Annotated in this window: 40 protein-coding genes and 1 tRNA gene; 17 read left to right on the top strand and 24 right to left on the bottom strand. The window is 42.3% G+C overall.

All coding sequences use genetic code 11. The features are described 5' to 3' along the window. Positions 1 to 928 precede the first annotated feature (928 nt). A complete protein-coding gene (locus HMPREF9304_RS10350; RefSeq protein WP_036928812.1) occupies positions 929 to 2782 on the top strand; it encodes a 2-oxoacid:acceptor oxidoreductase subunit alpha in 1854 nt (617 codons plus the stop codon). Next, a complete protein-coding gene (locus HMPREF9304_RS10345) occupies positions 2779 to 3786 on the top strand; it encodes a 2-oxoacid:ferredoxin oxidoreductase subunit beta (RefSeq protein ID WP_036928810.1) in 1008 nt (335 codons plus the stop codon). Before HMPREF9304_RS10350 ends, HMPREF9304_RS10345 begins: the two co-directional genes overlap by 4 nt. A 313-nt stretch (positions 3787 to 4099) precedes the next feature. Here the strand turns inward: HMPREF9304_RS10345 and HMPREF9304_RS10340 are convergent, their stop codons facing one another. The 5 genes from HMPREF9304_RS10340 to HMPREF9304_RS10315 all read right to left on the bottom strand — a co-directional run bounded on the left by HMPREF9304_RS10340 (position 4100) and on the right by HMPREF9304_RS10315 (position 12541). Then, positions 4100 to 5761, bottom strand: a complete 1662-nt coding sequence (locus tag HMPREF9304_RS10340; protein ID WP_008125176.1) for a putative transporter — start codon at positions 5759 to 5761, stop codon at positions 4100 to 4102. Between the two features lie 226 nt (positions 5762 to 5987). Beyond that, a complete protein-coding gene (locus HMPREF9304_RS10335) occupies positions 5988 to 7634 on the bottom strand; it encodes a hypothetical protein (RefSeq protein ID WP_036928809.1) in 1647 nt (548 codons plus the stop codon). A gap of 141 nt (positions 7635 to 7775) precedes the next feature. Continuing rightward, positions 7776 to 9896 (bottom strand): TonB-dependent receptor, encoded by a 2121-nt coding sequence (locus tag HMPREF9304_RS10330; protein ID WP_081953696.1) that lies wholly within the window; start codon positions 9894 to 9896, stop codon positions 7776 to 7778. Between the two features lie 291 nt (positions 9897 to 10187). Continuing rightward, positions 10188 to 10514: a hypothetical protein gene (locus HMPREF9304_RS10325; protein ID WP_156104806.1), complete on the bottom strand. Its 327-nt coding sequence runs from the start codon at positions 10512 to 10514 to the stop codon at positions 10188 to 10190. Positions 10515 to 11239: 725 nt separating this feature from the next. Then, positions 11240 to 12541, bottom strand: coding sequence for a histidine-type phosphatase (locus HMPREF9304_RS10315; RefSeq protein ID WP_036928803.1), 1302 nt, complete (start codon positions 12539 to 12541; stop codon positions 11240 to 11242). Positions 12542 to 12772: 231 nt separating this feature from the next. Between HMPREF9304_RS10315 and HMPREF9304_RS10310 the strand changes: the two genes are divergently transcribed. From HMPREF9304_RS10310 to HMPREF9304_RS10290, 5 genes are all read left to right on the top strand, one after another. After that, entirely contained in the window at positions 12773 to 13411 is a 639-nt protein-coding gene (locus HMPREF9304_RS10310) for a hypothetical protein (protein ID WP_036928801.1), read from the top strand. Between the two features lie 182 nt (positions 13412 to 13593). Beyond that, the gene (gene rpoN / locus HMPREF9304_RS10305) at positions 13594 to 15087 is read left to right on the top strand and encodes an RNA polymerase factor sigma-54 (RefSeq protein ID WP_036928799.1); all 1494 of its coding nucleotides are present in this window, start codon (positions 13594 to 13596) and stop codon (positions 15085 to 15087) included. 80 nt (positions 15088 to 15167) lie between these two features. Then, positions 15168 to 15788, top strand: a complete 621-nt coding sequence (locus tag HMPREF9304_RS10300) for a phosphatase PAP2 family protein (RefSeq protein ID WP_036928796.1) — start codon at positions 15168 to 15170, stop codon at positions 15786 to 15788. A gap of 24 nt (positions 15789 to 15812) precedes the next feature. Further along, complete coding sequence (gene purE, locus HMPREF9304_RS10295) at positions 15813 to 16322, top strand: 5-(carboxyamino)imidazole ribonucleotide mutase (protein WP_028900851.1); 510 nt, start codon at positions 15813 to 15815, stop codon at positions 16320 to 16322. Positions 16323 to 16336: 14 nt separating this feature from the next. Then, on the top strand, positions 16337 to 18154 hold the full coding sequence (locus HMPREF9304_RS10290; protein ID WP_036928792.1) for a 4-hydroxy-3-methylbut-2-en-1-yl diphosphate synthase: 1818 nt from the start codon (positions 16337 to 16339) through the stop codon (positions 18152 to 18154). A gap of 149 nt (positions 18155 to 18303) precedes the next feature. Here the strand turns inward: HMPREF9304_RS10290 and HMPREF9304_RS10285 are convergent, their stop codons facing one another. The 10 genes from HMPREF9304_RS10285 to HMPREF9304_RS10240 form a co-directional block, all read right to left on the bottom strand. Next, a complete protein-coding gene (locus tag HMPREF9304_RS10285) occupies positions 18304 to 19935 on the bottom strand; it encodes a beta-N-acetylhexosaminidase (protein ID WP_036928789.1) in 1632 nt (543 codons plus the stop codon). 214 nt (positions 19936 to 20149) lie between these two features. Continuing rightward, positions 20150 to 21421 (bottom strand): hypothetical protein, encoded by a 1272-nt coding sequence (locus HMPREF9304_RS10280; protein WP_231564514.1) that lies wholly within the window; start codon positions 21419 to 21421, stop codon positions 20150 to 20152. Positions 21422 to 21434: 13 nt separating this feature from the next. Then, positions 21435 to 21656, bottom strand: a complete 222-nt coding sequence (locus HMPREF9304_RS10275; RefSeq protein ID WP_146026995.1) for a hypothetical protein — start codon at positions 21654 to 21656, stop codon at positions 21435 to 21437. A gap of 17 nt (positions 21657 to 21673) precedes the next feature. Further along, positions 21674 to 23074, bottom strand: a complete 1401-nt coding sequence (locus HMPREF9304_RS10270; RefSeq protein WP_036928783.1) for a RagB/SusD family nutrient uptake outer membrane protein — start codon at positions 23072 to 23074, stop codon at positions 21674 to 21676. A gap of 14 nt (positions 23075 to 23088) precedes the next feature. After that, positions 23089 to 26397: a SusC/RagA family TonB-linked outer membrane protein gene (locus HMPREF9304_RS10265; RefSeq protein ID WP_036928780.1), complete on the bottom strand. Its 3309-nt coding sequence runs from the start codon at positions 26395 to 26397 to the stop codon at positions 23089 to 23091. Positions 26398 to 26416: 19 nt separating this feature from the next. Continuing rightward, positions 26417 to 28657: a S9 family peptidase gene (locus tag HMPREF9304_RS10260; protein ID WP_036928778.1), complete on the bottom strand. Its 2241-nt coding sequence runs from the start codon at positions 28655 to 28657 to the stop codon at positions 26417 to 26419. Beyond that, on the bottom strand, positions 28658 to 30097 hold the full coding sequence (locus HMPREF9304_RS10255; RefSeq protein WP_231564513.1) for a S8 family serine peptidase: 1440 nt from the start codon (positions 30095 to 30097) through the stop codon (positions 28658 to 28660). Positions 30098 to 30469: 372 nt separating this feature from the next. Then, the gene (gene rnc, locus HMPREF9304_RS10250; RefSeq protein WP_036928772.1) at positions 30470 to 31513 is read right to left on the bottom strand and encodes a ribonuclease III; all 1044 of its coding nucleotides are present in this window, start codon (positions 31511 to 31513) and stop codon (positions 30470 to 30472) included. After that, complete coding sequence (gene fabF / locus HMPREF9304_RS10245; protein WP_036928769.1) at positions 31503 to 32765, bottom strand: beta-ketoacyl-ACP synthase II; 1263 nt, start codon at positions 32763 to 32765, stop codon at positions 31503 to 31505. The genes rnc and fabF overlap by 11 nt, the downstream gene beginning before the upstream one ends. 85 nt (positions 32766 to 32850) lie before the next feature. Beyond that, on the bottom strand, positions 32851 to 33087 hold the full coding sequence (locus tag HMPREF9304_RS10240; protein WP_008125219.1) for an acyl carrier protein: 237 nt from the start codon (positions 33085 to 33087) through the stop codon (positions 32851 to 32853). 367 nt (positions 33088 to 33454) lie between these two features. Here HMPREF9304_RS10240 and HMPREF9304_RS10235 point away from each other — a divergent pair, with 367 nt between their 5' ends. Genes HMPREF9304_RS10235 through rd form a run of 3 tightly spaced genes read left to right on the top strand, consistent with a single transcriptional unit; the run spans position 33455 to position 35311 of the window. After that, positions 33455 to 34057 carry a DUF4254 domain-containing protein gene (locus HMPREF9304_RS10235; RefSeq protein WP_036928767.1) on the top strand — a complete coding sequence of 201 codons (603 nt, stop codon included), beginning with the start codon at positions 33455 to 33457 and terminating at the stop codon, positions 34055 to 34057. Further along, positions 34058 to 35122 carry a glycosyltransferase family 9 protein gene (locus tag HMPREF9304_RS10230; RefSeq protein ID WP_036928765.1) on the top strand — a complete coding sequence of 355 codons (1065 nt, stop codon included), beginning with the start codon at positions 34058 to 34060 and terminating at the stop codon, positions 35120 to 35122. A gap of 24 nt (positions 35123 to 35146) precedes the next feature. Further along, positions 35147 to 35311 (top strand): rubredoxin, encoded by a 165-nt coding sequence (gene rd / locus HMPREF9304_RS14130; RefSeq protein ID WP_081953695.1) that lies wholly within the window; start codon positions 35147 to 35149, stop codon positions 35309 to 35311. Between the two features lie 730 nt (positions 35312 to 36041). Here rd and HMPREF9304_RS10225 read toward each other — a convergent pair. The 5 genes from HMPREF9304_RS10225 to leuS are packed head-to-tail and all read right to left on the bottom strand — an operon-like array spanning position 36042 to position 43735. After that, a complete protein-coding gene (locus HMPREF9304_RS10225) occupies positions 36042 to 37322 on the bottom strand; it encodes a glycosyltransferase family 39 protein (protein WP_036928762.1) in 1281 nt (426 codons plus the stop codon). After that, positions 37298 to 39313, bottom strand: coding sequence for a type IX secretion system anionic LPS delivery protein PorZ (porZ, locus tag HMPREF9304_RS10220; protein WP_036928759.1), 2016 nt, complete (start codon positions 39311 to 39313; stop codon positions 37298 to 37300). The genes HMPREF9304_RS10225 and porZ overlap by 25 nt, the downstream gene beginning before the upstream one ends. A gap of 12 nt (positions 39314 to 39325) precedes the next feature. Continuing rightward, entirely contained in the window at positions 39326 to 39964 is a 639-nt protein-coding gene (locus tag HMPREF9304_RS10215) for a non-canonical purine NTP diphosphatase (protein ID WP_036928756.1), read from the bottom strand. After that, on the bottom strand, positions 39912 to 40889 hold the full coding sequence (locus HMPREF9304_RS10210; RefSeq protein WP_036928753.1) for a YitT family protein: 978 nt from the start codon (positions 40887 to 40889) through the stop codon (positions 39912 to 39914). The genes HMPREF9304_RS10215 and HMPREF9304_RS10210 overlap by 53 nt, the downstream gene beginning before the upstream one ends. Continuing rightward, positions 40886 to 43735, bottom strand: a complete 2850-nt coding sequence (gene leuS, locus HMPREF9304_RS10205; RefSeq protein ID WP_036928750.1) for a leucine--tRNA ligase — start codon at positions 43733 to 43735, stop codon at positions 40886 to 40888. Before leuS ends, HMPREF9304_RS10210 begins: the two co-directional genes overlap by 4 nt. A gap of 153 nt (positions 43736 to 43888) precedes the next feature. Here leuS and HMPREF9304_RS10200 point away from each other — a divergent pair, with 153 nt between their 5' ends. The 4 genes from HMPREF9304_RS10200 (at position 43889) to HMPREF9304_RS10185 (ending at position 49860) form a co-directional block, all read left to right on the top strand. Further along, a complete protein-coding gene (locus HMPREF9304_RS10200; protein WP_036928747.1) occupies positions 43889 to 44656 on the top strand; it encodes a hypothetical protein in 768 nt (255 codons plus the stop codon). Positions 44657 to 44923: 267 nt separating this feature from the next. Beyond that, a tRNA-Leu gene (locus tag HMPREF9304_RS10195) sits at positions 44924 to 45005 on the top strand. Between the two features lie 849 nt (positions 45006 to 45854). Further along, positions 45855 to 48518, top strand: a complete 2664-nt coding sequence (gene mutS / locus HMPREF9304_RS10190) for a DNA mismatch repair protein MutS (protein WP_036928745.1) — start codon at positions 45855 to 45857, stop codon at positions 48516 to 48518. A gap of 19 nt (positions 48519 to 48537) precedes the next feature. Then, entirely contained in the window at positions 48538 to 49860 is a 1323-nt protein-coding gene (locus tag HMPREF9304_RS10185) for an alpha-L-fucosidase (protein ID WP_036928744.1), read from the top strand. A gap of 139 nt (positions 49861 to 49999) precedes the next feature. Here the strand turns inward: HMPREF9304_RS10185 and HMPREF9304_RS10180 are convergent, their stop codons facing one another. The 3 genes from HMPREF9304_RS10180 to ychF form a co-directional block, all read right to left on the bottom strand. Then, positions 50000 to 52387, bottom strand: a complete 2388-nt coding sequence (locus tag HMPREF9304_RS10180) for a DUF4982 domain-containing protein (protein ID WP_036928742.1) — start codon at positions 52385 to 52387, stop codon at positions 50000 to 50002. 103 nt (positions 52388 to 52490) lie between these two features. Continuing rightward, positions 52491 to 53339: a prolipoprotein diacylglyceryl transferase gene (gene lgt, locus HMPREF9304_RS10175; protein WP_036928739.1), complete on the bottom strand. Its 849-nt coding sequence runs from the start codon at positions 53337 to 53339 to the stop codon at positions 52491 to 52493. 67 nt (positions 53340 to 53406) lie between these two features. After that, a complete protein-coding gene (gene ychF, locus HMPREF9304_RS10170; RefSeq protein WP_036928736.1) occupies positions 53407 to 54510 on the bottom strand; it encodes a redox-regulated ATPase YchF in 1104 nt (367 codons plus the stop codon). A 1041-nt stretch (positions 54511 to 55551) separates the two neighbouring features. On the opposite strand from ychF, the gene HMPREF9304_RS14490 reads away from it, so the two are divergent. From HMPREF9304_RS14490 to HMPREF9304_RS10155, 3 genes are all read left to right on the top strand, one after another. After that, on the top strand, positions 55552 to 55695 hold the full coding sequence (locus HMPREF9304_RS14490; protein ID WP_156104805.1) for a hypothetical protein: 144 nt from the start codon (positions 55552 to 55554) through the stop codon (positions 55693 to 55695). 152 nt (positions 55696 to 55847) lie between these two features. Then, positions 55848 to 56165 carry a type II toxin-antitoxin system RelE/ParE family toxin gene (locus HMPREF9304_RS10160; protein WP_036928732.1) on the top strand — a complete coding sequence of 106 codons (318 nt, stop codon included), beginning with the start codon at positions 55848 to 55850 and terminating at the stop codon, positions 56163 to 56165. 6 nt (positions 56166 to 56171) lie between these two features. After that, on the top strand, positions 56172 to 56483 hold the full coding sequence (locus HMPREF9304_RS10155; protein WP_036928731.1) for a HigA family addiction module antitoxin: 312 nt from the start codon (positions 56172 to 56174) through the stop codon (positions 56481 to 56483). Positions 56484 to 56703: 220 nt separating this feature from the next. Here the strand turns inward: HMPREF9304_RS10155 and HMPREF9304_RS10150 are convergent. Then, positions 56704 to 57671: BspA family leucine-rich repeat surface protein (locus tag HMPREF9304_RS10150; protein ID WP_036928729.1), on the bottom strand; the 968-nt coding region annotated here is incomplete at its 5' end.

Raw genomic sequence — 57671 nt, 5'->3', positions numbered from 1 at the left:
CAAAAATAACTAAAACGTGAGTTTCTCCTTTTTAGCCTTTATAAAAAGGTAAACAACAAATAACACGAATCGTGCGAATGGCTCAAATATGCCATAGCAGGATATCTGTATTGTCTGCAAAATAATTTCTCATAGGCAACGCAGAGGTCAAAGTTGTGACGCGCAGCTCGTGCGTCCGAACCTGTAATTATGCCATCCATCCAATGCTGTATTTGGATAGACGTACACAGTTCTTTCTTTAATAAGGTTGTTTGTTGGCAAAAAACAACCATTTGCTTTTGTTTCAACAATACCACCCTTCTATGAAAGAGCCGCCAATCATAAGAGGTATCAATCATCACAATTGAGTATAAAGGGTTTGCATGCAGCAAAGACGGGCTGAAAGCCCAACAAGCGTATAGCCCAGAGCAACGCTCTGGGTACAGGTGACCCTCTATTTTGCGCTCTGAAAGAGCAAAAGGAAAGTGAGAGAAGAGGCACATCACTGGCTCCTTTTGCGCTTACAGCGCACCAATTAGTTAATTACCGCTTACCCATGGTGTTACCATGGGCTATATTCCTTTTGGGGCTTCGCCCCGCCATTGCTCGTAACCGTTTACTGGTGTACAATGTCTTGAAGTGTTATCTTGCGAGCTTCGCCCAGCCATTGTCCGTAACATCGACTGTTGTGCATTGTCCTGGACTGTCCTCCATGCGTGTCAAAGGCAAGTTATCTGCGAAATCTGCGTCATTTGCGAGAGCATCTTACAAAGAAACAACGCATGCGAGAACATGTAACGCAGCAAAGACAAATAACACAAAAATACATTGAACTTTGAACGGGTAACAGCAAAGACAACAAATAAATACAAAAAAACCGCTAATCATTTTGCGGTATCAATATAATTTGCCACCTTTGCAAGAACTAAATCTAAACGAAAAAAACATTATGGAAGAAGGTTTACGAGTGAAAGAACTCGAAAATGTAGTAGTCCGCTTTTCTGGTGACTCTGGAGACGGAATGCAACTGGCAGGTAACATCTTCTCTACAGTATCGGCAACCGTGGGCAATCAAATCTCCACATTCCCCGATTATCCTGCAGACATTAGAGCTCCGCAAGGTTCATTAACTGGCGTGAGTGGTTACCAAGTTAATGTAGGAGAGAACGTTTACACCCCCGGAGACAAGTGTGATGTATTAGTTGCCATGAATGCCGCAGCCCTGAAGACACAGCGACAGTTTGCCAAACCAACAGCAACGTATATTATTGACACGGACAACTTTAAGCCTCTTGACTTACAAAAGGCAAAGTTTGCAACACCCGACTACTTAAAAGAATTGGGTATTGATGCAGACAGCGTGATAGCATGCCCTTTGACAACGCTGGTAAAAGCATGCTTAAAGGATTCGGGCATGGACAACAAGTCGATTCTCAAGTGCCGAAACATGTTTGCATTGGGTATGGTATGCTGGTTGTTCGACCGCGATTTGCAACTCGTGAACAACTTTTTACAGCAGAAATTCCACAAGAAACCCGCTGTCTTAGAAGCCAATATCAAAGTGGTAAGAGCAGGATATGACTACGGAGCCAATACCCATGCGAGTGTGCCTAACACCTATCGTATTGAAGCTCGTAACAAAGTGCCAGGCCGCTATATGGACATTACTGGAAATAAAGCTACCGCTTACGGTCTTATGGCTGCCACAGAGAAGGCTGGTGTGAAACTCTTTTTGGGTTCTTATCCTATTACACCTGCATCCGACATCTTGCACGAATTGGCTAAACACAAGTCGATGGGCGTCATCACGATGCAGTGCGAGGACGAAATCTCGGGTTGTGCAACATCCATCGGAGCCTCGTTTGCAGGAGCATTGGGTGTTACTTCCACCTCTGGTCCTGGTATCTGTCTGAAATCAGAAGCCATGAACTTGGCTGTGATGGACGAACTTCCATTGGTAATTATTGATGTTCAGCGTGGTGGTCCCTCAACAGGACTCCCTACAAAGACCGAACAAACCGACTTGCTGCAAGTGCTTTATGGCCGCAACGGTGAATCACCAATGCCTGTCATCACCCCAACGAGTCCCACCAACTGCTTCCATGCAGCCTATATGGCTTGTAAGATAGCATTGGAACACATCACCCCCGTGGTGGTTTTGAGCGATGCTTATATTGCCAATGGCTCATCGGCATGGCCTATCCCACAAATGGATAAGCTGCCAGCAATCACTCCTCACCGTGTCACCCCCGAACAAAAAGGAAACTATACTCCTTATCAACGCGACCCAGAAACCTTGGTTCGCTACTGGGCAACCCCAGGAATGGAGGGTTACGAACACATTATAGGTGGATTGGAAAAGGACTCGGAAACAGGACAAATCTCCAATAATCCCTCTAACCACCAGCAGATGGTGAACAACAGAGCCGAAAAAGTGGCTCGCATCCCAGTGCCCGACCTGAAAGTATTGGGCGAGGCAGACGATGCCGACTTATTGGTTGTTGGCTTTGGTGGCACCTTTGGACACCTATACACTGCCGTTGAAGAATTGGTGAAAAGTGGCAAGAAGGTGGCTTTGGCACATTTTGAATTTATCAATCCTCTGCCTGCCAACACCGAAGAAGTACTGAAACGCTACCCAAAGGTAGTAGTGGCAGAACAGAACATGGGACAGTTTGCCAGCTATCTACGTACCAAGATAGACGGTTTTGTGCCTTATCAATTTAACCAAGTAAAGGGTCAGCCTTTCGTAGTGGCTGAACTCATCAACGCATTTGAACAAATTTTGGAGGGAAAAGCATGACAGCGTTTACAGCAAATCAATATAAAATAGGACAACCTCGCTGGTGTCCTGGTTGTGGCGACCATTTCTTTTTAGCCAACTTACACAAGGCAATGGCAGAAATTGGTGTTCCGCCTCATGAAATCGCCGTAATATCGGGTATTGGCTGCTCCAGTCGTCTACCTTATTATATGAATACGTATGCCATGCAAACCATTCATGGTAGGGCAGCATCGATAGCATCGGGAGCAAAGGTAGTAAATCCAGACTTAACCATCTGGCAGATTAGTGGTGACGGTGACGGTCTTGCCATTGGCGGCAACCACTTTATCCATGCCTTGCGCCGTAACATCAATATCAATATGGTATTGTTAAACAACCGCATCTATGGTCTGACGAAAGGACAATATTCGCCGACATCGCCTCGTGGGTTTGTCTCTAAATCGTCTCCTTACGGTACGGTAGAAGATCCGTTCCAGCCTGCCGAGCTTTGTTTTGGCGCACGTGGACACTTCTTTGCTCGTGCTGTAGCCAACGATGGTCCAAGTGTGATAGCCATTCTACAAGCTGCCTATCACCACAAGGGGGCTGCACTGTGCGAGATAATGCAAAACTGTGTCATCTTTAACAACGGTGCATACGACCCAATTTACACTCGCGACGGCAGGAAACAGAATGCTATCTACGTAGAACATGGCAAGCCTTTGCTCTTCGGTGAGAACAATGAATACGGTCTCATGCAAGAGGGATTCGGACTGAAAGTGGTAAAATTAGGCGAAAATGGCATTACCGAAAAAGACATTTTGGTACATAATGCGCACGAAGAGGATAGCACGCTGCACGCAAAGTTAGCCATGATGGACAACGAACATGGGTTCCCTGTTGCCTTGGGCGTGATTCGTGATGTGGAAGCACCTACCTATGATGATATGGTGAACAAACAGATAGAAGAGGTAAAGGAAAAGAAGGCTTATCACAACTTTACCGAACTGTTGGAAACAAATGATATCTGGGAAGTGAAATAACATCTACCTTTTTGCGCTATCGCAAAGAGATAAATGAAGAAAACAGACTGTTTTGGAAGACAAAATAAACTATTTTGCCTCACAAAACAGTCTGTTTTTCGTTGCTTCTCACTCCACTTAATGATTTTAATTCGTGCGCACAATCATGAAAAGCTACGCTATTTACGAAATTGGCGAGACAATTTCTCGCATGAATTGCTTTCCTGACCCATAAGAAGCATGGATTATTGCTCTGAAAAATGCGCTCGCAAATAACGCAGATGACGCAAATAGCGTGCCGTTGGCACGCTATGAACAAACAAATGTATCTGTATCAGACAAAAAACATGATTAAAACTTGTGCAATGATGACACGGATGAACATCCCAATGGGATAAACCGTGGCATAACTAATACTGGGAGTATCGCCATCAATCGTATCATTCGCATAAGTCAGAGCCATAGGATTCGCCATCGCCCCACAGAGAATACCGCAAATGGTGCCGTAATCGAACTTCTTAGAACGCAGTGCGAACAAGCCGACGATAAGCACAGGTACTAATGTGAGGACGAAACCCACACCAACCCACAACAAGCCTTCTGGTCGAATAACCGTATCGAGAAAATTCTTTCCTGCATCCAAACCCAGACACGCCAAATACATCGCAAGTCCCATGCGTCGCAACATGAGGGATGCCGAACGTGTGGTATAGGAAATAAAGTGCATGTGAGGACCCAATGCACCTACCAAAATACCCATAATAATGGGACCTCCTGCTATTCCTAATCGAATGGGGGAATCCATGCCAGGCAATGAAATAGGAATGCTTCCTAACATCAGACCTAAAATCATACCAAAGAAGATGCTGCCTACATTAGGTTCGTTGAGGGTTTTTACCGAGTTTCCTAAAAAGCGTTCTGCATTCTCTACTGCCTTTGGTTCGCCCACAACAGTGAGCCGGTCACCATATTGCAGACGCAAATCGTTCGTAGCCAACAACTTTACATCACCACGAATGACACGACTAACATTCACTCCATACGTCTCTCGGAGATGAATTCTACCCAATCGCTTGCCATTGAGTACAGGACGAGTGAGAACGATGACACGCGATTCGACATTAGAATCGATATAATTCCAATCTATCTTTTCTTGATTCCAATCGCGTTCAACCCTTTTTCCAAACAAGATTTCTAAGCCAGAGACAGCCGCAGGAGTGGTTACTACTAATAAACTATCTCCTGTGTGTAAGTCTGTGTTGACCATAGGAACAATGACCTCACCTTGTCGCCATAAACGAGAAACAATGAATTTGAGTGGTGTATTTATGGCTAATTGCCCTATCGTCTTCCCTTCAATAGCAGGATTGATGATTAAAAACTGGCAAACAAACGTTTGATCGTCATCTATCGGTAACTTTGGCTCTAAGTCATCGGGCTTCACAAACAATTTACGCATCAGCAAAATAGCCAAGATGACGCCCACAACACCCAATGGATAAGTCACTGCCGTAGCCAATGCAATGCTATCCGATGGGTGTCCTAAATGTCCTAAAGCCTGTTGGGCAGCACCTAAAGCAGGTGTATTAGTCGTGGCACCACAAAGCAATCCGACCATATTGGATAGAGAAATTCCAGTTAGCGGACATAATGCAACCGCCATGAGTGTTCCAAGAAAGATGACTCCCAAGCCCCACAAGTTAAAGGTAGTACCCTCATGTCGAAAGGCACCGAAGAAGTTTGGTCCCACATATAGCCCTAAGGTATAAACGAAGAGTACTAATCCGAACGTCTCTATATAGTCAAGAGTTGCGGTATCGATAGATAATCCAATATTTCCAGCAACAATACCGACAAAGAATACAAATGAAACGCCCAACGAAATACCCTTAAACTTGAACTTGCTCAATGCCGTACCCGCTGCAATAATCAAAGAGACAATGACTACCGTTTGTACTGATGAATGAATAGTAAAAAGACCGTTTATCCAATCCACAACGATAAAATATTGTGATACAATCTATTATATAGCTATCGTATCTATTAAAAACCAGTTTATTTAATAAGAGCAAAGGTACATGAAATATAAGAACTTACAAAATAAATGATACGATTTATTTATCTGTAACCACGGCTCTTTCATTAAAAAAGGTAGTTTGCAGACAAAAACAATCATCAGTATTTGTTCAACAACGAATAAGATTTGCTTCAGTTACCGTTGCTCAAAACCAGAAACCCCTGCCATCGTGGACGGGAACATCAGCCATATTCCAATAAAACTCTGCCAAAGCGATTTTGATATCCTTGATACCAAAAGCCTTCATGAGCGATAGCACCGTCCTTTGGTCGTGTTCGGAAAGGTCTTTCAGCTGGGTACTTTCCACCAATTTTGGATTCTCCCAAACCGCAAGATCCAAGCCTTTTTCATTCCAGTCCATATACACGTTGACGGGAATCTTTATGGCTGGCATCCATGTCTCCTTTGCTTCTTGCTGTGAAGAGGGCGCATAAAAAGGAGAAGGCTTGTCTCCTACCCGTTTTGATTGGTGTGCTCGCATGAGTCGAATATTGAGTGTGAATTGCTTACGGCTACGCAAAAAAGTAAAAAATCCCTTGATACCTATCGGGTTGTCGTCGTCCAAGAATGCGGCATTGTCAAAGTGTACGGTCTTGTTCCAAGGCTTTGTGTCGCAGTAAGTGTATTGGAAGAAATCAGGATGGTTGCCATCCGCCTTCTCCTCTACCCCACCATACGACGGCTTTACGTCGCTCACGGTGAAGAAATGTTGATAGTGCTGGTCCTCTCCTCCATTGACTATCTGCCCCGTTATATCCTCATGTTTGTCGTTGAAATAACGTAAAGAGAAAGCATATCGCACAAATTTATCAGCATTTCCCATCACATTAACCGACGTAGGATTTGCCTTATCTGCCACCCATTGATTGTTTTCCAACGTATATTTCAACCGATACGATTTGCCCAAACATTGATTATTCTTTGAATATCCGTTTTGATGGAACGTCTTTTCGCCATGCAAATGTCCCTCATACACCTCTATTTCCACCGTTTTGGGTTGAAACAGCGATGCATCGAGGGGTTTCACGTCCCCTTGAGCCACCTGTCCGTCGACGTCAAAGGGTAGCGACACCGTTATATCCCACTGTCCAGTGGAGGTGAGAACCGCTGCAGGAAGATAGAAAGGTGACAACCGATTGTCCTTATCATATTTGCTCTGAGCCGCATGCAGCAAGTCAACTGACAGGTTGAACGCTTCACTCGGATGCACAATCTGCAACAACCCGTCAAATCCAACGGGGTTGGTAGCTCCCATGTCTACGCCCTTGTATTGGTCCACATAGCAATAATCGTAGGGCAATTGGCTCTTATCTGCCACGCGCGCCTTGCCTGTCTTACCCAACACTGTAGTGGTTTTGTACAGCGAAAAGAAGTGCTGGTGTATCTTATCTTGTCCCAAATCGAAGAACTGGTGATTGATTTTCTGCCCCTTGCTGTTATAATATTCAATGGACAGGTGGTACACCATCGCAGGATTCTCCTTGACACTCTTCACTTGAAAGTGCTTGAGTGCACTGCTCACGTGCCACCCTTCTTTGGGTGTTATTTCCCAAACGATTTGTTGTGCCGGCGTTGTCGATGGGGTAAAATCTGCCAACACCAACTGCTGGTTAAACGATTTGTTACCCTTGATGGACCCCTCTTGTAAGGTAAACACTGCTTTTACAGGGTCTTCGTGCAACTTATTTTTAATTTCATCCACAGCCTCTTCGGGCTTACACGATGTTACTACGAATACCAACAACATACAGAGGTATGCGAAAACGGTTGAAAATATGGTCTTTGTTCTCATTGTTTTTTTATTTTGATTATGTTTGTTTTTTATAAAATGATGAATGCGGTTATCGTTATTGATGAACCCATTAACTAATAACTTGTCAACTTGTTCACTTGTCTACTCGTCAACTACCAACTTGTCTACTCGTCAACTACCTCAATTCAACTTCCAACGAAGGGTGCAACGAATGTCTCTCCCAAGGTCATGGGCGTAATAACGACTCCGATTGGTGTACTCCTTATATAATTGATTCAACACATTGGTTCCTTCAAACAACAAAGATAGTTGTTGACGATGAGGCATTTTCCAGGTAACGCCACAGTTAAAGCCCACCAAATGATATGCCGCAGGAGTATCGTCTGTTAGGTCGGTAGCCGCATTAAACCTGCGTTGCTTAGCCACATAGCGATGTTCAATACCCACAGAAGGCTGCCATAAGCCACGAAAAGAGGGTGTCCAAGTGAGCTGTTGCGTGAACTTAAACGACGGAATGTACGGCAAATATGCCTTTGTTCGTTGTTCGTTTGCCCATATCCATGAACCATAAACCCTATAATCGAGCGTCTGTAGCGGATAAAGATGCACGTCCACATCCACCCCACGAAACAAGGCATTGGTTTGAACATACTGAAACACAGGATATGCCCCCGATACTACTACCACGTTTTGCCGTGTAGGATAATCGTAAATATAATGATTGATCCACTGTAAATACGCATCTATACGAGCATGTATCCAAGAATCATGATAACATAACGACGTAACCCACTTGTAACTTTGCTCGGAACGCAACGTAGAATCGCCTTTCACAAACGTGCCAGAACTTAGTTCATTGCCATTACTGTACAATTCATAGACATGCGGTGCACGCCATGCCATGCCAAAATTGGTCGCCAATGTCAACAGATTTCCTAAATGCTGATGACCTCCTAACGTGAAAGTAACATTTTCAAAATGCCTGTTGCCCCCATATCGATGACCTGTCCAATCGTATCCATCGGCACGAGTAAGCTGATTGTCATAACGCACACCTGCCTCTGTCCCCCAGATATCGCCCAAATACTTAGCGATGGCATATGTGCCAAATGTTGTTTCTGTATAGTTGGGTATTACTGGTACAACGCCAGTACCACGCTCATTGCTGTTCTTCATGAGCATACCTTGTACTCCCCACTCGGCTTTCCAGCGATTGAACAACCTGCTACCGTGCAACTGACTTTGCAGTGACTGCAAACGTAAACTAACAGAAGGTATGTCCGAATGGTTCATTCTCCTAATTCTGTTTTCACGTCTGTCATCTGCTTGATAGGTGGTTTCCCAACTCCATTTCATGGAAGATGACGGACGATAATAAACATTAAAGAAAGCCGAATGGTGTGCTACACGCTGAAAGGGATAATCTATTTGATACGTAAAAGGCGTAAACTCAACCGGTTGACCTATCCTGATGCGCTCTTGCAACAGCTGCTCGTTACCCATTTGCGCACTACGCATCACCCCCATTTTTTGCCAAAACAAGCTGTACCCCGTTTCAAATTTCCACGGATCTCGTTGATACCCCAACGAGAAAGCAGCGTTGCGTTGTCGCATACCCGTGTTGTTGAGCAGATAAGCCGCTGTACTTCGGTCGCCCGACTGTTCAAAAGTGCCTTGCAAGCTCCACGCTATTTGGCGATTAAAAGGCAGCGTTCCTTGTATTTGTCCTACCGTTCCCATCTGCCGTCCGTTGCTTCCATAGTAGCTCATCACGTCGGCTTGCACACCTTTCGAGCCATAGGGCAAGGGTTTGGCATTCATCAAAATGATACCACCCAATGCTTCCGCACCATATCTCACCGACTCAGAGCCTTTCACTACCACCACATCGTTGAAGGCATTCTTGTCTATTTCCGGCGCATGGTCTATCCCCCACTGCTGTCCAGTAAGCTTTGCTCCCCTACTCACTACCAATATTCGGTTGCCATACATGCCATGTATCACAGGTTTTGCCACACTCGCACCGGTTTGGAGCATGCTCACCCCACTGACATTCTCTAACATCGACGCCAAAGACTTACCTGCCGCACGAGCAATGTCATCGTGAGTAAGCGTGGTACTGATACTATTGGGCGTTACTAATTGTCGTTTACTCTTCACCACTACCTCGCCCAAAGTAATGGTATCTTTTAGGTGTTGCCGAGGTATGTGTTCTACATCCTGCGCATTCACCAACGTACTATTGCTCATCACCATACACGACAATAGGATGACAAGCCATAATTTTTCCTTTTTATTCATTTGTATAATTTCTCCTTTTCATTCAATAGGCATCGCCTCAGCCATTCAATCATGATTGAATGGCCTTCAGTTGGCACTATTTTTTAATAAAACAGACTGCGCCTCAATATAGAAAGTAAACGCTCTCTATGCTCGGCTTGCACTGTTTTTGCATAAAAAATACTTCGCCTTAGCAATTTCAGGCAAGCCTGATTGCGTTCGGCTCGTACTCTTTTTGCATAAAATAGTGGTATGAATATCATCATTCTTCAGACGAAAGAATGCTCTCTCATCTGAAGTATGAATTATAAATTATGAATTATGAATTAAAAAAGGGGGCGAATGTGCGTTTATCTCCACAGGCTGGCGATAAACGATTTGTTCTGCAAGAAGTGGTTGAAGTACATGCTTAACAAGCAACACAGGCTGCCAAACAAAGAGTTTGGGCATGCTCATCTTGCACAGATCAAAGTTACAAATGTAGCAATATGACTGTACAGATGCATGATGTTGCTCTATTTTATCAAAATGTGGAACTGGTGAGGTGTGCGCATGAAAGTCTTTGACAAAGAGAGCTAAGATGAAGGTCAGCACCATCATCCACGCCATCAATATTCGTTTGAATTTACTTGTTGTCATCCGCACTCACAAGAGCCTATGTTATCTAAAAAGCAAAAGTAGACAAAAAAAAATGGCTACTATGACGTATTGTCACCATTTAATGCTTATTTTTTGATAATCTTAACAGACTACTTCGTATATTACATTTTCATTAATACTAATTCAACCAATGGGTTGATGCAACGAAAAAACGCCACCTATAAAAATAGGGGACACGTTGCAGGGAAGGCTTATTAATGCTGAATTATCTTTACAAAGTGCCTCTCATAACTCGCATATTTGCAACCAACTTCAAAGTTGTTCGCAAATACGCGAGTTATGAGAAACGTTTGTAATTCGTTGTTATTGAACACGTTACAACAAACCCACCTCTTTTCTTTCGTATTTTTACCGCTCTTTTGCGATTGAAGCATTGAGATAAGCCTGCAATTTGCATGCTTTAATGCCGTTGAAGCATGTGAATAACACCTCTAATACATGTTTCCAAGAGCGTAAAATCAATGATTCAGCTTGAAAAGGCGTTTATTTTGTGAAAATCAGCCCATTTTTGTTGTGCGTTTGCCTATTAAATTTTTCTATTTTGAAGATTTTGGATGACCGTTTTTTGGTAAAATAATAGGACAAATACGTCTAACACTCTCACCAAGAATAATGAGGAGTCATTTGATTACATATAAAAACCTGTCTGCTACAAAACTTAGCAGACAGGTTTTTATATGTTGGGTGAAAGGTTCCTTGGATAACTATTTTTGACAACCACGCACTTGGAAATTGTCTATTTTAGCTAAGTAATACGCCTTGAAGTCTTGCCAATGATAATAGGGAGCAATAGCAGAAGGAAGAGGCAGGGTGGCTTCGTTCTCATTCAGAAGTACTTTTACAAGGATGTCGTGTGGGCGCTTTTGCGAACGATAGAACACGAATTGCAGGTTGCAAGCCATAGGGAAAATACGATAATCTAACCAATTTTCATCGTCTAACCGTTCCAAGTCTTCTACTTCCTTGTCGTAGCCGTCAATGCCTAACAAGCATACCAAAGGCATTACCATGGTGTCGTGGCCATAACGAAGCGTTGCGCCTGGGTGAGAAAGTGCCACACAACTATCTGCCTCGGTAATGATGCGGCGCAGCAACAACCGTTGAGAATAGGGCTGAACAGCACCATTGAGTGGCGACGGACCGTAATTGATGTACCACCAAGCATTGGTTTTGAGCCAAGCGTCATACAACTCATCGTGAGTAAAGAGAGGGAGTAATGAGATCTGATGACGCAGTTCGGTGCTCTGAACATTGCAGGCAAGGTTGTAAAGTTGGTAGTTGAAATCGGTTGCATTCACGCTATCTCGCCAATATAACTCGTCATTAAAAATTCTATTCATCACCCCTACATGGTTATCATGCTTGCGTGCAAAGGCATCATAAATATCCTTCACCTTGCCAGGCATTTTGTTTTTATATAGAGCCGTGTCGCCATACACCAAATAGGGCATATCGTGTTCACTCGCATCATGCGTAATTTGCAGTTGTGGATTGATGCGTATGAGTTGATGTAACGCATTCTCCATCGACAAGATGCATCGCACAACGGTGCTACTCTTAGCGTCTACATGCGTTTTTCCACGAAAAACTTCTGGAAAACGCTCGTACATTCGCCGTGCAATTTGTTGGTGTTGCTCGGCTCCACGCAAGGTTAGCTCACCCAATCTTCCCTTTGCCTCATTACAAATCATGGTTACTTTGCGCAACACCTCTTTGCCTGTGGGGGTCAGTTCTCCCAAACTGTCGGCATGCTGCAACGTATGAAGCGGACTGCTATAGTCGGTTGGTTCGATAAGATAACGCGAACCGTGTCGCCCATAATGACTTATATAAAAAGGAACATAACCCTTTGGTGCTGGTGTCAACTTGGCTTGTAACGGTCCCGGATAAGCATAATAGCCATTGGCAGCCAATAATGGGTTTTGTAATATCTCTGTCTTTGAACGCTGGGCATACACAACCGTGTAGCTAACTGCCAGTAAAAGGAGGATAAAATATTTCTTCATCGTCTTAGTCTTTGAGTCTATACCACTTACAAAAGTAATGTTTTTAACGAGAAAAGCAAACCAGTTTTCTTATTTTCATCAGCGATGATTGGTAAAAAACCAAAGCATTTGCTTTACGTTTTGCAAAAGAAATAGTATCTTTGCCTAACTGTCAATGCCCTAACAAACCAAAGATGAGAGTTTGTTTGGAGGATTGCAGAACGACAAGTCAACTACTATCAAACCTTTTCTATGCATTACTTATGGTCTGACGATTATTGGTTGCTCCTGATGCAACTTTACCTTAAGAAACCAATAGGTATAAAACCCTTGTACTCACGTGCCATGGTAGATCTTAGCTTAGCACTTCATATCCCCCCGCAGGCATTGTATGAGCAGATGTTCAAACTGCGACGATTGGACACACCTCGCTTGGAAAAGCTTTGGAAAGATTATACCACGCATCCTAACAAATTGACTCGTGATGTAAAACGCTTAAGGAAGATGCACGGATTTGGGCAACCTGAGACCTTTTATGATGGAGTAGAAATCAACAAATCGTTCGAGCAAGACTTTCAACCACTGAAAGAGGATGAAGAGTTAATGCCTATCATGCTCATTATCATCCTCGACTTGTATTTTCGCCTCATTCCTATGACCATGGTAAGCGACACGCCAGAGATTATTAAATTGGCAAAACAGATGCGTCTCAAACCCCAAAAAGTGGTAGAAGTCATGGAAGTATTCCAGTTTTGTGATCCCTATCTGAATAGCGAAAATTTACTCATACATCCACTATTGGCTCCTTGTCAGGAGATTTGGCAACGATATGGCAACACGAATCCCGAACAGTTAGCTGCCTTAGCCAGTCAATTGAAAGACTACTTCTAAAAACAGTTGACAACGACAAGAATAGAGCCATTGGCACGAAGAGACGAAAGAGGGGGCGGCACCTCTTAAATAAAAACCAAAAACAAATGGTTTATAGCAAATTCTTTTGTATTTTTGCATGGACATAAAACGCCTCTTTCATTCTTGAAAAAGAACGCATTTAAGAATAGCTAATAAGCATTATGGCTCAAAAACTCATACAGACACAGAAGCAAACTCAACAACAAGTGCAACGCCTCTCGCAACAACAAATGCTACAGGTGAAGCTCTTGGAGATGCCATTGACTGAATTAGAAGAGAGCGTAAATGCTGAATTGGATGATAACCCCGCATTAGAGAAGTCGGAATACGAAGATACTCCTGCCCATGACCATGAGCATGAAGAAGAACAAGAGGAAAACTTTGAACAGAAAATCGAAAGAGAAGAACGAGAAGACGCTTTGGACAAAGCATTGGAAAATATTGGCAGAGACGATGAAATGCCACAAACCTACACAGGATACCATACCAACAACAATGCAGAATACGAAGAGATAGTGTATGGAGACGCTACCTCTTTCTACGATAAGTTGAAAGAACAGATGGGTATGGAGCATCTAACGGATGAGCAACAGTATGTCATGGAATATCTTATTGGCTCGCTTGATGATGACGGATATTTAAGAAAAGAGATAGATACGATTAGTGACGAACTGGCAGTTTACCATAACATTGACGTATCTACAAAGCAGATAGAAAACGTGTTATCCATACTTCAAAGCTTTGATCCAGCTGGCATTGGTGCTCGTTCATTACAAGAATGTCTCTTGTTACAAATAAAAAGACGCCCTGACGACAAGCTCAAAGAAATCTTATGGCAAGTCATTGCAAACCATTTTGAAGCCTTTACCAAAAAACATTGGGACAAAATTCAAAGTAACATGGGATTAACAGACTTGCAAATAGAAGCTGTTCAAGAGGAAATTCTAAAACTAAATCCCAAGCCAGGGGCGTCGTTGGGCGAGACATTAGGCAGGAACGTTCAGCAAATAACACCCGACTTCATTGTTGAAGTAAATGATGACGATTCTATATCTTTTACCCTTAATCAGGGAAACATTCCCGAATTGACCATCTCTCCCATGTTTTCTGATATGGTAGATACGTACAGAACCAACAAGGGGAACATGAATCGACAAGAGAAAGAAGCACTCCTGTACGCCAAACAGAAGGTGGACAAAGCACAAGGATATATAGAAGCTATCAAGCAACGACGACATACACTCTACGTAACGATGAGAGCCATTATCAATTGGCAACGGGCTTTTTTCTTAGATGGCGATGAGACCGACTTGAAACCGATGATTCTAAAAGACATAGCCGACCAAACTGGATTGGATATTTCGACCATCTCGCGCGTCAGTAACTTGAAATATGCGCAAACAAAGTGGGGTACTTTTCCGCTAAAATTCTTCTTTACCGATGGCTATATCACCGAAGAGGGCGAAGAACTCTCCACTCGAAAAATCAAATTAGCATTGAAAGAAGTCATTGAACACGAAGACAAACGCAAGCCGATGAGTGATGAATCGTTAGCCAAAGAAATGAAAAAACGAGGATATCCCGTAGCACGACGCACCATAGCGAAGTATAGAGAACAGTTGGGCATATCTGTTGCTCGCCTTAGAAAAGAATAAATGCAGCCTTGCATGCGAAACACAAAGCAGCAAGTCATGATAGATACGATTCGTCATACAATGATGACGAATAATAAAAAATGAAAGAAAAAAACATTATCTTAACCGCTCGTGTGATGAGTATCGTCTTCACACCGTTCTATCTACCTATCTTAGGACTGATAGCTCTATTCTTCATGAGTTATCTGAGCAACTTAGTGCCTTGGTATTACAAGCTAACCGTCATCATGATGGTGTACCTTTTTACGGTTCTTCTCCCCACACTTCTAATCCACCTCTACCGTAAATATCAAGGCTGGACACTCATTGAGCTGGGTGTAAAAGAGAGGCGCATGGTTCCCTACATTATTTCAATCGTGTGCTACTTCGTGTGTTATTACATCATGAACTTGTATCACATTCCACATTTCATCAGTAGTATCCTCGTTACTGCCCTCGCCATTCAAATTATCTGTGCGTTGATCAACGTCTGGTGGAAGATATCTACACACTCAGCAGCTATCGGTGGCGTTACAGGAGCATTGCTCGCATTTGCTTTGATGTTCCAGTTTAATCCCATTTGGTGGCTATGTTTATCGTTATTGGTGGCAGGATTGGTAGGTACCAGTCGTATGATTCTAAGGCAACACAGCCTGTCTCAAGTCATTATTGGCTTTGTGGTTGGCCTCGTAGCCGCCTTCTACATTATTTTAGCAATATAAGAAACACATTAAAACCCTAAAAATATGAAACCATTAGTGAGCATTATCATGGGTAGCACAAGTGACCTACCCGTTATGGAGAAAGCCTGTAAATTCCTCAATGACTTGAAAATACCATTCGAAGTCAATGCGTTATCGGCTCATCGAACACCTGCTGCCGTTGAAACATTTGCCAAAGAAGCCGCAGGTAGAGGCATTAAAGTTATCATTGCTGCAGCAGGAATGGCAGCAGCCTTACCAGGTGTGATTGCTGCCAACACTACATTACCCGTCATTGGTGTACCCATCAAGGGGATGTTAGACGGTTTAGACGCCATGCTCAGCATCATTCAGATGCCTCCAGGCATCCCAGTAGCAACGGTAGGTGTAAATGGAGCCATGAATGCAGCTATCCTTGCCGTCGAGATGTTGGCACTCTCAGATGAAGCCATTGCGCAAAAGATGAAAGAACACAAGGCTGGCTTAGGCGCAAAGATACAGAAAGCAAATGCCGATTTGTCTGCTATCAAGGACTACGAGTTCAAGACTAATTAAGGAAATATGCTAACATGATAGATCTTTTTAATTACCATCGTCGTGAGTCCTCTGTTGTACACGTGGGCAATATCACGATTGGTGGAGATAGTCCGATACGCATTCAGTCGATGACTACCACGGATACAAATGATACGGAGGCTTGCGTTGAGCAAGCCGAACGTATCATACAAGCAGGTGGCGAGTTGGTTCGACTCACTACACAAGGCAGAAGAGAGGCAGAAAACTTGAAGAACATCCATGCTGCATTACATGCAAAGGGGCATCATACACCATTAGTTGCCGATGTTCACTTTAATGCTAACGTGGCTGATGTGGCAGCTGAATACACCGAGAAAGTGCGTATTAACCCGGGCAACTATGTAGATCCTGCCAGAAAGTTTATTCAAATAGCTTATACTGACGAGGAATATGCACAGGAACTCAAAAAGATTGAAGACCGTTTTGTGCCGTTCCTCAACATCTGCAAAGCCAACCATACCGCCATTCGCATTGGTGTAAACCACGGTTCGCTATCCGACAGAATACGCAACCGATACGGTGATACGCCCGAAGGCATTGTAGAAAGTTGCATGGAGTTTTTGCGCATCTGCAAAAAAGAGCAATTTAAGGATGTCGTCATCTCTATCAAATCCAGCAATACCATTGTCATGGTTCAGTCGGTACGTTTATTGGTCGATGCCATGGACAAAGAAGATATGCACTATCCTTTGCACTTAGGGGTGACGGAAGCTGGCGAAGGCGAAGACGGACGCATCAAGAGTGCAGTCGGCATTGGTGCTTTATTGGCAGACGGCATTGGCGATACCATCAGGGTGTCATTGTCCGAAGAACCCGAATGCGAGATACCTGTAGCAAAACACATCGTCAATTACATTACCAAACGTGCAGGACATCTCTTGATTCCTGCAGAACAAAACAAGAACTTCAGTTACTTGCATCCTACACGACGCAAGACACGTGCTGTTGGCAACATCGGTGGAAACAACAAACCCATTGTCATTGCCTCGAATGAGGGAGTTAAAGCCGATTATATTTACACGGGACCAAAGGTTCCTGCCAACCGTCAAAACCACAAATACATTGTCGATTACAGCGAATATCATAGCGAGAAACATACCTACCCCATTTTTCCAGCCATGGCAATGCCCTTTATCGGCAGCATGAGGTCGGACATCAAGTTCTTAGTCTTACAGTATGGAACGCCAGTAGAAGAGTATGTAGCATGCTTAAAGGCACATCCCGAGGTTGTTGTAGTATGTGTGAGCAATCACCAGAACCGCTTAGGAGAGCAACGTGCCTTGCTTCATGAAATCATGAACAACGGTGTTGACAACCCTGTTGTTATTGCCCAAATGTATCGACACGATGAAAAGAACGCTTTTCAACTTGATGCTGCGGTCGACATGGGTGCCTTGATGGTCGACGGATTTGTGGATGGTATATGGCTCATGAATGATGGACAATTGCCCCATAGCGTGTTAGAAGAGACGGCATTCAATATTTTGCAAGCCGGACGGTTGCGGATGAGCAAGACCGAATACATCAGTTGTCCTGGCTGCGGACGTACGTTGTACGATTTGCAAGATACCATTGCGCAAATCAAAGATGCCACAAAAGAAATGAAAGGGCTCAAAATTGGAATTATGGGCTGTATCGTCAATGGACCCGGAGAAATGGCGGATGCCGACTACGGTTATGTAGGAGCAGGTCCGGGAAAGGTATCTCTCTACAGAAAACAAACGTGTGTCAAGAAGAATATACCTACCGAAGAGGCTGTAGAGCAATTATTAAAGCTCATTCATGACGACCAGAAAAAGGAAAACTCATGAACATTTGATATCAATTGAATAGCGCTATTCGGCACAGCGCAAAGAGAGAAGCCATTTGTGTACAGTTGAAGATACATGGATTTGTATTGCTCACCTACACAAATGGCTTTTTATGTGATTCCTTCACAGAGGGTTTCGCTCCTGATGGATTACCACCTGTTCCTGTTAAAATGATACCTTTCGGGCCATAGGTGCAAGGCATAGGTGTAACCCTCGTGGTCGTAAACCTTTGCCAAGCGATATAAACGCTTTACGAAGGCTTGGTAATTCTTTTGAGATACAGGCATCCACTGCACCTCTGCCATAGCTGCCATGCGTGGCAAAAGCATGTATTCTGCCTGTTGGGTATAAGGAATATATTCTGTCCACAAATTGGCTTGTGCACCAATGATATGCTGCTTGGCTTTCGTAGATAATGTATCGGGGGCTGGATCAAAGCTATAAACCTTCTCCACAGGCAGATATCCACCCCATGCCATGGGTTCGTTGCGTGTCTGGTCGGTTTGATAATAATCAAAATAAGCAAACTCCGTCGGTGACATAATCACATCATGCCCATCGGCTGACGCCTTGTTACCATTAGAAACACCACGCCAACTCATAATGGTTGCACTGGGATTGATGTCTCCTTCCAAGATTTCATCCCACCCTATGATAATTTTTCCTTTGCTATTAAGATATTTCTCCATGCGTTTGGTAAAATAGGCTTGCAGTTGGTGCGTATCAATACCTTCGCGTTTGGCTAATGCTTGACATTTTGGACATACTTTCCAGTAATCGCGTGGCGTTTCATCTCCGCCAATGTGGAACTCTTTCGCTGGGAAAATTGGTACCAGCTCGTCGATGATATCTTCTAAAAATGGATATATTTTCTCATTCCCCAAGCATAGTACATCCAAATAAATACCCCATCCAAAGCCAACCTCGTACGGACCACCAGTACACCCTAATTCTGGAAAAGTGGCGAGTGCCGCCATCATGTGACCAGGCATATCAATCTCTGGAATTACCTTAATATGGCGCTGGCGTGCATATTCTACAATTTCTCGTGCCTCTTCCTGCGTATAATAGCCACCATAAGGCGTACCATCATCCAAATCAGAGTCGCGACCTATCACTGTACGCTGACGAACAGAACCTATTTTAGTCAGTTCAGGATATTTCTTGATTTCTATGCGCCAACCTTGATCGTCCGTTAAATGCCAATGAAAAGTATTCATGTTGTGCAATGCCAACAGGTCGATGAATTTCTTTACAAACGAAACGGGGAAGAAATGCCGCGCACAATCGAGCATCATGCCACGATAACCAAATCGGGGTTCATCATCAATCTCAACGGCTGGAAACACGATAGCATCTTGATGAATCTCTTCCGCCAATGACTTTCTGAGAGTCTGAATACCATAAAACACTCCCTTAGGTGTCTTTCCGGTCACACGAATGGTCTTGTTAGAGACGGAGATGTGATAAGCCTCATCTCCTTTCAATTTCTTATCGAGCGCAAGGACGATGCAACCGTTCTTTGCACGTTTATCGTTGGTTACCGATACTTCTTTGTTAGTCATAGACTTGAAGTACTGTGCAAGGAACTGGGCATTGCGTTTCATCGCTTCGTCTGCACCAGCATACACAATGAGTGTACCATCGGTAAGGTTGAAACCTTGTCCCTTTACCAGCTTAATAGATTGTGGAAGAGGTACCACTTCATAATTGGCAATACCTGCATACGACTGTAAAAATAGAGTAGTTAGCAGCATGATGCATAAAATTCGTTTCATCATTAACAACAATCTTTTTAGGTTTTAATAAATAGAAAAATGGGGTTTTTAATCCATCTACTGGCAAAGTTACGCTTTTTTATTGGATTTGCGCCATTTTAACACAATGGTTTCCTCACGTATCTCACAAGGATAGGAAACAAAAATAGACTGTATTGGCGAGCAAAACAGTTTGTTTTGGTTCGCAATACAGTCTATTTTCTGTCCTTGACCTAATTTACTTTATTTGCTTGAAATGTAACCTAATCGGAGCGTCCAACATATAAGGTGGTTCTGAAGAAGAATATTTCATTGATTCCACTAATTCATGCCAACTTGGTTCAGTAGGTTCAATATCATAAATAGATACTTCTAAGATTTTTTCCTTTTGTGGGGTCTTCAACAAACGGAAACCTATGAGAGCTTTACGCACATTGGTATGCGCCTTATCAAAGGCGACATTCACCTTCTCCAACTCATACTCAGTGAGTGAAATCGTTGGAGGACGACCGACAGCACCCTCAAAGAAGAGGGACTGACGCTCACCCACAAACTTCGCTTTCGTAGGAGCTATAAAGTAATTCTTCAGTTTGCCATCGAAATGAGGAGTCAACCGATAGCCTTCGGCAGGTGTTCCTTCGAGTTCCATTCGATCGGTCTGCACGGTGTCTATGAGTACGGCAGGGTCGTATCCAAAAGAGTTAACAAACCAGTCTTTATTGGTAATTCCTTGGAAACTCCACTTGCCCGACAAGTTGTCTGGACCCACGATGCGAATATCTGTGGTAGGATTGGTGCCTGGCAGCAAACCTGTATTCTCTGCTAAACGTAGGATAATATGGTCTTTCCCTTTTTCGTATTTTAAAAATTCAAGGGTTACCGTACCTGTGTTCTTTCCAGCGCGGAACACTGCCTGCTTCGCATCGTTCATAAATTTGAAGTGAACACCCTCTTGCGCGGTAGAAGCTGGATCGACCACCACGTCGAGTCTTGTCTTTTTACTAAACGTAAATTTACTTCCACGAGCGGTTTTTAGGTGTATCACACAATCGCGCGTCAACCCCAACTCACCCTCTTTGTCTTCAAAGCTATAGATGTTTTGCCCCAAGAGTTCTACTTCTATATAATTGAGCGCACCTATTTTAACGCCTTCTACTGGTAACAACGTCAATAAGAAGGATTTAGGTTTGGACACCGCTTTACGCGTCACCTTCAGATAAGCTACCGAGTCGCCCTTGTTGAGGGTAAATGCGCTATCAGAAAGTTCGTAGTCTTGATGCAATACAGCATTGGATGAAGAGGACAAACGATAAGGAATGCGTACGGTTGATGCCGCTTTTCCTTCGGTGACAATAGCCACAATAACCGTATCGCCCACCACATTACCTAAGATATAACGTGGCTCTTCCAAGCTCAACTCGGTATGATAATTGATCGATTCGTCTTTCGAACATGACACCACAACCAGTGCCAGTATCAATAGAAAGAATCGGATAAATGTTTTCTTCATTGTCATCATAATTTTAATGATTGTTGGTTGACTTATTATATTCATCCTTAATGGCATCCACCTCTTGTTTATCGGCGGAAGACAAATCCTCTGGCTCAGGCATTTTATATACCTTTTTCAGGTAAGTACTTGTTTCGCGTGGAGGAACCTCATCTTCCTGTTGACAGGATACAGACCCCATTGCTGTCATCAACATGATGACCGCAGGAAGAAATATTTTGAGATATTGTTTCATCTTCATTATCATTTTAATTAGTAAGTAATGATTTTGTCATACCCTGGGTTCTGTTTCAAACCGCTGATTTTCTCTATTTCGGCAATAGGGATGGGGAAAGTGTACATGAACTTGCGTGTGGTGTACTTCAAAGACTGGTAAGCTGTCCAGAATTCAGGTGTTCCATTGCGCTTTAACTCAAAGAATCTGTCTCCCTCTAAAAACAACTCTTTACGTCTTTCCTGTAAGATGGCAGAAATCAAAGGATTGAGAGGCTTACCCTCAGCGTCCTCCTGAATCACCTCATAGGAATTAGCAGGAGGCAGCGTTGCCATGGTCCATGCTTGCGCATCTTTTACACGCGCCAACCGAAGGTCATTGAGTTCGGCTAAAGCCTCGTTTGTTTTGCCCAAATGGTAATAGCTTTCAGCTTGCATGAGTTTCAGCTCTTCGGAGCGCAACCCACAGAAGAATGTTTTGACTGCCACACGTTCAGGGGTGACATAGAATTTGTAACGAACATCTTTTGCCGTGTCAGCGACACTAAAACTATTCAAAAAACGAATACTTACTGGGCGGTATTTGATTTCTGTCGTAGTGGCAAGGAAATCCTGATTATTCCCCGAAGACGTACTGTAAGCCTTGATGAGCTGGTTTGACCCTACTTTGAAAGGCGTACCCATCACCTCTTTATAATTATTGATTTGAAGAATTGGATAGGCTTTTAACAGTTCGGCTGTCAACGGAAGCACTTTACTCCACTGCTCTGTCCAAAAATACAATCGAGCTAAATAGCCCTTACAGACAGGCTCTGTAAAGCGGTACAACGCATCGGTGGAATGATAATTGATTGATTTTTTCAAATCAGCTTCGATGAAGTCGACCGTAGCTTGCATTGAACTTCGCAACGGGCGGTCTTCAAGATTGAAGGTCTGAACCAATGCCAAACCTAACTGATTGTCCATATTGCCTTTCTCTGGTGCTTCACAAAAGTAACGCAACAGCTGATAATAACACACAGCACGCAAGCCATAAGCTGTTGCCAAGATAGTGTTGGCAGCTTTAGTGCCGTCATCATCAAGGTTGTCAATGACAATATTACAATCGCGAATGACCTGATAGAGTTGTTCATATTTGCCCGCTGCATACGTTCCACCGACAAGATTACCCACATAAAATGGCAGTCCTTGACCGCTGTTAGCAGTGAGACAAGCCTCAAAATCATCTCCACATCCAGCATCTAAATTCACAATGGTACCCACATTATCGATGAAGCCAGTGGAGCCGCCTTCGTCCATGTCATTGAGATGACTATGAAGGAGCGCTGAAAACTCTTCAGGAGTTTTAGGTACAGTCTTTCCATAAGGTTTGATATCCAAGTATTTGTCGCAGGATACAAGCGACATGGCTACGAGAATTATAAAATATATCTTTTTCATACTGATTCTAACTTTTAAAATCCAACAAATACACCCATTGAGAAACTACGTGCCATAGGATATACTGCACCCGGACTCTCGGGGTCGATTCCCGAATAATTGGTAAAGGTATAAATATTATCTGCTGTGAACGAAACACTGAGCGAGCTTAAACCAATGCGCTGAATCAACTTGGTGTCAAAACTATAAGCTAAATTCAGTGAGCCAATCTTAAAATAAGAAACGTCTTCTAATAAAGAGGCTTTGGTAATTTTTGGAGAGGAAACCACATAATTGTCCAAACCATAATATTTGCCATACGCATCGAGAATACGAGGATGTGCATCGGTTCGATGATTCTTTGTGGTCCAACGGTTCACCACATCCCTTGTCACATTGAGGTGATTCACATATAAGTCGTTCATTTGTGAGGGTATTTTTTCTACTGTGGTGCCACTCAAAGAACCATAACCTACAGGACTATTGATCTGATTGAGAATCTTTCCGCCCAAAGAATACGTGCCAGATAAGCTAAATGTCAATCGCTTATAAGACAAGCTCATGCTATATCCGCCATTGGTAGGTGCGTTAGAAGTACCCAAATAGAACAAATAATTTTCCGCATTGTTGCGGTCTGCAGAGGTTTCAAATACTGCATCAGGGCGTGGCTCGTACGTAATGAGTCCTAACCGACTATCAATGCCAGCTACTTTTCCGCTGAAGATAGAGCCGATAGGATAACCCACATAGATTCCTTCACCTAAACCTGAAACAATAGACTTGTACTCCAACAACCTATTACGATTGTAGGCGATGTTTCCAGAGATTAACAAATTCCAGTCGTCTTGCTTAATCACCTGAGCCGACAAGGTGAATTCAGCACCCGTATTTGACAACTTAGAAGTGTTGAACGATTGGTTTCTGAATCCTGTAGAATAAGGAATAAATACCTCTGAAACCGCATCACTCGTCACACGTTTATAGATTTCACCCGTCATTCGGATGCGATCATTCAAAAATCCTGCATCGATAGACACCTTCATATCTTTGGTTTTCTCCCATCGCAAATTGGGATTTGGTGCCTTCTTAATCCAGCCCATACGATAATAGTCGGTATCTGTTTTGCGGAAAGACTGTCGATAATCCATAATCACTTGTGGATGAACCGACTTATTGATATTACCCGTAAACCCATAAGCAGTGCGTAAAGACAAGCTACTGATAATAGGTTTGAGCTTTTCCATAAACGACTCTTGGTCTACATTCCACGACAGACCTAACGAGCCTGTGGGATTGAACTGTTCCTTGCTACCAAAATTATTGCTACCATCTGTTCTGCCAGTAAACGAAAATACATAGCGATTGTTATACACATAATCTGCAGAAAAATAAAACGATGCAAACCTGTCCTCTACAATATTTTGTCCTGACAGATTATCCATGAGTAAAGCATAGTTTTTCAAGTCGTTATACTCAAAAGTCTTACCTTCTGGATAGACTGGCATGGCAGAATTGCCAGACACGGGGTCGTAACCATAGCGTTTAGCAAAAATACTCTTTGCATATTGTCCACGGATTTCAGAACCCAACAACCCACTGATATAATGTTTGTCATTGAAGGTATTGAAGTAATGCAACTGTCCTCGCAAATTATAACTACTATTGTAGGAAGAGCTTTGCGCAATAGAAGAATAAGTACGCTTAGAGGTTAATGTCTTTAAATCGAAAGGACGGTCCTGCCAAGCCGTATAGGTATCTTTATCATTGATATTATCTCCATTGTTCGTTGTGTAGCTGTATGAGCCTAAACCTTCAAAGTTAAGATTATCAATAATATTGATAGTGATGTTTCCAATAACGGTTGTAGAGAAGTTTTTAGTCTTGCTGGACGTATTATTTATCTCTCTCATGATGTTCACCCCGTTATCGGGTAAAGGCAAGGTTGACTTAGAACCGTTGGCGAGCATGATATTATAATAAGTCTGATCAGCTGCATAGTTCCCCTGCTCGTCATACACACGCTCATAAGGGTTAGCAAAATAGGCGTATTTAAACAAGTCTACTGCCAAAGAAGGACTATTAGACGTTTGCCAACCTAAATCTAATGACAACCCCAATTTTACACGTTTGTTGGGTTTGATGTCCAACTTAGAATTGATGTTGTAGCGTGAATAATCAGTTTTCTTTACCAGTCCTGCATTCTCAGAAAAGCCTAAAGAGACATAAAAAGTACTCTTCTCAGAGCCTCCCGATAAAGACAAGTTGTGGCTTTGCGATACAGAATTGCGGAAAAGCTCATCGAACCAGTTGGTTGTATGACTACCTAAGCGGGCGATTTCTGCATCCTGCTGCTCTTTATTCATACCCTTATACTGTCCATATCCCGAACGAATCATGCCCACGATGCCTACCACAGGGTAACGTTCGTTCTTCTCGAAATAGGGTTTAGAGTACTCATCCCACAGTTCTTGCTCCCAAGCAAGTTTCTCTTTCGAATCCATTAAGTCGACAGCGCGTGGTGGACGAGTGACCATGGTAGCATTGGCAGAATAGTTGATGCGTAATTTTCCTGCCACTCCTCGCTTCGTTGTCACTACAATGACACCACCCGCAGCACGTGAACCATAAATGGCTGCTGCCGATGCATCTTTCAAAACGGTAACACTTTCAATGTCATTTGGATTGATACCAGCAATACCATTGGAAAAAATATCGCTGAAATTGCCTGACAACATTTGTGCTTTCGAGATAGTGGGCAAATCTTTTTGAAGTGCTACCCCATCTACCACCCACAACGGGTCTGCATTTCCAGTAATGGTATTGGTACCACGAATACGCACTTTGGCAGATTCGCCAGGACGTCCAGAGAGTGCTTTGACATCGACACCTGCCATCTTTCCTTGTAACAGCATATCCAAATTGGCGGTAGGATTCTTATTCAAATCCTTTGCCGTAATGGTAGATACCGAACCTGTGGTACGCCGTTTAGTGGTACGAGTATATCCCGTAACAACCACTTGTTCCAACAACGAGGCGTCATTTTCAAGCACAATGTTCTTTGTCAAAGCGCTTGTCACCTTGATAGTCTTAGATTTCATGCCCAAATACGACACCGTAATGGTATTTCCTCTATCTACCCACAATGAAATTTTACCGTCCATATCGGCAATCACTCCGACAGGTTTACCCTTCACTTTCACCGTGGCACCTCCTAAGGGATTGCCATCCGTGTCAGTAATGGTAGTGACTACCTGCACCATGGCATCGCTCTTTTGTGGATTTTGAGCTACGATTGCCAATGAGATGAGGCAGAAACAAAAAAATAATAATGCTTTTTTTCTCATAAAAAAGAATATAAATAGATTATTGATGATTTACTATATCAACGTCTCTCGGTGAGAGTTTTAACAGATGATCGCGAAAATAATAACGTATCAAATTATCATAATAAGGGCCGTACACAGCATGATCCATGCCTGGCAATACCATGAAATCGAATCGTTTGTTGGCTTTAATCAGCGCATCTGCCATTCGCAAGGTAGATGCCCATGGCACATTGTCGTCTACATCACCAGAAATAAGTAACAATTTACCTTTCAATCGATGCGCTAACTCCATATTGGTGGGCACACGTTTTAAGCCATGATAAGTCTCACCCCACCATTGTATATAGATATTGTTGTCATGATTGCCCGATGCTGCCACTGCCACTTTATAGAAATCTGGATAAGTGAGCAGGGCTGTCACCGACTCGGCAGCTCCTCCTGAATGTCCATAAATGCCCACACGAGCAAGGTCAATAAACGGATAGCGTTGAGCCAATGTCTCGATGGTGTGCTTATCATCGCCCACAGCATAATCTCTTAAATTGCCATAACCGTAGGTATAAAAGGCTTTGTCACGAATGGGAGAACTGCCACGCGGCTGAACATTAATCACCACAAAGCCTAACTCTGCCAAACTTTGATTGCCATTGTCATCAATCACAAATGCTCTGGGTACTTGATCGGCTTGTGGACCGGGATAAACATTGGAGATGATAGGATATTTCTTGGTAGCATCAAAATTGGAGGGAAGATACATCACACCCGTTAATTCTGTTTTCTTGTCGGGTGCTTTCACGGAAATAAGCTTTGGCTTTATCCAACCTGCTGCCAAAAGTTGTTGTTCGTTGGCACGCTTTATCTCGTATCTGCGGCTTGGATGACGTACATCTATCACCTGAAAGACGGGTGGCATATCCATTCGCGAATAAGTATCAATAGCATATTGACGGTTATCCGAGAACTCAAGTGTATGTGTTCCGTTGCCTGGTGTCAACAGTTGCTGATGCTTACCATTAAGCACAACTCTATAAAAGAAACGATAATTAGGATCAATACCCTTTTCTTGTCCGTAACCAGCAAATATCATTGTATTGGAAAGTGTGTCAATATACACAATTGTGCTCGCCACTAACTGTTCGCCTCGGGTTATCTGATGGAGCAATTTACCGTTTTTATCATAGAGATAATAATTACCTCGTCCTGTTCTATCCGACCACCAAATGATTTGCTGACCATGATTTACCAACCGATAATTCATCTCATTAATATTAAGATGTGGTTTAGAAATCTCGGTTATCAATGCTCTCACCTTTCCTGTTTGTACGTCAATATGGCATAATTGTAGCGTATCCACCCCTCGACTGCGACGGGTAAAATAAATGTCACGACCATTATGGCGGTCGTTTAATTCTACATACTGGTCGTTAAACTTTTCTATGGGCAGTAATTTTGCTTCATCTGTATCAGCGTTATACCAAAACAATTTGTACTGGCGCACGTGTTTTTCGTTGGGCAGGGGCATCTTTTTGGTTTTTAACCGTGGGCGTGGTTTTGCCAATGCATTGATGATATAGAGGTCGGCTACCTGACTATCATCCTGTACAAAACACACAAACCGGTGTCCGTACCAGTTGCCAGTAATGTTACTTCCTAAGAGTGTGTCTTTTGCCAAACGGTGACAATACGACGCATACGCTTTACCATCGGTGGTAAGTTGCCTCATTTTTCCCGTGATGTTGTTTCTTACGTAAAGGTTGTATTGGTCACCAAGCATCGTAAAAGCCGAATCAACAGTTTGATAGGGATACTTTTGGCGGTCTTCTCTCTCCAGCGTATTGCTTTCTTGAGATTTCTTTTGAAGTAGCAGTTTTCCTGTCTTTCGATTAAATAGTTTGACAGTACCTTTGTTCTTAAAGGTAAATAGTTGACTATTCCCTTTCACAAATTGTACATTCAAGTATCGTAATTGGTCATTGCCAAAAGCAGTATCTCCTGTAAGTTGTTGATATTGCTTCAGGAAAGCAGGAACGTCAGCTATCAATTTTTCTCGCTTCCCCGTCTTTGCATCTAAGATATAACGCACCAAATGACCATTCTCGGTGCGGTGATAATTCACAAATGAAGATTGAGCTATCCATGTCGGAGATGCCAAGACATCACTACTCAGGCGCTTTTTAACCGCCTTTTCTGAATGTAATGCTACCTGCTGCCAATTTGTTTGTTGTGCCCAAGCAAAAATCGGAGGTGCTAAAAGTAATGCAAGAATAATTTTTCTCATCTACCTACGCTTTGTTTTTTCTGCCAATTTTACGGCTTGCAATGCATTTAAGCTACCACCACTGATGCTTGCATCCTTATTTTTCATTGGCTGAACACTATTCATTAAAATCTTTACCACTTGCGATGCTTTCAATTTCGGAAAATAACTCCTTATCAAAGCAGCTACTCCACTTACAATGGGAGCTGCAATAGAAGTTCCATTCTCGGTAGCATACTGATTGCCTGGTACAACAGAAGTAATCTCTTCACCCGGTGCAAATAAGTGTACACGTTGCTTTCCGTAGTTGGATATGGAGGACACAGCTCCCTTTTTAGTAGAAGCACCCACCCTTATAAAATTGGGATAAAACTTTCCATGGGCATCCAAACCTGTGGGAAAGTAATCAACTGAATCCACATTCAAATGATTATTACCAGCCGCATGCACAATTAAAACGTCCTTTTGGGCAGCGTATGCAAGGGCATTATTCACCATTTGAGGGGTTGGAGAGGTATATTTTCCTAAACTGATATTGATTACTTTTGCGCCATTATCAACCGCATAACGAATAGCAGAGGCGATATCTTTATCGTATTCATCGCCATCGGGCGCAGCACGAATAATCATGAGCTGGGCTTTTGGATACACTCCTTGCCAGATTTCATGACCATTTTTCCCCTGTCCTGCAATGACACCAGCCACAAAAGTTCCATGATAGCAACCATCGATGGTTAGTATAGGATTGCCATAAAATCGATCTGTCTCATCCAAGAGATTATCTCCCATGAGCAATCGCTTATCCTTTGCACGCTCAATTCCGTCAATTCTCGTTTTCATCAACTGAAGATGATTATTTTGTTGACGAACAAATTGAGTCCACTTCATCGTTGTTTTGGCACGTATGAGGTCGGCATAAATCTTCTCTGCCGCCTGTTCCCAAAGCGTGTCTGGCACTTGCAGGTGCATCACACCATTGATTGTGATGGTATCAATAGCTGCATAACGGCGCACCAAGGTATCCATCGTTTGCAATGCCTTATTCTTAATGATTGAAAACTTATACATGCGAAGATAATTAGCAATACCAGCTTTCTTCTTCATTTGCAAATAATAATGATATTCTGTACTATCCGCAGTGCTCACCTGATTGATGTTTTTATACTTTGGATATAAACGCTTAAACTGCCGATATTCTTCTGTACCTGCACTGGTCATGTTAAACGATCCGTCTGCCGTACCCAAGAAATTCCACCCATGAACGTCATCAATATAGCCATTTTTATCATTATCTTTTCCATCTCCTGCAACTTCTTTAGGATTTCTCCACAAAGCATCCTGCAAATCAACGACAGTAGTATCAATGCCTGAATCGATAATTCCTACAATGATTGGCTTTTGCTTCTTTTGATGATACTTTGAAAGGTATTGAAGAGCTGCATCAATAGCAGCTCCCTGCACAGAATCGGGATTTAATCGATACCAATTATTTGGTTCAGCAGAACAAGCGAATGCGACTGATGAAAGACCTAAACAAAATAACAAGCAACCTGAAAACAAAAATTTTCTACAAAACATCCAGCAAATAAATTTGAATATAAATTACAAAAGTAATACTTTTGAAATAAAATAATCACGATTTAACGAATTTTTGGTACACCAAAAGATTTATAGAATATGATTCTAATTCGTAAATTTGATAACCAATGAAATTCTTTCTTACTACCCTATCCAAAAAAGTCAGGCTGTTTTTATGCACAAAACAGCCTGACTTTTTCGAAATATTGTCTATTATTATATTTTTGAAAACATTATCAAACGCTCACCGTGATATTATTTCTGTTGCGAAAAAGCTTGTTGTTCTGCCTTCGCAACAATCTCTTCACGGGAAAGTTCGGCAGCATTGATATCATCCAAGTGCAGTTCATCTATCTCTGCTTCTAATGAAGAAGTTGGTTTTTCCTCGTTCAATTGGTCATCGTCTGTAAATACTTCTTCTTGAAAAGGCGACTCATGCTTCTCTATTTCGGTAGTCTTCGTAATGATAAAATCGTCTTTAGGAGCTACATCTGGAACTATCGCCACAGGTTCTTCCTCCATTTTTGTACGATTTGTCTTAGCAACAAACACCTCGTCAATAAACTTTGGTTGACGTTTTAATTGTTCCAAAGTGAGTTTACTCGCCAATTGTTGGCTCTCCTTCTTACTAAATCCTTCGCCTGAACACCCTTCAATGCCTTCCAATTCGACAAGATATTTGAAAATGGGATTTCCATTTTCATCCTTCTTTTGTTCCAACAAATTGAAATGAATCTTGACTCTATTCTTTTGACTCCACTCTATCAGCTTGCTTTTAAAATTAACTTCTTTATAAGCAACCTTATCTATATTGAGCATTTCTGACAATATACGATTTTTCATAAATCGCATACAAGCATCATAACCACGATCCAAATAAATAGCACCTACCAAGGCTTCGAAAGCATTTCCACCCACATAGCTATTGTGAGAAGAACTACGACCACTGCTCAATAACAGCTTACATATCCCCATCTCGTTTGCCAATTTGTTCAATGTGCTGCGTTGAACCAATTTACTACGGGTATTTGTTAAGAATCCCTCTCGCTTTCCAGGAAAATGTTCATAAACAATATGACCGACGATAGCATCGAGAACAGCATCTCCAAGAAACTCTAAGCGTTCGTTGTTCACTGGTCTTCCCTTGGCATTGCGTCGCATCACGCTCTTATGCATCAAGGCTAATTTATAATAACTTATATCGTGGGGATAAAAACCAATGATGTTATATAGAGACGAATAAAGCTCCCTCTCTTTTCGGAAAGGGAGCTTTATTCTGTCTATCAATTTATTCAGCATATTTTTTGAATACTACACAAGCATTATGTCCACCAAACCCGAAAGTGTTACTCATTGCTACACGCACTTCACGTTTGCGTGGCTGGTTAAATGTGAAGTCCAAACGATAATCTATCTCTGGATCTTCATCATTCTCTTCATGGTTGATGGTAGGAGGAATGATATCATTTTTAATTGCCAATACACTTGCCATTGCCTCCACGGCACCAGCTGCTCCCAACAAGTGTCCTGTCATACTCTTGGTAGAGCTGATACTCAGCTCGTAGGCATGTTCACCAAATACATCTTTAATGGCTTTGGCTTCCGAAATATCTCCTACTGGAGTAGAAGTTCCGTGAACATTGATATAATCCACTTCTTCGGGTTGTAACCCTGCATCTTTCAATGCTTCGGTCATTACAAGTTTTGCTCCCAAGCCTTCAGGATGACTGGCTGTGATATGATAAGCATCGGCACTGGCTCCTTCACCCACCATTTCGGCGTAGATTTTTGCGCCACGTGCTTTCGCATGTTCTAATTCTTCAAGAATCAAACAGCCTGCTCCCTCGCCCATCACGAAACCATCTCGACTGGCACTGAAAGGTCTTGAGGCATGCGCTGGGTCATCATTTCTGGTAGACAATGCATGCATGGCGTTAAATCCTCCAACACCACTTTCGCAAATAGCTGCTTCTGCACCTCCTGAAACAATGATATTTGCTTTGCCCAATCGTATTTGGTTAAAAGCATCTGCCAAAGCTGAACTGGATGAAGCACAAGCACTGGTAGTGGCATAGTTGGGTCCATGGAATCCAAAATGAATGGATATCTGTCCAGCAGCAATGTCGGAAATCATCTTAGGGATGAAGAATGGATTGAATTTTGGACCGTCTTCCTTATGTTGCCCATAATATACCACTTCATCCTCAAATGTCTTAATACCGCCAATGCCAACACCAAAGATAACACCAATACGATTTTTATCTACCGTGTCCAAGTCTATTTCTGCATCTTTTACACCCTGCATAGCGGCAATCATTGCTAATTGAGTGAAACGATCCAATTTGCGAGCTGCCTTTCTATCAATATATTCATTGATATTCAAGTCTTTTACCTCACAAGCAAATTTAGTCTTGAAGTTGGAAGTGTCAAATAATGTAATAGGAGCAGCACCACTTTTACCTGCCAACATGTTTTTCCATGTTTCTTCAGGCGTATTACCAATAGGTGTTACGGCACCCAGTCCCGTTACTACTACTCTTTTTAATTCCATAGATTTAATTCCTAATAATTGATTAAAAGCAAATTGAAATTGAGCTGAAAGAATCCTCTCAGCTCAATTATATTTTGGCTTTTAATTATTTTGCATTTTCTTCAATGTAAGAAATTGCATCACCAACCGTAGCAATATTTTCAGCTTTATCGTCTGGAATAGAAATACCAAATTCCTTTTCAAATTCCATAATCAATTCTACTGTATCCAATGAATCTGCTCCAAGATCGTTTGTAAAACTTGCTTCTGGCTTTACTTCAGCTTCATCTACTCCGAGTTTATCAACGATAATAGCTTTTACTTTGCTTTCAATTTCAGACATAATTGTAATTCTTTTAAGTGTTTATAATTTAATCTCTATCAAAAATACGGATGCAAAGAAACACATTTTTATTCACATTTACAAGTATTTTGCCTAAAAAAGTACTATTTCTTGCACAATATCACTATTATTGTGCAATTATAAGCATTATTTCAATGAAAATATCTGTGTTTGATAAAGTTATCATGAACTAACTCCTCAATTCGTTGAAAAATATTTTAAGGTTCTAACAACTCATTTCATTCATCCAATTTCTATCAATTATCAATATCAAGCCAAATTTTGAAAACACAAAAAACGTGTTCTTTTATTTTGCTATTCACCTTTTATTATTTATATTTGCAACATTAACATAAACCAAAACATTATGTCATTTAGCGAACAATGTAACAAAATTTTTAATCAAGCCATTGACGATTATCATATAAAAGATAATATAGATACTCCAATTCAAAATCCTTATAATAGAGAGTCTATTGAAAATCGATTATATCTGAAGTGTTGGATTGACACTGTTCAATGGCATTTTGAAGATATTATTAGAGACCCGCACATTGATCCTGTGGAAGCACTGGCGCTAAAAAGGCGCATTGACCAATCAAACCAAGACCGTACCGATTTAGTGGAGCAGATAGATAGCTATTTCAGACAACAATATAGCGATGTACAGGTACTTCCAGATGCACGTATCAATACTGAAAGTCCAGCTTGGGCGATTGACAGACTGTCGATATTGGCACTGAAAATCTACCACATGAAAGAACAAGCGGAAAGAAAAGATGCTTCTTCAGAACATCAATTAAAGTGCACTTCTAAACTGAACGTCCTTTTAGAGCAACAAAAAGACTTAGGAACTGCCATTGACCAACTACTTGAGGACATCGAAGCGGGACGTAAGTATATGAAGGTGTACAAACAAATGAAAATGTACAACGACCCTTCTACCAATCCTGTTCTCTACAAAAAATAGATGAAAACAGAGCATCTACTCATTATACGTTTCTCGGCAATGGGCGATGTAGCCATGACTGTGCCAGTGATTTATTCTTTGGCACAACAATATCCACAACTTCGCATTAGCGTCTTAAGCAGACCTTATGCGCAAGCTTTCTTTGAAAATTTGGCGCCAAATGTGGATTTTATGGCGGCTGACTTAAAGCACGAATATCGAAAAATTAGAGGACTAAACAAACTCTATCGTCGCCTTACAGCCAAACAATTCACTGCCGTGGCAGATTTTCATGACACTCTGCGGTCTAAATACCTTCGAATGAGGTTTTTTATGGATCGCTTCAAAGTGGCACATATTGACAAACATCGCTCTGAAAAACGTGAACTTATTCATCATCAAAATAAAGTATTAAAGCCCATTCAATCTGCTTTTCAAAATTATGCTGATGTACTGTCTGAATTAGGATATCCCATAAAATTAAATTTTAATTCTATATTCCCGACCAACAACGAAGCATTTACATCTTTAATACCTAAAATAGGCAACTATAAAGAGAACGAAAAATGGATAGGATTAGCACCTTTTGCAGCGCATACGGGTAAAATTTACCCCTTGACACAAATGGAACAAACCCTGCAAGGCTTACTAAAAAAATATCCAACAGCACGCCTTTTTTTGTTCGGAGGCAGTAATCAAGAAAAGAAAGTATTTTTGCAATGGACTAAAAAATATCCTTCTTGTACCGTAGTCCCTACTACCCTGCATTCATTACAAGAAGAACTAATATTGATGTCTCGATTAGATGTCATGATAAGCATGGATAGTGCCAACATGCATTTGGCGTCATTGGTGAACACACCTGTTGTCAGTATTTGGGGTGCCACTCATCCTTATGCAGGATTCATGGGTTGGAACCAAAGCATTGACAATGCTGTACAAACAGACTTACCATGTCGTCCATGCTCTATATATGGTGAAAAACCTTGCCGTCGAAAAGACTACGCTTGCTTATATCAAATAAAACCAGAACAAATTATTCAACAAGTTGATAAAATATTATCTCGTAAAGATAAGTTACATTAATTATTAATTAAAACAAACAAGATTATGAAAAAGTACGTATGCGAAACTTGTGGTTATGTATATGACCCAGAACAAGGTGATCCAGATAGCGGTATCGAACCTGGAACAGCTTTTGAAGACCTGCCAGAAGATTGGGTATGCCCTCTCTGCGGTGTCGGAAAAGAAGATTTCTCTGTAGTAGAAGAGTAAATAAAAAATACACTTGATAGTTTCATCAAGTAAAGATTTTTCTAAAATAGCAATGAGTATTATTCATCTCTCATTGCTATTTTTTTTGTATCTCTTAATAAATTGTCAACCAATAAGTTACAACGTTAAAATTAACTCATGTAGATAAGGGCATTAAGTCATGTAAATAAGGGGCTTAAGTCATGTAGATAATGCCCTTAAGTCATGTTTACAATAAAACTATCTTTATGCTTCATTTTTTCAACCACTTTATGCTTTGTTTTTTGTACAATTTATTTACTTTTTTACTTGCATAATATTAACCACAAAAATGGTGGATAAACAGGTGGATAACTCTGTTGATAAGTTGATACTTTTCCACCCTCTATAATTTCAAAGCCACTTATTGTGGATATCTACCCTTTTATAAAACGTCCTTCAACAGTTTGTCCACAGTTTCTTCATCAAAAAAGATATCAACTTATTCACTACCCTCGATAAAGAATAGAATGTGTATAACTACCCTATAACTCTGAAAATCAAAGAGAAGATATTATTGAAAGATAAGTATAACTAACATTGAAAGGTGGATAAACAATTTACCAAACATTTCACTAATTATTTATCAACAAATCCACAGTACATCATACCTTCTATTTTGTTTTCTTTTATAAGAAATAAAAAATATAAAATATATAAGGTATGTGGATAACGTCTACGAAATTTCAAAATACAATTTTTGTGTATTTTACTACCCTCTCTTTTGGTAAGGTTTCTTACCATAACATTGGGCAATACTGATAGCAGCGGTCATGATGATAAAAGGCATGAATGGAGCCTTAAATCTTGTTTCACCGTGTACAGCCAATACCAAAGCCAAAGAGCCTCCCACAAGGATGCTAAGCGTTAGAAAGAGTACTTTATATTGCTTCTCTTTCCGCAAAAAATGAAAAGAGAATATAGTTGAAAGTAGTAAGAGCCAATAAAAAATCATATTATAAAGTCCCAACCATTGAATAGGTGTAAGATGCTTCAAGTTTTTCAGTAAGCTACGATAAGGGAGTGTGATGTAATTGTTTTCTGCGCTTGATTTGTCAGATAAGAAAGCAGAAATATTGTCCATATCGTTCATATACATATAAAATAATCTTCCTGGAACTTTTTTCAAGTACGTCAATGGATGTTGTTTTAGCCAGTTGATACTCCGTTGTTTCCAAATATCCTTACATTCAATGGCTGTTTTATGCTCCCTATCTTCAATATATCTCAGCGTTCCCTTAGGATACATTTCGGCATTGTAATGAGGTTCAACACTTGTTTCATAAGTAGCTGCCACCATATTAAACCATAAGGTGTCGCTTTGATAAAGAAAATAACCAGTGCGTAACCAGCAACTCGTTCCAACGACAGTAATAAAAAGTAAATATCCTGTAAGAAGACTACCTGCCTTACGCCACCATTTTTGTCGTTCAAAAATAAGAAAATATAAAATAAATGTACCTATAAAAATCACTCCAAGCGGTCGAAACCAGTTAGAAAACGCCATGATAAAACCAGCTATAAAAAGCTGTTGATAGTGCGAAGAATGAAGAATAAGAAATATTCCCCATAATAAGAGCGTGACAGAAGGTATTTCAGAAAGAATCGTAGTACTTTGTCCCCAATTATTAGGGTAGCATATATACAGTAAAATAGCAATGAGTGCTATTCGTTCGTTCAAAAGTTTTTGAGTAATACGTGCCAGTAGATAAGCCGAGCAAGCTTTGAGTAAGCACATCAAGACAAGGATTGGAACGATAGAATTGAATAAATACAGTGAGAGTATCACCAAATTTATTTGTCCAATATTCCATATAAAGGGTTCTCCTTGTATGTTAGGAGTACAAGGATAAGGTTCTCCATAAGTGAGACAGGTATGCGCATATTCCAAATAACCTTCTCCATCGTTTGTCGGTGTATAACCAAATACGATGAGTATCAGCAATAAAAAGATAAAAAATATAATACTTATCTGACGATAGCAATTTTGCATACAGTTCCTTTATTGCCTTGTTGATCGGCTGTTTGCACCATATATATGCCCGAAGCAACTGGTTTTCCGTTCATATCTGTGCCATTCCAAACAAAAGTACCGCCATTACTTTTTCCTTGAGCAACGAGTGTACCATTGGCTGTAACTATCTTTATATCGGCTTGATAACTGAGACCAACAATTGTGATTGGTCCTGTATAGCCTGGTTCTACAGGATTTGGATAAGCATAAGTCGTTTCCTTGTTCATCGTTTCTACAGCTTCTGTAGCATCACTGTGATAAGAACAAAGTCCTTTGTCGCTACCAAAAAACACTTCACCTGTTTTATCGTTAATCGCAATACTTTGAATATGGTTAGAGGGTAATACACTGTTGGTAGTGGTGAAATGATGTATTTGTTCGTTACCGTCAGCACTCATTAGATAAACCCCATTGTTTCCTGTTCCAAACCATTTACGGTTGCTTTGGTCAACAGCAATACACGTAATATCTACCCCTGATAATAAGTAGTCGGCAAGATTGCTACCATCTTTACGATTTATCTTGGGTTGTGTAAATGTAACATTAGGAAGCTGGGATAATTGCGATTCTTCCAATAAAAGAGGTCCTATATTGGTTCCTATCCAAAGGTTGTGTTGAAGATCTTCGGTTACATATTTAACAGCTGTGGGAGTCATAGAAGTACCATCTTGGTTGATAAAATTGGTAATGGTATGGAATACTTCATTTTTACTGTTATAACAAAATAAGCCTGGAAAGCGATAATCTCCATTTGAAAACCACAGTAGACCACGACTGTCTATATAAGGATGATGAAGCAAACTGGGGCTTAATCCATTTTTCATCAACGATTTTTGATGATGAGATTTCATCGTTCCATCGGGTAATAATTCAAGGATACTTTGTCCTTTTGTCTGATTATTGAGTATCCAGAGATGTTGGTTTTCATCGAATACCAATCCATTGATAGGGACATACGTATTGTCAAGCTCCTTTCCTTTATCAACAGCGGGCATGAGAAGACTGTTGTCTTTGTTATAAAAGGATTTAAGTTTTCCGTTTTGAAATTCGTAGAGTCCAGTTCTACCACCAGCAAAAACATGATTTTTATCTTTCGAATCGATAGCCAAACAATTGATATCGGCATAAGAATATCCTGTGATTTTCTCAATATCATCTTGATAAATATGCCATTGATTGTCTTCAAGAACTTGGATAATACCTGGGTGTGACAAATCTATGCCCCCTGGTTCGTATCCACCTCCTGTGGTATAAAGTTGATGATGAGCAAACTTTAAGAAATAAAAGTAATTGTATTGAGGACCGTGTGGACGATACTCCTCCATTTTCTTCATCAATACTTCATCCTTTGGGTTGGTGTTTTTGGTATAATTTCCTATTCTATTCCAATTCTTTTTGTCTAATAAATTGGAAGATAATTTTGCCGCATATTTCCCTTTTGTGGACGATTCTGCTATCAATTGGTCTTGCTGTTGATGAATCCAGTCTACTTGAAAGCCTAAAAAATAGGTATCACTTATTTCGGCATCTCTTACATTAACTTTCATAATGCCAAATCCTGTAGCGAGATAGGCATAAATACCATCCATAAAAATAGAATGGATGGTTTTATCAACGGTTAGCGATTTAGTATAGTAATCTGAAAGATTTGTCACATTACCGTTGTCATCCAGCAAATCTATATTATAATTTTTGTACACAATAACCAATCGTTTGGCTGCCCTATTATACCCAATGTGCGTAATTTCTGTATCATTTAGCCCCGTTGTTCGGTCAAAAGTTTGGACGCTATTATCGCTTTTATGATACGCAAAAAGTCCACCTGAGGCTAATGTATAAATCGTAGATCCTGCTTGCTGTACATCTGTAATATGGTCATAGGATGGATATACTTTCCATGTTCCTATTTGTGCCATACCTTGTAAACAGCACATAAGGACGAGAAGGACAGATACGAAGGTTGTTTTCATGCTGCAATTGGGTTATGGAGTTTCATTAATCTTGCTATGAAGATATTCTGCTAACTTTTCTACAGCCTGTGCACGGTGCGAGATATGGTTCTTTATGGTTTCACCAAGTTCAGCAAAACTTTGCTGATAACCATTGGGGATGAATAGTGGGTCATATCCAAAACCAGCGTTGCCACGTTTTTCTTTTGCAATGATACCATCTATATGTCCTTCAAAATAATGTATTTCAGGAGCTGCAAAAGCATTTTCAACGTTTTCTTTTAGTTGATTTTTGGGATGTTGCAGCAAGGCAATGACAGTACGAAAACGAGCCTTTCTGTTTTCTTTATCCTGTAATTCGTGCAATAGTTTCTGCATATTTGCTTCGCTATTGTGGTCGGTTCCTTCTGCATAACGTGCACTGTGAACACCAGGTGCACCATGAAGAGCCTCCACTTCGAGCCCCGTATCATCAGCAAAGCAGTCTAAACCATAATGCTCTGCCACATATTTGGCTTTTAGAAGAGCATTTTCTTGCAAGGTTTCTCCTGTCTCTGGAATATCCTCATGACAACCTATATCTTGCAGAGACACTATTTCAAATCGTTCTCCCAGTATGCTACGAATTTCCTGAAGTTTGTTCTTGTTGTTTGTTGCGAATACGATCTTCATGTTTTTTCTTTACTTTTACCTTGATTTGATCAAATCCCTCGCCGTATACTCCGATGACAGAACTCTGACTGACAAAAGCGTTTGGGTCGGTCATTTTGATGAGTCGGAAGATGAGTTGACTCTCATTTTTACGAGCCAACAAACAGATTACTTTGATTTCTTGTCCTGTGTACCATCCGTGACCGTCAAGAATAGTCAGTCCATGGTCGGTTTCCTGAGATAGAATTTCTGCTATTTCTTCGTGTTTTCTCGAGTAAATCATAAATTGAACGGATTGTCGTTGACGGGCAAACACAAAGTCGAGCATGAAGCATTCGATGATAATGGTGCAGTAACCAAATACTACTTTGTGAGCGCGTTCAGCCATTTCACCAAACTGTGGGAAGAAGAAACAGCTGCTGACTATAAAGATATCTACTAATATCAATACCTGTCCTAAGGACATATCTTTGTATTTGTTGACACAAGCAGCAATGATATCCGAGCCTCCTGTACTACCGTTGTTGAGAAACACCACAGCCAGTGATGAACCAGTGATACAGCATCCAATGACCATTGACATGAAGTCTTGTCCCTCGCCCAATACCTTGATAAAGTTTCCGTTAGCATCCAAAGGCATTAGACTTTGTGCAAACATTAACATGAAATAAAGGGCAATGATAGCGTAGATTGTCTTCATCATAAATCGGAAGCCCAAAATCTTGAGCGCAACGATTAACAACGTAAAGTTGATAATCATATAAGTGTTTTCCAACTTAAAGCCCGTGGCATAATACACAATGGCTGACATACCAGTAACACCACCCGTTACAATCTGGTATGGCAACAAGAAAATGGTAAATGCGGTAGTGTAAAGTAAAAGACCCAATGTAATGAAGACATAGTCTTTCACTTCATTCATGACATATTCTTTATTCTTAATCATTTTAGTACGATATTAATGATTTTTTTTGGAACGATGATCGTCTTGATAATTGTTTTGTCTGCGATGTATTTTTGTGTGCGTTCATCGGCAAGTACCTTCTTTTCAATTTCCTCTTTACTATCATCTATCGAGAAAACCTTTTGGAAACGAGCCTTTCCATTGAACGAAACTGTCATCTGAATATCATTTTCTTTGAGGTATTCTTCGTTGCATTCTGGCCATTGTGCATCGCAAACAGTGGTAGTTTCTCCAAGTGCATGCCACAGTTCTTCACTAATGTGTGGGGCGAAGGGTGCCAATAGCTTGATGACGTCTTTAAGTAATTCTTTGTTTGTGCATTTGCTTTGTGTTAACTCATTTACACAAATCATGAATGCAGAAATGGCTGTATTATACGAAAAGTGTTCAATGTCGCCCGTTACTTTCTTGATCAATTTGTGCACAGATTTAAGTTGTTCAGGGGTTGGAGCGTCATCGTTGGGCAAGAACTTATCGGTTCTATTTTCGTAAACTAATCCCCATAGCTTTTTCAAGAATCGGTGACAACCGTCTATACCATTCGTATCCCATGGTTTGCTTGCCTCAACAGGACCTAAGAACATTTCATACAGTCGTAACGTGTCTGCACCATACTGTTCTACAATCATATCAGGATTGACAACGTTGTACATCGATTTCGACATCTTCTCTATCGCCCAACCACAAATATATTTATCATTTTCTAAGATAAATTCTGCATTTCTGTATTCTGGTCGCCACGCTTTGAAAGCTTCTATATCTAACACATCGCCATGTACTATATTTACATCCACATGGATGGGCGTGGTTTGGTATTGATTTTTCAATCCTAATGAGACAAATACTGGTGCAGCCGAATGGTCATCATTATTGATACGATACACAAAGTTGCTACGTCCTTGTATCATACCCTGATTTACTAACTTCTCAAAGGGTTCTTCTTTGCAAGAATAACCATAGTCATGTAAAAACTTGTTCCAAAACCTTGAGTAGATTAAATGCCCCGTTGCATGTTCTGTTCCACCCACATATAAATCTACATTCTGCCAGTAAGCTGCTACATCCTTAGCTACCAATGCCTCTTCGTTATGTGGATCCATATATCGGAGATAGTAAGCTGAGCTGCCAGCAAAACCAGGCATCGTGTTCAGTTCGAGTGGAAAGACAGTAGTGTTATTTACCTGAGACTTGTCAACAACTACATTCTTTTCAATATCCCATGCCCATTTTGTGGCACGTCCCAATGGGGGCTCACCTGTTTTTGTAGGTTCGTATTTATCTATCTCGGGCAATTCGAGAGGCAAACAGTTTTCGGGAATCATGTAAGGCATACCACCTTTATAATATACAGGGAATGGTTCGCCCCAATAACGCTGGCGAGAGAAAATGGCGTCACGCAAGCGATAGTTCACCTTTACATGCCCTAAGCCCTGTTTGGTGATGTATTCTTTGGTGGCAGCAATCGCCTCTTTTACCTGCATGCCATTGAGACTGAAGGTGGTTTGTTTTCCTTTTATTGGACTATTGATTACCGTTCCCTCCTTTGCATCATAACTTTCTTCGCTCACATCAGCTCCCTCAATCAGTGGAATGATAGGTAAATCAAAGTGTTTTGCAAAAGCATAATCGCGGCTGTCGTGCGCTGGAACAGCCATGATAGCACCTGTTCCGTAGCCTGCCAATACATAGTCGCTCACATAAATAGGAATATTATCGCCCGTGAGTGGATTCACAGCATAGCTACCTGTAAACACACCCGATACTCGGTGGTCGGAGATACGCTCTCGTTCGGTGCGCTTCTTGGTGGCATCTACATAGGCTTGCACTTCTTGCGCTTGTGATGAAGTCGTAACTTGTGAAACATAGTCACTTTCGGGAGCCAATACCATGAAGGTGACACCAAACATTGTGTCGGCACGAGTGGTGAAAATGGTGAGCTCAATGTCGCTGTCAGCAACCTTGAATCGTACTTCTGCACCTTCCGATCTACCAATCCAGTTGCGTTGCGTCTCTTTCAAGGATTCCGTCCATTGTACGTTGTCCAGTCCGTCGAGCAAACGTTGTGCGTACGCTGACACGCGCAAACACCACTGGCGCATTTTCTTTTGTACCACAGGGTAACCTCCACGTTCGCTCACCCCATCAACAACTTCATCGTTTGCCAGTACTGTTCCTAATCCAGCACACCAGTTAACCATGGTTTCTCCAAGATACGCAATGCGATAATTCATCAATATGGTTTGCTGTTCTTGCTCGTTCATGGTTTTCCATTCATGGGCTGTAAAGGACAAGTCTTCACTTTGTGCCACATTCAAACCGTCAGTACCCTTTGTTTCAAAGTGCTGTATCAGTTTTGTAATGGGCTGCGCTTTCTGTAAGTCATTGTCATAATACGACTGGAACATCTTTATGAATGCCCATTGTGTCCAATGATAATACTTGGGGTCGCAAGTTCTAATCTCTCTGTCCCAATCGAACGAAAATCCTATTTTGTCCAATTGTTCCCGATATCGCTTGATATTTTGCTCGGTGGTGATAGCTGGATGCTGACCAGTTTGTATAGCATATTGTTCGGCAGGCAGTCCATAGGCATCGTATCCCATGGGGTTCAGCACATTAAATCCTTGTTGACGTTTATATCGAGCATAAATATCACTGGCAATATAGCCCAAGGGATGACCCACGTGTAGCCCTGCACCAGAGGGATAAGGGAACATGTTAAGTACGTAAAACTTTTGTTTTTGCTTGTCTTCTACAACATGATAAGTTTTGTTTTTCACCCATTCTTGTTGCCATCTCTTTTCAATGTCTCTGAAATTGTATTCCATAGGATATCTTTATTTTCTACTTGAAATAATGATCAAATGCTATTTAGGTAGCAAAATTACTAAAAAAAGAAATATAAAATGAATAAAAAGTGAATTTTATAGAAAACTCACAGGTTAGTTATGGTTCATGTTAAAAAATACTACCTTTGCAGAATGATGAGTTATCAATGCAAGATAGGATGTATAGGTCTCGTTACGGCTTTAATTATTTGTAGTTGTAACGAGCAAAAGCAGCTCCATCCTATGAGTTCGTCTCTTTCCAGTAACGATGCGATGGTAGACACAACTCAGATTTATCATCATATTACTTTGGATTCAACCGAGCAGTTACAAATCTATTATCCACATTTCAAGCGCATAGATTTGGTGTGTGGAACGATGCCACAGCCAACGGATACATCAGTTATCATGGTGTGTGCGGCAGCGTTTACGGGTCAAGTTAAAAAGGAATTCAGCCATGAAAATATAGCTGGAAACCATATCAGCGGAGGAGTTTACCATAAAGGCTACCCTTGTAAGGCAAACACAGGTGCTTTTGTGTATGCACATCGCCAATGGAAGTTTGTTTATCAGGATTACGCAGTCGAAGTGGCACAGGCAGCTGATGAAAGTGGTATGGGTTTTGGACAAATGATGTTAATCAATAACGGACTACGTATGCCTGCCAATGTTGTGGGAAAGAATATTTGTCGGGCTTTGTGCGAGCGCAAGAGAAAACTGTGTATAATAGACTCGCGGCAGCCTTTGTTGCTCATCGATTTCATCAAATTTTTAGGTAGATACGGTGTTACACAAGCCTTATACTTAGATATGGGTGAGGGTTGGAATTACTCTTGGTATCGTAACAATCAAGGAATTGTGCAGTACATACATCCAAAAAAGCAAGATTACGGTACCAATTGGATTACCTTTTACCGATAATTAAGAACGCTATACAGATGGTATTTGTCTTCTTCTCATGAAAAAAATACCAGCAAATAAAGTTAATAAGCGAATTCTAAGCCGTGGTGTGTCAATAAAATTCAGCGTTATTACCCTTATTTCTACGATTCGTTGGTTAGCTAATCATTAAGAAAAATCCCTTCTACAGCAACAAGTTCAGCAACGATAAAAAACATTTATAGCAAACTTTTATTAAAAATGTTTGCTGCATTCGAAAAAACCTTTTATCTTTGCACCCGCATTTAAGCCCAGATGGCGGAATTGGTAGACGCGCTGGTCTCAAACACCAGTGGGGCAACCCATCCCGGTTCGAGCCCGGGTCTGGGTACAAATAACGGCTGATACTCTATGAGTTGTCAGCCGTTATTATTTTACTGGGTATAAACAGGGTATAAACAAACGACAATATCTCCTGCATTTTATTACTAAAGTTTCGGGATGTAGACTTGGTCATCAATACTTATGTTTCTTTCATTTAAGAAAAGTGGTTGGTGGTGAAAAACAATCTTTTTTCTTTTGTTTCAATAATAATTACTCCTTCAATGAAAAATTTGTGTTGTTTACAGTTTGTTATTTTTGGCTGAGGAAACAAGAGCTTTTGTCCTATAAATTTACCAAAAATCGACCATCTAAAATCTTCAAAATAGAAAATTTTAATAGGTAAACGGGATGCAAAAATGGGCTGATTTGAGAAAAATAAACGTCTTTTCAAGTTGGAACATGGAAATAGCGCCCTTGGAAACACTCTTTAAGTGTGTTATTCACATACAGTAGCAGCATTAAAGCATGTAAATAATGGTGCTATCTCAATGCTTCAGCCGACAAAAAGTGGTAAAAATAGGAAAGAAAAGAGATGGTATAAGCGTAATGTCTTATATAACAACAGGTTATGAAACTCGCTCATAACTCGCGTATTTGCGACCAACTTTGCCATTGGATGTTTTCACGCGAGTTTTGAGAGGCACTTTGTAAAGATAATTCAGCATTAATTTTCCTTCAATGTAGCATATCAATAGGTTTACAAATGTTGTTTTATTGGTGTTTTTTCGTTGTAAAAATACGATTCTAAAATGAAAGTGCTGCGATGAATAACTTATTGCTTACTAAAAATGACTCAATTATTTTGCCTACCAATCGTTTTTTGATAACTTTGTAAATTCAATAGAAATATTCCCCTATGGCACAGAAAGATAAAGGTCTTACACCAATGATGAAACAGTTTTTCAGCATGAAGCGGCAGCACCCCGATGCGCTGTTGCTCTTTCGGTGTGGCGACTTTTACGAAACGTATGGCGATGATGCCATTGAGGGTTCGCGCATCTTGGGCATCACGCTCACGAAGAGAAACAATGGTGGCAATAGTGGCGAAACAGCGATGGCTGGTTTTCCGCACCATGCCCTTGATACCTATCTGCCCAAACTGATAAGGGCTGGCAAGCGCGTGGCTATTTGCGACCAATTAGAAGACCCGAAGAAAAAGCGAGAGGAACTGAAAGGTAAGAAGGGACTTTCCGCCACTGACAAGATGGTGAAGCGTGGCATTACCGAGTTAGTGACGCCGGGTGTGGCGATGGGGGATAATGTGTTGAACTACAAGGAAAATAACTTCTTGGCAGCGGTACATTTTGGCAAGGCGGCTTGTGGCGTGAGTTTTTTGGACATTTCAACAGGCGAATTTCTCACAGGTGAGGGTACTTATGACTATGTAGAGAAATTATTGGGCAGCTTTGCGCCCAAAGAAGTGCTGTACGACCGCAATGACAAGCGCAATTTTGATACCCATTTTGGCACCAAATACTGTGTCTTTGAATTGGAAGACTGGGTGTTTACCGAACAGAGCGCACGCCAACGACTGCTCAAGCATTTTGGCACCAAGTCGCTGAAAGGCTTTGGTGTAGAGCACATGAAAAGCGGTATCGTGGCTTCGGGCGCCATTTTGCAGTATTTGGAGATTACCCAACATACCAATATCGGGCACATCACGTCGCTTGCTCGTATCGAAGAAGAACGCTACGTGCGGTTGGACAAGTTTACCATTCATTCACTCGAGCTGATTGACACCATGCAAGAGGGGGGACGGTCGTTGCTGAATATCATCGACAAGACCATCACACCCATGGGAGGACGTATGCTTCGCCGCTGGATGGTGTTTCCCCTGAAGGACGTAACGCCCATTCAACAACGCTTGGATGTGGTGGATTATTTCTTCAAAGCCCCCGATTTCCGACAGTTGGTGGGTGAACAATTTCAACGCATAGGCGACCTTGAACGCATTATCTCAAAGGTGGCTGTGGGCAGAGTGTCGCCCCGAGAGGTGGTACAATTGAAGAATGCGCTGCAAGCCTTGCAACCCGTGAAGGCTGCCTGCATGAAAGCATCGAACGAGAGCTTGCGGAGAATTGGCGAACAGTTGCAACTTTGCGAGACCATTCGCGATCGCATTGAACACGAGATACAACCCGATCCGCCTTTGTTGGTGAACAAGGGAGGGGTGATAGCCGATGGTTATGATACCGAACTCGACGAGCTGCGACAAATATCGCGCAACGGTAAGGATTATCTGATACAGATACAGGAGCGTGAGGTAGAGCGGACAGGCATCGCATCGCTGAAGGTGGGATATAACAACGTATTCGGGTATTACCTCGAGGTGCGCAACATGTATAAGGACAAAGTGCCAGAGAGCTGGGTTCGCAAGCAAACATTGGCACAGGCAGAACGCTACATTACTGAGGAACTGAAGGCTTATGAGGAGAAAATATTGGGGGCTGACGAGCGCATCATGATGTTAGAGGACAAGCTGTTTCGTGAACTCATTGTCGATATGCAACCGTACATTCCGCAGATACAGCTTGATGCCAACCTGATAGCCCATTTGGATTGTCTGCTTGGCTTTGCGCAGGTGGCGGAGGAAAACCAGTATGTGCGTCCGCAAATAGACGCTACCGATGTCCTTGACATCAAGCAAGGTCGCCACCCAGTCATCGAGATGCAGCTGCCCTTAGGTGAGACTTACGTGCCTAACGACATCTACTTAGATGCGGAGAAACAGCAGGTTATGATGATTACAGGACCCAATATGGCTGGAAAGTCGGCGCTGTTGCGCCAAACGGCGTTGATAGTACTATTGGCACAGATAGGGTGTTTCGTGCCTGCAGAGAGCGCTAAAATAGGTTTAGTGGATAAAATTTTCACACGTGTAGGGGCTTCTGACAATATTTCCTTGGGTGAATCGACCTTCATGGTGGAGATGACAGAGGCGGCAAATATCCTAAACAACGTGACCAACAGGTCGTTGGTGCTCTTCGATGAGTTGGGTAGAGGAACGTCTACATACGATGGTATCTCCATTGCGTGGGCGATTGTGGAGTACTTGCACGAGCAACCGAGGGCACGAGCGCGCACGCTTTTTGCCACACACTACCATGAATTGAACGAAATGGAGAAGCATTTCCCGAGGATTCACAATTACAATGTGAGTGTGAAAGAGGCAGATGGCAAGGTGATTTTCATGCGTAAGTTGGAACGTGGCGGCTCAGAACACAGCTTTGGTATTCATGTGGCTGAGATTGCAGGCATGCCACGAAGCATCGTCAAACGCTCTAATGAAATTCTAAAACAATTAGAGTCGGATAACAGTCAGGTGGGTTCGGTGGGCAAGCCCAACCTGAAACATTTGGAAGAGAACAGGGAAGGCATGCAGTTGAGCTTCTTTCAACTGGACGACCCTGTGCTGTGTCAGGTGCGCGATGAGATACTCGGCCTTGACATCAACAACCTTACGCCCATGGAGGCATTGAACAAACTCAACGAAATCAAGAAAATCATTGGGGCAGAATAACCAAATAACATTCTAATATATGAATCAATTATTTTCCTTGGCATTGGCTTTGTGCTTGTCAGTGTCAGCTTTTGCACAATCGGTAGCTACGACAACGAAAGCTCATGATTATCAACCAACGGCAGAGAATATGGCTTCGCGTCAAGCGTTTCAAGATGCTAAGTTTGGTATTTTCCTGCATTGGGGCTTGTATAGCATGTTGGCAACGGGCGAGTGGACCATGACCAACAAGAATTTGAACTACAAAGAGTATGCTAAACTGGCAGGGGGTTTTTATCCTTCTCGGTTCAATGCAGCTGCTTGGGTATCGGCAATCAAGGCGTCGGGAGCGAAGTATATTTGCTTTACCACCCGTCATCATGAGGGATTCTCTATGTTCAAGACTCGGTATTCTGACTATAATATCGTAGATGCAACCCCTTTCAAGCGCGACATCTTGAAGGAGTTGGCAGACGAATGTCACAAACAAGGCATCCGACTGCATCTGTATTATTCGCATATTGACTGGTACAGAGAGGATGCAGTGTGGGGAAGAACAGGACGAGGAACAGGGCGTCCCAACCCTCAAGGCAATTGGCAGCACTATTATGCGTTTATGAACAACCAACTTACCGAACTCTTAACCAACTATGGAAAGATTGGTGCGATATGGTTTGACGGTTGGTGGGACCAGCAACCCGATTTCGATTGGCAACTGGAAGGGCAATATCAGCTCATTCATCGCTTACAACCTGCGTGCTTGGTGGGTAACAATCATCACACCACTCCTTTTCAAGGCGAGGACATTCAGATATTCGAACGAGATTTACCTGGTGAGAACAATGCTGGTTTGTCGGGACAAGACATCAGTAGGTTGCCGTTGGAAACGTGCGAGACCATGAATGGTATGTGGGGATATAAGATTACCGACCAGGACTATAAGTCGGACACTACCTTGATACGTTACATCGTCAAAGCGGCTGGCATGAACGCCAACCTGTTGATGAACATTGGCCCACAGCCCGATGGTGAACTCCCTGCTGTGGCTTTGGAACGCTTGCAGAAGGTGGGACAGTGGATGAAAGTGTATGGAGAAACGATTTATGGCACTCGAGGGGGCATGGTGAAGCCTCACGATTGGGGTGTTACCACGCAGAAAGGCAATCGTCTCTTTGTGCATATTCTAAATCTGCACGACCGTAGTTTGCTATTGCCCATTGGCAAACAGCGCATCAAGAAAGCCTTTGTCTATGACACCAAACAGCCAGTAAAGGTGGAAAGATGTCAGACAGGGGTGGTGCTTACCTTGCCAACAGCATTGTCGAAGGATTGCATTGATAAGATTATAGAGGTACAATTTTAGGGAAATTGAGGTTGATCTGTTACCTTTTTATGCATAAGAATAATGACGCAGTACGCCTCAAACGCACTGCGTCATTTTAGATATAGGGGAAAGAGGGGTGAAATAGGAACCCCCTTCCTTAACCATCTCTTTCTTTCATTTACAGCGTGTGCTGTGCGCTGATTCCTAATTGAGGGGCTTTGACGGTTAAATGCACCTGTCCTTTCAGTCCGTTGCTTTGCACTGTTACCACCAATTTGCCGTGGAAAAGGTGCATATTGGGCAAGTGGAAAGGCTCTAATGACGTGGCGTCGCCATTGCAGACAGCCTTGAAACGGGCAGCACCTGACACTTCAAAGAGCAATAGGTCGTTGGCATCGGGACAGAGGTTGCCGTCTTTGTCTACCATACTAATGGTGTAATACAGCAAGTCCTTGCCGTCGTTTGCGAGCTGTTGCTTGTCTACTTCAATCTTGAGTGCATGAGGCGCACCAGCGGTGTGAATGGTTTGTTGAGCCACTTCCTTGCCCTTTTCATCGTAAGCCACTACCTTCAGTTCGCCTGGCTCATACACTACGTTGTTCCAACGCAAGCGGTAGCGGTCTAATTTGGATGCCTTGTTCTTCTTGATGCGTCCTTGACTCTTGCCATTGACAAAGAGTTCAGCCTCGGGATAACTCGTATAACAGTACACGGGTGTTACTTTTCCCTCACGTCCATGCCATGTCCAATGTGGCAAAATGTGTAGGGTGGGAGAGGAAGTGTTCCACACCGAGCGATACAGGTAATAGCGATCTTTGGGCAAGCCTGCTAAGTCGACTGGTGCAAAGTAGCTGCTTCGTGAGGGCCAATAGCTGTAATAAGGAGTGGGTTCACCGATGTAATCGATGCCTGTCCACACAAATTGACCGATAGAGTAGGGCAGGTCGTCTTGTTTGGTAAAGTCTTCATCGGGGTAACTGCCCCAACTCACCTTCTCCACGTCGTACGATGAGCATTGTCCGTCATCGTAGGTAGCCATGTTTTTCTCTTCTACAGGGAATTTATATACCCCTCTTGAACTCACTGCTGACGATGTTTCCGAACCCAACAAGAACCCTTGTGGCAGCTTGTCGATGAGTCTTTCGTAAAGGAAGACACGGTAATTAAAGCCCGGTACGTCTGTGGCAGCATAGAAACCGCAATTGGCGCTGCCCTCTGGATTGTCCACACCGCAAGTGACGGTGCGTGTAGAATCGAGGCTATGGCAAAATTTCACCATGGCTTTGGCGCGCTCTGTGCCCTGCTGGTTGGCTTGTTCGGGTATCTCGTTGCCAATGCTCCACATCACGATAGATGGATGATTGCGATGCCCTAAAATCAGATTTGTAAGGTCTTTGCGCCACCATTCATCGTAAAATCGATTGTAACCATTCTTTACCTTTGGCTCTTTCCAAGCGTCAAAGCTCTCTGCCATGACCATCATCCCCATGGAGTCGCACACCTGCATTTGCATTTGCGAAGGCATGTTGTGCGCAGTACGGATGGCATCTACACCCATATCTTTCATGATGCGTATCTGTCGAATCATGGCAGCCTTGTTGGCAGCCGCACCAAGAGGTCCTAAATCGTGGTGTAGACAAACGCCCTTGAACTTTCGTGTGATGCCATTGAGCTGAAAACCGTGTTCTTTCGTAATGGATATGGTGCGGATTCCCACCTGTTGTGAGGTCGCATCCAAGGTTTTGCTGCCTCGTTTCACGCAGATTTGTAACGTGTAGAGATAGGGATGTTCGGGACTCCAAAGTTGTGGATTCTTGATGTTGAACGTCGTTGCCACATCCCCTTTCGCATCGTTTTCCACCGTATTCTGTGCAACCGTCCTACCGTCTTTGTCTTTTAGGATAATGTGCGTCTTGAGTTTGTCGTTCTCTCTGAGTCCTTTGGTTTGTGCATTCACGGCAATCTCTGCTCCCTGTTGCGAAACAGAGAGGGTGCGGAAATACGTTTGCCAAGGGTCTATATAGGTTTTATTGGTCGTTATCAGCGTGACTGGGCGGTATAGTCCAGCTCCCGGATACCATCTGCTGCTCTCCTCCAAGTTGTTCAGTTTGACCAGTATCTCATTGTCCCCACGTTTTAAGTAGGGCGTTATATCGATGCGAAAAGCGTTGTATCCATATGCCCACCGACCCGCTTCCGTGCCATTGACATAGACAACTGGTTCGCTCATGGCACCATCGAAATAAAGTTCTGTGCGTGCATCGAGGTCGCGCACGTTGATGGTGGTGCGATATTCGCCACGTCCCAACCAAGGCAGTCCACCCGAACGTCCCGTGTGCCATATAGGGGTGCGTTGTCCATCTTGCGTGATACCCAAGAATTGGCGGTCCCACTGCTTGTCAAATGGTCCTTTGATAGCCCAGTCGTGTGGCACTGTTACTGGTTGCCAAGCATCGCCATTGCGAGAGAATTGCCATGAGGAAAGTTCTTTTTCCACTCTGTTTTGTGCCATGGAAGCACCACTCAAGGCTAAGAACGCCAATAAGGTAAAGGTTTTGTTAGTCATGAATAAAAGGTTTGTTAATCGTTATTTTGTTCATCAGCACCCACCTTCTTTCTTTCAAAATAGGGTGGATGCTTCGGTAAGTCTTAGTGTAGGGGAGAAAATATTATTTCGCTCCCAACTTTTTCATCCATTTTCCACCCCTCATGCAGGCAATGCCAAGGATGATGAAAGGAATGCTCAGCAGTTGTCCCATGTTGAAAATCATGCCCGACTCGAAGTCAACTTGTATATCCTTGGTGTATTCTATGAAGAAGCGGAACGTGAAAATGAGGGTCAGACACAAGCCGAAATAGAAGCCAGTGCCCACCTCTTTGGAGGTTCGCTTGTAGAAATGCAGCATGACGAAGAAGAAGAAAAAGTAGGCAATCGCCTCGTACAACTGTCCTGGGTGGCGTGGCGTCATGTCTACCCGCTCAAAAATAAAAGCCCAAGGCACATTGGTTGGTGTGCCGATAATCTCGCTGTTCATGAGGTTGCCCAAACGGATAAAGCACGCAGTGATAGGAGTGGCGATGGCAATGTCGTCGAGTACATGCCACAAGTTCATGCCTGTTTTGCGATAGTACAGATAGAGTGCCACCATGAGTCCTATCGTACCACCATGCGAAGCCAATCCCTCGTACCCTGTAAACTTCCATGAACCGTCTGCCATTTGGTGAATAGGCAGGAACATTTCGACGACATGCGTCCACGAAGACAAAAAGTATTCGGGCTGATAGAACAAGCAGTGTCCCAATCGGGCACCGATTAAAATGCCTAAAAAGCAATACATAAACAGCGGATCGAAATACGCATCCTTCACCTTTTGGTCTTTATAGAGCCATTTCACGATGAAGTATGCCAAGGCAAGTCCTATCAACCAGCAAGTTGAATACCAACGAATGGCAAAATTGCCGATGCGGAATATCTCTAAATCAGGATTCCACAGGATGTAAAGTAGATGGTCTATCATATTGTTTTGTTATTGGGCTTATTGGGCTTATTGGGCCTATTAGCCTTATTAGCCTAATTGTCGATTGTTAAACATTAAATCTAAAGTGCATGATGTCACCGTCTTGCACCACATATTCCTTGCCCTCGATACCTAATTTTCCAGCTTCACGGACGGCACTCTCGCTGCCATATTTGATGTAATCATCGTATTTGATGACCTCTGCCCGGATGAAACCTTTCTCAAAATCGGTATGGATGACGCCCGCACATTGTGGCGCTTTCCAGCCTTTGTGGTACGTCCAAGCCTTTACCTCCATTTCGCCAGCCGTGATGAAGGTTTGCAGGTTGAGCAGCGAATAAGCCTTTTTGATGAGGCGGTTCACGCCACTTTCGGTCAATCCCAACTCTTCTAAAAACATTTGCTTGTCCTCGTAGGTCTCCAAAGACGCAATATCCTCTTCTGTCTTGGCGGCAATCACCATGGCTTCGGCACCCTCTTCTTGGGCAATTTTCTCTATTTGGGCACTATAAGCGTTGCCCTCTTTGGCACTTGCCTCGTCCACATTGCACACATACAGCACGGGTTTGGTGGTCAGCAGAAACAGGTTGTGCGCAGCCTCCTCTTCCTCTTTGGTATCGAACGACACCGTCCGTGCGTTCTTTCCTTGTTCCAACACCTCCTTGTAGGCTTCTAATACGGTAACAAGCGTCTTGGCTTCCTTGTTGCCCGAAGCAGCTATTTTTTGCTGTTTGCATAGTTGTGCCTCAATGGTTTCCAAGTCTTTGAGTTGCAATTCAGTGTCAATCACCTCTTTGTCACTGACGGGATTCACCGCCATACCGCCTTCGCGTACCACGTTGTCATCGTCGAAACAGCGGATAACGTGTATCAGCGCATCACATTCGCGTATGTTTCCCAAGAATTTATTGCCCAAGCCTTCGCCTTTGGACGCTCCCTTTACCAATCCTGCAATATCCACTATCTCGCATGTGGCAGGCACAATGCGTCCCGGATGCACAATCTCTGCCAATTTGGTGAGCCGTTCATCGGGTACTGTTATCACGCCCACGTTGGGCTCAATCGTACAAAAAGGAAAATTTGCTGCCTGTGCCTTGGCACTCGACAAGCAGTTGAATAGGGTAGACTTGCCCACGTTTGGCAACCCTACAATACCACATTTTAATGACATGTCGTTATTTCAATATAATTGTATACAATGCAAAGATAGTGCAAGCCGAAGACAAAGAAAGCTTGTTTGCTTTGTTAAGGCGCAGCCTATCTTCTGCAAAGATAGTGCAAAATTTCGATTTAGTGAGCCAAATGAGAATTTATTCTTCATTTGCGAGCGTGAGAAATTTATCCAAAATTTCGATTGAACGAGTTAAATGAGAATTTATTCTTTCATTTGCGAGCGTGAGAAATTTATCTAAAATTTCGATTGAACGAGTTAAATGTGTATTTATTCTTTCATTTGCGAGCGTGAGAAATTTATCCAAAATTTTGTTTGAGCATTTTTTCATTCTTTTTCTTCTTGCTCAAGGTAGCCGTTGCTTTTGTCCTATTATTTTACCAAAAATCGACCATCTAAAATCTTCAAAATAGAAAAAATCAATAGGCAAACGCTCTACAAAAATGTGTTGATTTTGGCAAAATAAACGTCTTTTCAAGTGAAAATGTTGACTTAACGGTCTTGGAAACATGTATTAGAGGTGTTATTCACATGCAACAACAGCCTTAAAGCATGCAAATAGTGGGACTATCTCAATGCTTCAGCCGCCAAAAAGCGGTAAAAATAGGAAAGAAAAGAGTTGATGTTGGCGTAATGTTCACAATAACAACGAATTACAAACCTCGCTCATTACTCGCGTATTTGCGACCCACTTTGCCGTTGGTTGTTTTGATGCGAGTTTTGAGAAGCACTTTGTAAAGAAAATTCAGCATCTATTTTTCTCCAAAACAGCGTTTCACTCATTATACATTTGCCATGATGTGGGTGCTTTTTGTTGCATCAATATTGCTCTTCAATAATGGCGCTGTGCTCTTTTGTGTGCGAGACGAATTTACTCAAAAATTCGAGTTACCGATGCTCTGTCTCAACAATAATTGCTACATTTGCCACCACAACATTGCATACCCCAACATTGATGAATACTTTATTTAGCAAAAAATCAACACGTGAACAGCGCATATACCGTGTCACTATAGCAGGCAGTTTGATAAACATGTTTTATTGATTTTTAAGTTCACAGTCGGAATCTTGGGAGCATTGGCTGCCACGATTGCTGATTTGTATCGTGCAGCTATCCATGAGAGGAACGCTCACCGACACAATAGGGAATATATAAGTAAGATAGAGAGTGTCACCAGTCTGTAGAAATATAGAAAAGCTAATATTTTTCTTCGCAAAAATTGCGAACATTCAAAAAGTATGATTATCTTTGCAGAAGATAGGCTGCGCCTTAACAAAGCAAACAAGTTTTCTTTGTGTTCGGCTTGCACTATCATTGCACAAAAGAATAGGTAAGGATGGAAATAACCTTTGAGCAAGACTATCTACGAGAATTGTTCTATGAGGGCAGGGTCAAGGATAAGAAGCACCGCTTTCAGCCTCAGATTGTACGAAAGTACATCAAAGTCCTGAACCTCATGGAGTCGCTTGACAGCACGCAAGACCTGTATCGCTTCACATCACTTCATTACGAGAAATTGGTTGGAGATAAGGCAGGTCGTGAGTCGGTGCGGGTTAATGATCAATATCGCATAGAGTTTCGTTCGGAAACAGTCGGTAAGGAAAGGCTGATTACCATTTGCAACATCTTGGAATTGTCAAACCATTATAAATAAATAGATATGGCAAGTTTAGGTTATGGCTTTTATCCGACACACCCTGGTGAGGTGTTGAAGGATGAACTTGAAGCTAGGGGCATCTCGCAGCGTAAGTTTGCAGATAGTATTGGTATGGGCTATTCCGTACTGAATGAGATATTGAATGGTCGTCGCTCACTGAGCACCACCACCGCACTGATGTTTGAGGCTGCCTTAGATGTTCCAGCAGAGTCGCTGATGAAATTGCAGCTGAAATACAATATGCAAACGGCGAGAACGGATAAAACATTGGCAGATAAGCTGAAAGAGATTGCACGGGCAGCTGCGCTACTTTGATGATTGTCCCTTAGAAGAATTTACTTACCCCTACTGAATTGAAGATAATCGGTGCCACCCGTAGGGGCGTGATTTATCACGCTCAGAAACATATCCGGGAAATGGTGTGATGCTTCTGGAATTTATCTCCGTCGTTGTTTGTAACCATTCGAAAACACTCCACTCCGTCTCTCCTATAGGAGGATGGAGTGGAGTGTTTCGTTAGGTTGGGATAGAACTTCTATTTCTGAATATATTTCTTTCCGTTCTTAATGACGATGCCTTTGTAGCTCTCGTTCACACGACTGCCACTGAGGTCGTATGCTTTTTCCTCGCCTGCCCGGTCGGCAGTCTTCACGTAGTCAATACCTGTAGTCTTGCTTGTGAAGTAACCCGTGGTGGGGTTAGCCATCTCAATGCCCGTTTTGCTTGCATCGTACGAAGTGTAGGTACCTTTCAGCTGCGTACAGTCATAAAACATCCTTTTATCATTAACTTTATGACCATCTTCCCAGTTACGGTTGCAGAAAATCGTGGCCAGGGACTCGCAGCCATAGAACATGCCGCCCATGTGGGTGACGTTTTCGGTATTGAAGTTGCTCACATCGAGCGATGTCAATGCCTTGCAGTGTAGGAACATGCCGTCCATGTAAGTGACCTTTTCGGTGTCGAAATTGCTCACATCGAGCGATGTCAATGCCTTGCAGCCATTGAACATATTGCTCATGTCGGTGACCTTTTGGGTGTTGAATTTACTCACATCGAGCGATGTCAATGCCTCGCAGCCAGCGAACATGCCGCCCATATCCGTGACGTTTTGGGTATTGAATTTGCTCACATTGAGCGATGTTAATGCCTGGCAGCCAGAGAACATGCAAGACATGTTGGTGACGTTTTCGGTGTTAAGGTTACTCACATCGAGCGATGTCAATGCCTCGCAGCCAGAGAACATGCTGCCCATGTAAGTGACGTTTTGGGTATTGAAGTTGCTCACATCGAGCGATGTCAATGCCTTGCAGTCACGGAACATGCCAATCATGCTGGTGACGTTTTGGGTGTTGAAGTTGCTTACTTCGAGCGATGTCAATGCCTTGCATCCCGAGAACATACCGCTCATGTTGCTGACGTTTTGGGTATTGAATTTGCTCACATCGAGCGATGTCAATGCCTGGCAGCCAGAGAACATACCGCTCATGTTGCTGACGTTTT

It is taken from the genome of Hoylesella timonensis S9-PR14, from assembly GCF_000762405.1.
GTDB lineage: Bacteria > Bacteroidota > Bacteroidia > Bacteroidales > Bacteroidaceae > Prevotella > Prevotella timonensis_A.
Note: the sequence above shows the minus strand (reverse complement) of the source record. Positions and strands in the feature narration are given on the sequence as shown.

Bases quoted from the DNA above. Each gene is read 5' to 3' on its own strand.
- HMPREF9304_RS10285 (WP_036928789.1), bottom strand. From the start codon at position 19,935: ATGATGAAACGAATTTTATGCATCATGCTGCTAACTACTCTATTTTTA.
- HMPREF9304_RS10265 (WP_036928780.1), bottom strand. From the start codon at position 26,397: ATGAGAAAAAAAGCATTATTATTTTTTTGTTTCTGCCTCATCTCATTG.
- rpoN (WP_036928799.1), top strand. From the start codon at position 13,594: ATGGCTCAAAAACTCATACAGACACAGAAGCAAACTCAACAACAAGTG.
- HMPREF9304_RS10210 (WP_036928753.1), bottom strand. From the start codon at position 40,889: ATGATTAAGAATAAAGAATATGTCATGAATGAAGTGAAAGACTATGTC.
- HMPREF9304_RS10155 (WP_036928731.1), top strand. From the start codon at position 56,172: ATGGCAAGTTTAGGTTATGGCTTTTATCCGACACACCCTGGTGAGGTG.
- HMPREF9304_RS10160 (WP_036928732.1), top strand. From the start codon at position 55,848: ATGGAAATAACCTTTGAGCAAGACTATCTACGAGAATTGTTCTATGAG.
- HMPREF9304_RS10335 (WP_036928809.1), bottom strand. From the start codon at position 7,634: ATGAGAACAAAGACCATATTTTCAACCGTTTTCGCATACCTCTGTATG.
- HMPREF9304_RS10260 (WP_036928778.1), bottom strand. From the start codon at position 28,657: ATGAGAAAAATTATTCTTGCATTACTTTTAGCACCTCCGATTTTTGCT.
- HMPREF9304_RS10350 (WP_036928812.1), top strand. From the start codon at position 929: ATGGAAGAAGGTTTACGAGTGAAAGAACTCGAAAATGTAGTAGTCCGC.
- HMPREF9304_RS10315 (WP_036928803.1), bottom strand. From the start codon at position 12,541: ATGAAGAAATATTTTATCCTCCTTTTACTGGCAGTTAGCTACACGGTT.
- HMPREF9304_RS10325 (WP_156104806.1), bottom strand. From the start codon at position 10,514: ATGACAACAAGTAAATTCAAACGAATATTGATGGCGTGGATGATGGTG.
- HMPREF9304_RS10275 (WP_146026995.1), bottom strand. From the start codon at position 21,656: ATGAAACAATATCTCAAAATATTTCTTCCTGCGGTCATCATGTTGATG.
- leuS (WP_036928750.1), bottom strand. From the start codon at position 43,735: ATGGAATACAATTTCAGAGACATTGAAAAGAGATGGCAACAAGAATGG.
- ychF (WP_036928736.1), bottom strand. From the start codon at position 54,510: ATGTCATTAAAATGTGGTATTGTAGGGTTGCCAAACGTGGGCAAGTCT.
- HMPREF9304_RS10270 (WP_036928783.1), bottom strand. From the start codon at position 23,074: ATGAAAAAGATATATTTTATAATTCTCGTAGCCATGTCGCTTGTATCC.
- HMPREF9304_RS10225 (WP_036928762.1), bottom strand. From the start codon at position 37,322: ATGCAAAATTGCTATCGTCAGATAAGTATTATATTTTTTATCTTTTTA.
- HMPREF9304_RS10240 (WP_008125219.1), bottom strand. From the start codon at position 33,087: ATGTCTGAAATTGAAAGCAAAGTAAAAGCTATTATCGTTGATAAACTC.
- HMPREF9304_RS10300 (WP_036928796.1), top strand. From the start codon at position 15,168: ATGAAAGAAAAAAACATTATCTTAACCGCTCGTGTGATGAGTATCGTC.
- HMPREF9304_RS10330 (WP_081953696.1), bottom strand. From the start codon at position 9,896: ATGAATAAAAAGGAAAAATTATGGCTTGTCATCCTATTGTCGTGTATG.
- fabF (WP_036928769.1), bottom strand. From the start codon at position 32,765: ATGGAATTAAAAAGAGTAGTAGTAACGGGACTGGGTGCCGTAACACCT.
- lgt (WP_036928739.1), bottom strand. From the start codon at position 53,339: ATGATAGACCATCTACTTTACATCCTGTGGAATCCTGATTTAGAGATA.
- HMPREF9304_RS10345 (WP_036928810.1), top strand. From the start codon at position 2,779: ATGACAGCGTTTACAGCAAATCAATATAAAATAGGACAACCTCGCTGG.
- HMPREF9304_RS10200 (WP_036928747.1), top strand. From the start codon at position 43,889: ATGATGAGTTATCAATGCAAGATAGGATGTATAGGTCTCGTTACGGCT.
- HMPREF9304_RS10235 (WP_036928767.1), top strand. From the start codon at position 33,455: ATGTCATTTAGCGAACAATGTAACAAAATTTTTAATCAAGCCATTGAC.
- purE (WP_028900851.1), top strand. From the start codon at position 15,813: ATGAAACCATTAGTGAGCATTATCATGGGTAGCACAAGTGACCTACCC.
- HMPREF9304_RS10290 (WP_036928792.1), top strand. From the start codon at position 16,337: ATGATAGATCTTTTTAATTACCATCGTCGTGAGTCCTCTGTTGTACAC.
- HMPREF9304_RS10280 (WP_231564514.1), bottom strand. From the start codon at position 21,421: ATGAAGAAAACATTTATCCGATTCTTTCTATTGATACTGGCACTGGTT.
- porZ (WP_036928759.1), bottom strand. From the start codon at position 39,313: ATGAAAACAACCTTCGTATCTGTCCTTCTCGTCCTTATGTGCTGTTTA.
- HMPREF9304_RS10310 (WP_036928801.1), top strand. From the start codon at position 12,773: ATGCATTACTTATGGTCTGACGATTATTGGTTGCTCCTGATGCAACTT.
- mutS (WP_036928745.1), top strand. From the start codon at position 45,855: ATGGCACAGAAAGATAAAGGTCTTACACCAATGATGAAACAGTTTTTC.
- HMPREF9304_RS10185 (WP_036928744.1), top strand. From the start codon at position 48,538: ATGAATCAATTATTTTCCTTGGCATTGGCTTTGTGCTTGTCAGTGTCA.
- rd (WP_081953695.1), top strand. From the start codon at position 35,147: ATGAAAAAGTACGTATGCGAAACTTGTGGTTATGTATATGACCCAGAA.
- HMPREF9304_RS10215 (WP_036928756.1), bottom strand. From the start codon at position 39,964: ATGAAGATCGTATTCGCAACAAACAACAAGAACAAACTTCAGGAAATT.
- rnc (WP_036928772.1), bottom strand. From the start codon at position 31,513: ATGCTGAATAAATTGATAGACAGAATAAAGCTCCCTTTCCGAAAAGAG.
- HMPREF9304_RS10230 (WP_036928765.1), top strand. From the start codon at position 34,058: ATGAAAACAGAGCATCTACTCATTATACGTTTCTCGGCAATGGGCGAT.
- HMPREF9304_RS10180 (WP_036928742.1), bottom strand. From the start codon at position 52,387: ATGACTAACAAAACCTTTACCTTATTGGCGTTCTTAGCCTTGAGTGGT.